The 48,001-nt window shown below is 61.8% G+C and carries 43 protein-coding genes, 1 tRNA gene and 2 pseudogenes; 24 read left to right on the forward strand and 22 right to left on the reverse strand.

The genetic code is table 11. From position 1 onward, the window contains the following. The 5 genes and pseudogenes from phnE to L6D81_RS26665 form a co-directional block, all read right to left on the reverse strand. Window positions 1-681: phosphonate ABC transporter, permease protein PhnE (gene phnE, locus L6D81_RS26645; RefSeq protein ID WP_236182585.1), on the reverse strand; the 681-nt coding region annotated here is incomplete at its 3' end. Beyond that, window positions 678-1,505, reverse strand: coding sequence for a PhnE/PtxC family ABC transporter permease (locus tag L6D81_RS26650; RefSeq protein WP_011333854.1), 828 nt, complete (start codon window positions 1,503-1,505; stop codon window positions 678-680). The genes L6D81_RS26650 and phnE, both read right to left, overlap by 4 nt. Then, window positions 1,499-2,296, reverse strand: a complete 798-nt coding sequence (locus L6D81_RS26655; RefSeq protein WP_236182586.1) for a phosphonate ABC transporter ATP-binding protein — start codon at window positions 2,294-2,296, stop codon at window positions 1,499-1,501. The genes L6D81_RS26650 and L6D81_RS26655 overlap by 7 nt, the downstream gene beginning before the upstream one ends. Then, window positions 2,293-3,144 carry a putative selenate ABC transporter substrate-binding protein gene (locus L6D81_RS26660; protein ID WP_007955223.1) on the reverse strand — a complete coding sequence of 284 codons (852 nt, stop codon included), beginning with the start codon at window positions 3,142-3,144 and terminating at the stop codon, window positions 2,293-2,295. The genes L6D81_RS26655 and L6D81_RS26660 overlap by 4 nt, the downstream gene beginning before the upstream one ends. A 346-nt stretch (window positions 3,145-3,490) precedes the next feature. After that, a pseudogene (locus L6D81_RS26665) lies at window positions 3,491-3,592 on the reverse strand (paraquat-inducible protein A); the annotation flags it as partial. A 71-nt stretch (window positions 3,593-3,663) separates the two neighbouring features. Here L6D81_RS26665 and L6D81_RS29565 point away from each other — a divergent pair. Next, window positions 3,664-3,786, forward strand: coding sequence for a hypothetical protein (locus L6D81_RS29565; RefSeq protein WP_276574250.1), 123 nt, complete (start codon window positions 3,664-3,666; stop codon window positions 3,784-3,786). 44 nt (window positions 3,787-3,830) lie between these two features. Here the strand turns inward: L6D81_RS29565 and gstA are convergent, their stop codons facing one another. Further along, window positions 3,831-4,445, reverse strand: a complete 615-nt coding sequence (gene gstA / locus L6D81_RS26670; RefSeq protein WP_236182587.1) for a glutathione transferase GstA — start codon at window positions 4,443-4,445, stop codon at window positions 3,831-3,833. 108 nt (window positions 4,446-4,553) lie between these two features. Here gstA and L6D81_RS26675 point away from each other — a divergent pair, with 108 nt between their 5' ends. Then, window positions 4,554-5,456: a transcriptional regulator GcvA gene (locus L6D81_RS26675; protein ID WP_236182588.1), complete on the forward strand. Its 903-nt coding sequence runs from the start codon at window positions 4,554-4,556 to the stop codon at window positions 5,454-5,456. A 123-nt stretch (window positions 5,457-5,579) separates the two neighbouring features. Then, window positions 5,580-6,005, forward strand: a complete 426-nt coding sequence (locus tag L6D81_RS26680) for a cupin domain-containing protein (RefSeq protein ID WP_236182589.1) — start codon at window positions 5,580-5,582, stop codon at window positions 6,003-6,005. Between the two features lie 63 nt (window positions 6,006-6,068). Here L6D81_RS26680 and L6D81_RS26685 read toward each other — a convergent pair whose 3' ends face one another. The 4 genes from L6D81_RS26685 to L6D81_RS26700 form a co-directional block, all read right to left on the reverse strand. Further along, window positions 6,069-7,184: an alkene reductase gene (locus L6D81_RS26685; protein WP_236182590.1), complete on the reverse strand. Its 1,116-nt coding sequence runs from the start codon at window positions 7,182-7,184 to the stop codon at window positions 6,069-6,071. Between the two features lie 148 nt (window positions 7,185-7,332). After that, entirely contained in the window at window positions 7,333-9,570 is a 2,238-nt protein-coding gene (locus L6D81_RS26690; protein ID WP_236182591.1) for a xanthine dehydrogenase family protein molybdopterin-binding subunit, read from the reverse strand. Beyond that, on the reverse strand, window positions 9,567-10,040 hold the full coding sequence (locus tag L6D81_RS26695; RefSeq protein WP_236182592.1) for a (2Fe-2S)-binding protein: 474 nt from the start codon (window positions 10,038-10,040) through the stop codon (window positions 9,567-9,569). Before L6D81_RS26695 ends, L6D81_RS26690 begins: the two co-directional genes overlap by 4 nt. Then, a complete protein-coding gene (locus tag L6D81_RS26700) occupies window positions 10,037-11,296 on the reverse strand; it encodes a c-type cytochrome (protein ID WP_236182593.1) in 1,260 nt (419 codons plus the stop codon). Before L6D81_RS26700 ends, L6D81_RS26695 begins: the two co-directional genes overlap by 4 nt. A 309-nt stretch (window positions 11,297-11,605) precedes the next feature. Here L6D81_RS26700 and L6D81_RS26705 point away from each other — a divergent pair, with 309 nt between their 5' ends. Both L6D81_RS26705 and L6D81_RS26710 read left to right on the forward strand, forming a co-directional pair. After that, window positions 11,606-12,805 (forward strand): MFS transporter, encoded by a 1,200-nt coding sequence (locus L6D81_RS26705; RefSeq protein ID WP_236182594.1) that lies wholly within the window; start codon window positions 11,606-11,608, stop codon window positions 12,803-12,805. A gap of 100 nt (window positions 12,806-12,905) precedes the next feature. Beyond that, window positions 12,906-13,823: a LysR family transcriptional regulator gene (locus L6D81_RS26710; protein ID WP_236182595.1), complete on the forward strand. Its 918-nt coding sequence runs from the start codon at window positions 12,906-12,908 to the stop codon at window positions 13,821-13,823. Here the strand turns inward: L6D81_RS26710 and L6D81_RS26715 are convergent. Both L6D81_RS26715 and L6D81_RS26720 read right to left on the reverse strand, forming a co-directional pair. Continuing rightward, complete coding sequence (locus L6D81_RS26715; protein ID WP_236182596.1) at window positions 13,820-16,006, reverse strand: TonB-dependent siderophore receptor; 2,187 nt, start codon at window positions 16,004-16,006, stop codon at window positions 13,820-13,822. The two genes, L6D81_RS26710 and L6D81_RS26715, sit on opposite strands and share 4 nt — an antisense overlap. Window positions 16,007-16,311: 305 nt before the next feature. Beyond that, a complete protein-coding gene (locus tag L6D81_RS26720) occupies window positions 16,312-16,731 on the reverse strand; it encodes an organic hydroperoxide resistance protein (protein WP_236182597.1) in 420 nt (139 codons plus the stop codon). A 445-nt stretch (window positions 16,732-17,176) separates the two neighbouring features. On the opposite strand from L6D81_RS26720, the gene L6D81_RS26725 reads away from it, so the two are divergent. Both L6D81_RS26725 and L6D81_RS26730 read left to right on the forward strand, forming a co-directional pair. Continuing rightward, on the forward strand, window positions 17,177-17,797 hold the full coding sequence (locus L6D81_RS26725) for a TetR/AcrR family transcriptional regulator (RefSeq protein WP_236182598.1): 621 nt from the start codon (window positions 17,177-17,179) through the stop codon (window positions 17,795-17,797). A 202-nt stretch (window positions 17,798-17,999) separates the two neighbouring features. Continuing rightward, complete coding sequence (locus tag L6D81_RS26730; RefSeq protein WP_236182599.1) at window positions 18,000-19,271, forward strand: OmpP1/FadL family transporter; 1,272 nt, start codon at window positions 18,000-18,002, stop codon at window positions 19,269-19,271. Window positions 19,272-19,360: 89 nt separating this feature from the next. Here L6D81_RS26730 and L6D81_RS26735 read toward each other — a convergent pair whose 3' ends face one another. Next, window positions 19,361-20,821 (reverse strand): efflux transporter outer membrane subunit, encoded by a 1,461-nt coding sequence (locus tag L6D81_RS26735; RefSeq protein ID WP_236182600.1) that lies wholly within the window; start codon window positions 20,819-20,821, stop codon window positions 19,361-19,363. Window positions 20,822-21,032: 211 nt separating this feature from the next. Here L6D81_RS26735 and L6D81_RS26740 point away from each other — a divergent pair, with 211 nt between their 5' ends. Next, window positions 21,033-22,142: an efflux RND transporter periplasmic adaptor subunit gene (locus L6D81_RS26740; protein WP_236182601.1), complete on the forward strand. Its 1,110-nt coding sequence runs from the start codon at window positions 21,033-21,035 to the stop codon at window positions 22,140-22,142. Next, window positions 22,139-25,228 (forward strand): efflux RND transporter permease subunit, encoded by a 3,090-nt coding sequence (locus L6D81_RS26745; protein WP_236182602.1) that lies wholly within the window; start codon window positions 22,139-22,141, stop codon window positions 25,226-25,228. The genes L6D81_RS26740 and L6D81_RS26745 overlap by 4 nt, the downstream gene beginning before the upstream one ends. Before the next feature lie 334 nt (window positions 25,229-25,562). Here L6D81_RS26745 and L6D81_RS26750 read toward each other — a convergent pair whose 3' ends face one another. Then, window positions 25,563-26,252: a lipopolysaccharide kinase InaA family protein gene (locus L6D81_RS26750; protein WP_236182603.1), complete on the reverse strand. Its 690-nt coding sequence runs from the start codon at window positions 26,250-26,252 to the stop codon at window positions 25,563-25,565. Window positions 26,253-26,672: 420 nt separating this feature from the next. Next, window positions 26,673-26,760, reverse strand: a tRNA-Ser gene (locus L6D81_RS26755). Between the two features lie 122 nt (window positions 26,761-26,882). Between L6D81_RS26755 and L6D81_RS26760 the strand changes: the two genes are divergently transcribed. Next, the gene (locus L6D81_RS26760) at window positions 26,883-27,554 is read left to right on the forward strand and encodes a Bax inhibitor-1/YccA family protein (RefSeq protein WP_095135472.1); all 672 of its coding nucleotides are present in this window, start codon (window positions 26,883-26,885) and stop codon (window positions 27,552-27,554) included. Window positions 27,555-27,626: 72 nt separating this feature from the next. Here the strand turns inward: L6D81_RS26760 and L6D81_RS26765 are convergent, their stop codons facing one another. Then, the gene (locus L6D81_RS26765) at window positions 27,627-27,953 is read right to left on the reverse strand and encodes a YceK/YidQ family lipoprotein (protein WP_236182604.1); all 327 of its coding nucleotides are present in this window, start codon (window positions 27,951-27,953) and stop codon (window positions 27,627-27,629) included. Window positions 27,954-27,993: 40 nt separating this feature from the next. Next, window positions 27,994-28,431 (reverse strand): Lrp/AsnC family transcriptional regulator, encoded by a 438-nt coding sequence (locus tag L6D81_RS26770; protein WP_236182605.1) that lies wholly within the window; start codon window positions 28,429-28,431, stop codon window positions 27,994-27,996. A 137-nt stretch (window positions 28,432-28,568) separates the two neighbouring features. Between L6D81_RS26770 and L6D81_RS26775 the strand changes: the two genes are divergently transcribed. Continuing rightward, on the forward strand, window positions 28,569-29,462 hold the full coding sequence (locus L6D81_RS26775; RefSeq protein WP_236182606.1) for a DMT family transporter: 894 nt from the start codon (window positions 28,569-28,571) through the stop codon (window positions 29,460-29,462). 3 nt (window positions 29,463-29,465) lie between these two features. On the opposite strand, the gene L6D81_RS26780 is transcribed toward L6D81_RS26775, so the two are convergent. Beyond that, window positions 29,466-30,506, reverse strand: coding sequence for an FUSC family protein (locus L6D81_RS26780; protein ID WP_236182619.1), 1,041 nt, complete (start codon window positions 30,504-30,506; stop codon window positions 29,466-29,468). 46 nt (window positions 30,507-30,552) lie between these two features. After that, window positions 30,553-32,178, reverse strand: coding sequence for an NADP-dependent glyceraldehyde-3-phosphate dehydrogenase (locus L6D81_RS26785; RefSeq protein ID WP_085646432.1), 1,626 nt, complete (start codon window positions 32,176-32,178; stop codon window positions 30,553-30,555). 293 nt (window positions 32,179-32,471) lie between these two features. Between L6D81_RS26785 and L6D81_RS26790 the strand changes: the two genes are divergently transcribed. The 3 genes from L6D81_RS26790 (at window position 32,472) to L6D81_RS26800 (ending at window position 35,522) form a co-directional block, all read left to right on the forward strand. Then, the gene (locus tag L6D81_RS26790) at window positions 32,472-32,834 is read left to right on the forward strand and encodes a c-type cytochrome (protein WP_236182607.1); all 363 of its coding nucleotides are present in this window, start codon (window positions 32,472-32,474) and stop codon (window positions 32,832-32,834) included. Window positions 32,835-32,910: 76 nt separating this feature from the next. Beyond that, window positions 32,911-34,239: a D-arabinono-1,4-lactone oxidase gene (locus L6D81_RS26795; protein ID WP_236182620.1), complete on the forward strand. Its 1,329-nt coding sequence runs from the start codon at window positions 32,911-32,913 to the stop codon at window positions 34,237-34,239. A gap of 74 nt (window positions 34,240-34,313) precedes the next feature. Further along, a complete protein-coding gene (locus L6D81_RS26800) occupies window positions 34,314-35,522 on the forward strand; it encodes a DSD1 family PLP-dependent enzyme (RefSeq protein WP_236182621.1) in 1,209 nt (402 codons plus the stop codon). A 3-nt stretch (window positions 35,523-35,525) separates the two neighbouring features. On the opposite strand, the gene L6D81_RS26805 is transcribed toward L6D81_RS26800, so the two are convergent. Both L6D81_RS26805 and L6D81_RS26810 read right to left on the reverse strand, forming a co-directional pair. After that, the gene (locus L6D81_RS26805; protein WP_236182608.1) at window positions 35,526-35,780 is read right to left on the reverse strand and encodes a bacteriocin immunity protein; all 255 of its coding nucleotides are present in this window, start codon (window positions 35,778-35,780) and stop codon (window positions 35,526-35,528) included. Window positions 35,781-35,788: 8 nt separating this feature from the next. Then, window positions 35,789-37,105 (reverse strand): S-type pyocin domain-containing protein, encoded by a 1,317-nt coding sequence (locus tag L6D81_RS26810; RefSeq protein ID WP_236182609.1) that lies wholly within the window; start codon window positions 37,103-37,105, stop codon window positions 35,789-35,791. Between the two features lie 269 nt (window positions 37,106-37,374). Here L6D81_RS26810 and L6D81_RS26815 point away from each other — a divergent pair, with 269 nt between their 5' ends. From L6D81_RS26815 to L6D81_RS26860, 10 genes are all read left to right on the forward strand, one after another. Then, a complete protein-coding gene (locus L6D81_RS26815) occupies window positions 37,375-37,986 on the forward strand; it encodes a transposase (RefSeq protein WP_236182610.1) in 612 nt (203 codons plus the stop codon). Window positions 37,987-38,057: 71 nt separating this feature from the next. Further along, window positions 38,058-39,653 (forward strand): ShlB/FhaC/HecB family hemolysin secretion/activation protein, encoded by a 1,596-nt coding sequence (locus L6D81_RS26820; RefSeq protein WP_236182611.1) that lies wholly within the window; start codon window positions 38,058-38,060, stop codon window positions 39,651-39,653. 14 nt (window positions 39,654-39,667) lie between these two features. Next, a complete protein-coding gene (locus tag L6D81_RS26825; protein ID WP_236182612.1) occupies window positions 39,668-41,467 on the forward strand; it encodes a DUF2341 domain-containing protein in 1,800 nt (599 codons plus the stop codon). Between the two features lie 11 nt (window positions 41,468-41,478). Then, a complete protein-coding gene (locus L6D81_RS26830; RefSeq protein WP_236182613.1) occupies window positions 41,479-41,904 on the forward strand; it encodes an ExbD/TolR family protein in 426 nt (141 codons plus the stop codon). A gap of 3 nt (window positions 41,905-41,907) precedes the next feature. Next, complete coding sequence (locus L6D81_RS26835) at window positions 41,908-42,618, forward strand: energy transducer TonB family protein (RefSeq protein ID WP_236182614.1); 711 nt, start codon at window positions 41,908-41,910, stop codon at window positions 42,616-42,618. A gap of 39 nt (window positions 42,619-42,657) precedes the next feature. After that, window positions 42,658-44,355 carry a putative porin gene (locus L6D81_RS26840; protein ID WP_236182615.1) on the forward strand — a complete coding sequence of 566 codons (1,698 nt, stop codon included), beginning with the start codon at window positions 42,658-42,660 and terminating at the stop codon, window positions 44,353-44,355. Between the two features lie 17 nt (window positions 44,356-44,372). Beyond that, window positions 44,373-45,002 (forward strand): DNA repair protein, encoded by a 630-nt coding sequence (locus tag L6D81_RS26845; protein WP_236182616.1) that lies wholly within the window; start codon window positions 44,373-44,375, stop codon window positions 45,000-45,002. 17 nt (window positions 45,003-45,019) lie between these two features. Further along, window positions 45,020-45,487: a YbjN domain-containing protein gene (locus tag L6D81_RS26850; RefSeq protein WP_085683839.1), complete on the forward strand. Its 468-nt coding sequence runs from the start codon at window positions 45,020-45,022 to the stop codon at window positions 45,485-45,487. 11 nt (window positions 45,488-45,498) lie between these two features. Then, window positions 45,499-46,431 (forward strand): peptidylprolyl isomerase, encoded by a 933-nt coding sequence (locus tag L6D81_RS26855; protein WP_373874349.1) that lies wholly within the window; start codon window positions 45,499-45,501, stop codon window positions 46,429-46,431. A 39-nt stretch (window positions 46,432-46,470) separates the two neighbouring features. Continuing rightward, complete coding sequence (locus L6D81_RS26860; protein WP_236182618.1) at window positions 46,471-47,448, forward strand: LysR family transcriptional regulator; 978 nt, start codon at window positions 46,471-46,473, stop codon at window positions 47,446-47,448. A 129-nt stretch (window positions 47,449-47,577) separates the two neighbouring features. Here L6D81_RS26860 and L6D81_RS26865 read toward each other — a convergent pair. Further along, a pseudogene (locus L6D81_RS26865) lies at window positions 47,578-47,871 on the reverse strand (DUF6124 family protein); the annotation flags it as partial. Between the last annotated feature and the right edge of the window lie 130 nt (window positions 47,872-48,001).

A 48,001-nucleotide genomic window follows, 5' to 3' on the forward strand; every position in this document is an offset into this window, starting at 1 on the left:
CGCCTGCGCCTCCTGAAACAAACTCAAGCTCACATACAACATCTGTCCCAACCCCCCAGCCCCGACAAACCCCAGCACGCTGGCCATCCGGATATTGTTCTCCCACCGATACAAACAGTACGCCAGCAACTGCGGCGCCAGGTTCGGCAGGGTGCCGTAGCAGAACGCCGTCACCGGATTCCCCCCTTGCAACCGAATCGCATCCGCCGGTTCCGGCGGTGTGTTCTCCAGCGCTTCAGCAAACAACCGCCCCAACACGCCCGTGGTGTGCAGGGCGAGCGCAAGTGTCCCTGCATTCGGCCCAAGCCCAGCCGCCAGCACCATCAACGCAGCCCACACTAATTCGGGTATGGCTCGCAGTGCGTTGAGCACCAGACGCGCAGCACTCTGAAAAAACCAGCCAAATCGGCCAGCGGCGGGAAGCGCCAATAACAGCCCCAACACGGCAGCCAGCAGGGTGCCCAGCGCAGACATGGCCAGCGTTTCCATCGACCCGCGCAGGATGGCGCTCAGGTAGTCAGCGCTAAGATCGGGGTTGAGAAAACGCGCCACATACAGGCCCATCTGTTTCAGGCTGGTAGCGCTGCCGAGTTCTTCAAGATCAAGGCCCAGGTAGGCAAACGAGGCAATGACGGCCGCAACGATGGCGAGGATCAGCAACGGGTTGATCAGGCGTTTCATGTCAGCCTCCAGCGCAGCAGGCGGCTGAGTTGGTCGGCGCCGAGGACGAGGAGGAGGAAGGTCAGGAGCATGCTGGCGACTTCGCCGCCGGCGAACATGCGGATCGACAGGTCGATTTGTTGGCCGAGGCCGCCGGCGCCGACGAAGCCCATGACTACCGAGGCGCGGATGGCGCATTCCCAGCGGTAGACGGTGTAGGAGAGCAGTTCGGCCGCGACGTTGGGCAGTACGCCGTAGGCGAAGCTGGCGAGGCGGCCGCTGCCGGCCTGGAGCAGGGCGTGGGCCGGGCGTTGGTCGGTGGATTCGTAGATTTCGGCGTAGACCTTGCCGAGCATGCCGCTGTAGGTGATGGCGATGGCCAGCACGCCCGCCGCCGGGCCGAGGCCGACGGCGCGCACGAACAGCAGCGCCCAGACGATTTCCGGCACGCTGCGCAGGAAGATCAGCAGCCCGCGCACCGGCCAGCGCAGCAGGCGGCCCAACAGGCTCGGGCGGCCGCTGCGGGAGGCGGCGGTCAGCGACAGGGCGCGGCTGGCGAGCAGGCTGGCCGGCACGGCCAACAATAGCGCCAGGGCCATGCCGGCGGTGGCGATGGCCAGGGTTTGCAGGGTGGCTTTGAGCAGTAATTGCAGAAACTCGCGGTCATGGGCCGGTGGCCAGAACATCGAGACGAAGCGGCCCATTTCACTTTGGCTGTCTGCATGAAACAGCACGCCCAGATCCAGTTCACTGAGCTGGATCCCCGGCCACAGCAGGGCAATCGCCAGCCCGGTCAGCAGCAACCGTGGCAGTGCGGCGGGGTCGCGGGTGTCGGCGCTCAGCATCGCGGAATCTGCACAATCAGCGGGGTGGCGGCGGGCGCCGGGGATTGCAGTTGTTCGTTGGCGTAGAGGGTGTCGAGCATGTCGCGGCTGACTTGCGCGGACGGGCAGTCGAACAGGATTTGCCCCTCGCGCAAACCGATGATCCGGGGGAAGTGCGCCAGCGCCAGTGCCACCGCGTGCAGGCTCGCCACCAGCGTGACGTTGTGCTCCCGGGCGTGGCGCGACAGGATCGACAGCGTGTGCCCGGCCAGCACCGGGTCCATGGCCGAGACCGGCTCATCCGCCAGCAACACCTCCGGCGCCTGATACAGCACGCGAGCGATGCCGACCCGCTGCAATTGCCCGCCGGACAGTTGCTGGCACTGGCTGAAGAGTTTGTCGGCCAGATCCAGTTTCGCCAGGGCAGCGCGGGCGCCGGGCACGTCGAGTGGGTGCAGCAGGTTGATCAGGCTTTTGCCCAGGCTCCATTGCCCGAGTTTGCCGGCCAGTACCGCCGTCACCACCCGTTGCCGGGGCGGCAGCGGCGGCGCCTGATGCACCAGGCCGATGCGCGCACGCAGGCGTTGCCGTTGGCGGGCGGACAGATGCCAGGCGCGCTCGCCGAGCACTTCGATGTCGCCGCTGCTGGGCCGAATGGCGGTCGCCAGCAGGTTCAGCAGGCTGGATTTGCCGGCGCCGGACGGGCCGATGATCGCCACCTGCTCGCCGGCCTCGATGTGCAAATCCACGCCGCGCAAGGCTTCCACGCCATTGGTGTGGTGCAGAAAAGCCTGTTTGAGGCGCAGCGTCATTTCAGCAAGTCGGCGGCGCGGGCGGCTTCCTCGATGCCTTTGTAATTGTCCGGGCTGGTTTCGATGAAGCGGCTGGCGGCTTGCAGGTCGAGGATTTTCTTGTGCTCGGGGTTGGCCGGGTCGAGGTCGAGGAAGGCTTTTTTGATCTTCGCCGCCAGCGCCGGGTCGAGGGTGCCGCGCACGGTCCAGTTGTAATCGAAGTAAGCCGGGGTGGTGGCGAAGACCTTGACCTTATTGGTGTCGACCTTGCCGGCGTCCACCAGTTTCTGCCAGACGCTGGCGTTGAGCACACCGGCGTCGACTTTGCCGGCCTGCACCCAGGCGACAGTGGCGTCGTGGGCGCCGGAATAGCCGACGCGGCTGAAATAGCTTTCCGGTTTGATGCCGTCCTTGAGCATGAAATAGCGCGGCATCAGGCTGCCGGAGGTGGACGACACGGAGCCGAAAGCGAAGGTCTTGCCCTTGAGGTCGGCGAGGCTTTTGACGTTCGGGTCGGCGGTGATGAATTTGCTGGTGAACTGCGCGTCTTGCTCACGCTGCACCAGCGGAATGGCGTTGCCGGTTTTCAGCCGCGCCTGGACGAAGGTGAAACCGCCGAGCCACGCCAGGTCGAGACGATCAGTGGCCAGCGCTTCGACCACCGCCGGGTAATCCGCCACGGGGACGAACTGCACGTCCATGCCCAATTGCTGTTGCAGGTACTTGCCCAGCGGCTCGAACTTGCGCAGCAGCTCGGTCGGGGCTTCATCGGGAATTGCGCTGACCTTCAACACCTCTGCGGCTTGCGCCAGCACGGCGGACAGGGACAGGGCCAGACCAGCGGTCAGTGCCAGGGTTCGCTTGAGCATGGAATTCTCCGTTTCGTGGGCATCAAGGTCGACGCACCCGTCGATGGGCAATCATCGTCGGGTGCAACGTCAGGTTAGACGAAACGGCGCGTCTTGCCGGTAGGAATGAAGGTGTCTGAACTGCCGCTATCGCAGGCAGGCCCGCGATGACGTGCGCATGATCAAACCCGTTCCTGAGCGGATCCGGGGCTTAATTGACCGGCGAAAACCGCTCCACCAGCCGGTCGATAACGGATTCATCGGCTCCGGCTCAGTGGCGCTTGATGCCCCGGCACTTGTTCAGGCGAGTGCCGGGGTTTTTCCGTTTCTTCGTCCGGCGCGTTATCCCAGATCAGGCGTGGGTCGAACCGCTCATGATGGTGCTGTCGGCGCCACTGCCGAGCAGGGTGGTGTTCATCACCGGCAGCAGATTGGCCGGCACGTAGAACGCCAGCGCGACTTTTTCGTACACGCAGTCGCAATGCTCGCAGATGATCAGTTGATCGTTGCTGGCCATGGGGCGCTCGACGGGAGGAGGGCATGAGCGATGTGGCGGCCAACGGCTCGGGAAGCCCCGACGCCAACCCGCAGAGCACCGGCAAGGATGATGAAGACAGAGAGGCGCGGGGTCTGCCGGCAAGTGATCCGGAGTCGGGCGCCTGACTGCGCGCCGGCGCATTTGAGGGCGTTCAGCGCAATCGGTCGCGTCAGAGCACCGGTTGCGTGGCGTCCTCTGCCGCGATGGCAGCCCGCACACTGGGCCGCTCGGCGATGCCTGTCAGGTAGTTCGCCAGGGCTGGCCAGTCTTCGATAGCGATACGGAATGTCGGCAACCACTTCAGCACCGTGAACAGATAGGCATCCGCTACGCCGAAGGCCTGCATCAGAAAGGGCTGGGTGGCGAGGAGGCGGTTCAGGTAATCCAAACGCTTGAACAGCTTGTGTTTGAAGATCGTTTGGGTGGTTTCCGGGATTTCGCTGCTGAACAACGGCGCGCTGCCCCCATGAATTTCCGAGCTGATGAAGTTCAGGTATTCCTGAAGGCGCGAGCGCTCCCAAGTGCCATTGGCCGGGGCCAGTGCATGGCCGGGTACGAGGTCGGCGAGGTATTGCAGAATGGCCGGGCCTTCGGTCAGCACTTGACCGTTGTCCAGCATCAGCGCGGCCACGTAACCCTTAGGGTTGATCTGGCGAAAGTCCCGGCCGTCGGCGGTTTCTTTGGTCTGGTTGTTGACCCGGATCAGCTCGAACGGCAGCTCCAGTTCGCGCAATACGATGTGCGGCGCCAGTGAACAGGTCATGGGGGCGAAGTACAGTTTCATGGGATCTCCTTACAGATGGAGCCTCAGAATCCGCTATGGCCGCGCCGCTTCGCAAAGGACAAATCCGGTGCTAGCGTATGACAAAATCTCATGGATTGAAGAGGTCATATGCTCCCCCGACTGCCATCGCTCAATGGATTGCGAGCCTTCGAATGTGCCGCCCGGCATATGAGCTTCACCCGCGCCGCCGAAGAACTGAATGTCACGCAAACTGCAATCAGCCATCAGATCCGTCGCCTCGAGGATGAACTCGGCGTGCGTCTGTTCATGCGTTTGAAGGACGGTTTGGCGTTGACCGAGGAGGGCCATGCGTACCTGCCTGGCATTCGTTCGGCGTTTCTTGAATTGCGTTACTCGACTGAAAAGCTGCTGGAATCCAGCAACAACAGCGTCCTGACGATCAGCACCCTGGTATCGGTGGCGTCGAAATGGTTGTTGCCGCGCCTGCCGTCGTTTCGCGAGGCGCATCCGCAGATTGATGTGCGGATCAGCGCCTCCACCGAGCGGGTGGACTTTCGCAAGGGTGGCATCGATGCGGCGATCCGCTACGGCGACGGGAACTGGCCGGGGTTGCGCGCCGACTGGTTGATGTCCGATGAGATCTTTCCGGTGTGCAGCCCGCGCTTGCTGACCGGCGACAAGCCGTTGAATACGCCGGTGGACCTGGCCCATCACCCCTTGCTGCAAGTCAGCGGCGTGACCGCCAATGACTGGAACGACTGGCTGCATGCGGCAGGCCAGCCACCGCTGACGGCCAAAGGCCCGCGATTGACCTTCGACCTGGCGATGATGGCTGTGCAGGCGGCGATTGACGGGCAGGGTGTGTGCATCGGTCGCTCGACCTATGTCGATGACGATCTGCGCGCGGGCAGGCTGGTGGCGCCGTTTGATCTGCGCTTGAAATCCGCTTCCGGCTTTTACCTGGTCACGCCGCACGATCAGGCCGAATCGAAAAAGATCGTGGCGTTCAGAGGCTGGCTATCGCAGGTGCTGGCCAAACCCTTTGTATAAGCGTGTATCCATCGCGCCGCCGTACACAAACGGGTAACAAACCCCGTCATCAGGACACATCCCGCATACAGGCCTCGCCCACAGTAGGTGCCAACACACCACGACCTCCAAGAGGGCAACACCATGCGCCGCACACTTCTGATGACCGCTGCCGCCGTACTCGTTTCGCTGACCGGCCTCGCCCACGCGGCTGACACCCCATCCGCCTCCCCGGCGAAGAACTGGCAACAAGGCCTGAGCCGTACCGATCTGGTCCGTCAGGACCTGGGCGCTGCGGATCGCGAGGTGATCCAGGCTCGCGTCGATTTCGAACCGGGCGTCACGTCGCCCAACCATGCGCATCCGGGTGTGGAGGTGGCTTACGTGATCAGCGGCACGTTCGAATACCGACTGGAAGGTCAGGCGCCGGTGACGCTCAAGGCGGGTGATTCGCTGTTCATTCCGGCGGGCGTGGCACATATCGCCAAGAACGTCGGCAACGAGAAGGGCTCGGAACTGGCGACTTACATCGTCAAGAAGGGCGAGCCGCTGCTGATTCTCAAACAGTAACGGTCGCTGAAACGAAAAGGCCTGCCGATCTGGCAGGCCTTTGTGCGTCCGGTGTTCAACGTATCAGTGGGCGTACACCGGGTAGTCGGTATAACCACGCTGATCGCCGCCAAAGAACGTGCTCGGGTCCGGTGCGTTGAGCGTCAGGCCTTCGCGGATTCGCCGAGGCAGATCGGGGTTGGCCAGAAACGGTCGGCCAAACGCGATGATGTCGGCGCGACCGTCGGCCAGGGCCTGTTCCGCCGACTCGGGGTCGTAGCCGCCGGCGATCATCAGCACGCCATCCCATGCATCCCGCAACTGAGCGATGATTGCGTCCCAGCGCGGGTCGAAATTCTCGTCCTTGACGGTGCCGACCACGGCCGGCTCGACGAGGTGCAGGTAGGCCAGTTTCCAGCGGTTCAACGAGCGGACGATGTAGCTGAATGTGGCTTCCGGCGACTCATCGCCCATGCCCATGAAACGGCCCATGGGCGTCAGGCGCACGCCGACACGGTCGGCACCGACTTCGTCGACCACGGCCGCCACCACTTCCAGTAACAGGCGTGCACGGTTTTCCAGGGTGCCGCCATAACCGTCAGTGCGCTGGTTGCTGTTGCTGTTGATGAACTGGTCCAGCAGATAGCCGTTGCCCGCGTGAATTTCCACGCCATCCATCCCGGCGTTCAGCGCATTGCGTGCGGCGCGGCGGTAGTCGTTGATGATGTCGGCGATTTCCGCAACCTGCAGGGCGCGCGGCACTGGCACGTCGCCCCATACACCATTGCCCTCGGCGTCGACGATGAAAGTCTTGCCCGGTACGGGCAATGCACTCGGCGCCACCGGCAGCGCGTTGTCCGGTTGAAAGCTTGGGTGCGATACGCGGCCCACATGCCACAGCTGCATGAAGATCAACCCGCCGGCCTCGTGTACCTGACGGCTGACTTCGCGCCAGGCTTGCACCTGTTCGTCGTTGTAGATGCCAGGCGTCCACGCATAACCCTGGCCTTGGCGGGAAATCTGCGTTGCCTCGGTGATGATCAGCGCGGCACTCGCTCGCTGGCGGTAGTACTCGGCGTTCATGGACGTCGGGATGTCGCCCGGTTGCCCGGCACGAGAGCGAGTCAACGGCGCCATCGCCACCCGGTGGGGAAGTGTGTAGGGGCCGAGGGCGATGGGGCGGAACAGATGTTGTGTCATGGGGGTTCTCCAGTCTTCGAAAAAGGTCGGTGGACGGTGTCGGGCATTGGGGCCGGCACCGGATGGCCCTACGTTAAGCGGCTATCCGGTGCTTGATAATCCACACGCGACGCCACGCTGCATTGCGTGAAATGCAACGTGGCGCGGTTCAGGAAGGCTGTTGCGAGCGAGTCAGGGGAAGGTTCAGCCAGCGCCGTCCGGTGGCGTTCGCCACGGCATTGCCGATGGCGGCCGCCATGGGGCCCTGGACGATTTCGGCGGCCCCCAGAAACGGTTGCCCCGGCTGGTCGAGCAGATGAGCGTCGACCTTTCTGGGGAGTTGCGAGAAGCGCAGGATCGGGTAGCCGCTCCAGTCGTAGCTGCGGATGCCGCCGGCGTCATAGGCGACCTTTTCATACAGCGTCCAACTGGTGGACTGCACAATCCCGCCCTCGACCTGATTGCGCAGGCCATCGGGACTGACGATCTGCCCCACATCCACTGCGGTGACGACGTGATCGATCTGCACTTCGCCGGTTTGTGGATGGACTCGAAGACGCACGGCGATGGCGCAGTAGCCCATGATGTTTTTGTAGCGCGCGAAGGCAAAGCCTATGCCTGCGCCGGGTTCGTTGCTTTTTTGTGGCCAGTCGACCGCATCGCGCACCCGTTCCACCACCGCCCGCGCCCGAGGATCGGTCAGGTGCGCCAGACGCAGGGCAACCGGATCGACTCCGGCCTTGGCGGCCAGCTCGTCGATACAGGCTTCGATGGCGAAGACGTTGATGTGCGCGCCGAGCGAGCGCATGGCTGAGGTGCGGAACGGCATCTCGGTGACGAAGTTCATGTCGATCCGCGAGGAGGCGACGGTGTACAGCGGCACCGCGTTGCGATCGCCATCGCCTTCGGGCTGGGCGATCGGCACCGAGGGTGCGGAGGTGAACGGCCGGGCCAGCAGGCGTGCGGGCAGCAAGCGCCCGGCGTTGACGATGCGTTCGTTGTGCGGCGTGGTCCACAGCTCATAGTTCCAGTCCTGCAGCCGACCCTGGGCGTCGAGGTTGGCTTGCACCTCGCTGACCATCGCTGAGCTGTAGGGCTCCCAGAGGTTTTCCTGCTCGCGCATCCATTGCACCCGCACCGGCGTGCCCGGTACGCGCATGGCAATCAACGCTGCGTCGGCCGCTGCATCGTCGGCGCCGTTGTGGCCATAGCACCCGGAACCTTCGGTGTGGATACAGCGCACGCGCTCGGGTGGCAGCCGCAGCATTTCGGCGATTCCGGCACGCAGCGGATACACGCCCTGAGTGTGGGTCCAGACGGTGAGGGCACCGTCCTTGAACCAGGCCACGGCGCAGGACGGTCCGATCGAGCCATGCATCAGATACTGCTTGGTCACGCGGGCGCGGTATTGGTTGGTGGTCGCGCCCTGGGGCGTGCCTTCATGGCTGATCGGATAACGACGCGAGGGCAGGCGTTTGAGCACGGTGTGGATGTCCCGCGATTCGGGAATCGCCTGTCCGCCGCTCCAGCGCGCTGAGGCGTATCCGTGACGCATGGCTTTGATCGCTTGCCATTCGTCCCGCGCTACCACGGCCAGATAATTGCCGTCGCGAATCACCTGCACCACCCCGGACAGCGCCTTGATCGATTCAATATCGATGGCCTCCAGTGTGCAGCCGGGGCGCGGCGGGCGGATGACCCGGGCGTGGAGCATGCCCGGCAGGCGAATGTCCTGCACGAATGCAGCGCCGCCGCTGACTTTGCCTGGAATATCCAGGCGTGGCAGCGAATGGCCGATGAGCTTGAATGACGCCGGCGGCATCGAGGGTGACTCGGACGTCGCATAGCGGTGCAGATCGACCTGCTGCACGGCATCGGCGTAGGACATGCGTTGCCCGGTCGGGCCGAGAATGATGCCGTCCCGGGTCGTCAGCAGTGCCGGCGCAACGTTCCAGCTGCGCCCGGCCGATTCCAGCAGCATCTTGCGCACTTGTGCCGCCGCGTTGAACAGCGCGGTGCCGCTGTCGAAAATCGTGTGGCTGCCGGCGGTGTAGCCCTCGTTCGGCGTCAGTGCGGTGTCGGCGGTGAGCAGGTTGATCGCGGTCGGGGCCACCTCCAGGCGTTCGGCGGCAATTTGCAGCAACGCGGTTTTGACCCCGGTGCCCAGTTCGACCTTGCCGGTGTAGACGGTGATGCCGTCAGCGCCGACGCGAATCCAGGCATCGAGCCAAGGGTTGGTGCGCAGGCTGCCGGGCAGGTCCGGCGCCAATACGACCGTGCCCAGGGTGTCGACTTCGGTGTCGGCCAGGGCGCGGCGCGTGATCGGCACCAGAGCGAACGCCACCAGCAGGGCGCCCCCGCGCAGGAACGCGCGGCGACTGTGATCGACCTCGTTGATTGTCGTCATTGCGCACTCCCGTTTTGCCGGGCGACAAGGCTGATCGCCTCGATGATGCGCAGGTGCGTACCGCAGCGGCACAGGTTGCCTGCCATGTGCTCGCGAATGGTCTGCTCGTCGGGGTGCGGATTGCTTTCCAGCAGTGACTGCGCACGCATCAACATGCCGGCGATGCAGTAACCGCATTGAGCGGCCTGCTTGTCGATGAACGCTTGCTGCAGGGAGCCGGGGTGGTCGGCCGTGCCCAGGCTTTCAACCGTCCGAACCTGTTTGCCCTCGAGGCCGGCGCAGGGTGTCAGGCAGGAAAACACCGGTTGGTCATCGACGATGACGGTGCAGGCGCCGCATTGGCCCAGGCCACAGCCGTACTTGGCGCCGTTCAGGCCCAGGTGATTGCGTAGCGCATAGAGCAGCGGCATGTCGGGTTCCAGCTCGAGAGCCCGGGAGGATCCGTTGACGTTGAGGGTGATCTGAGTCATTTCGTCTCCTGACGTAGCGCTTGGAGGGTGGCGGGAAGGTCGGTCCACGGTTGATCGGGGCTGACCTGATGGCGCAGGTATAGGGCCAGGGCGTTGAGTTGAGCGTTGTCGAGGCTGGCGGCGAACGAGGGCATCACCGGTCCCGGTTGGCCGGGTTCTGCCGGGATGCCGTCGAGTACGGTTTTCACAAAGTTGCGTGGGCTGGCGGCCTGCAGCGCCGAGGTCCGATCCAGTGTCGGGCGGCCGTCGATTTCACGCATCGGCGCGCCTGGGGCATGGCAGCCAGCGCAGGCGCTGGTGAAGAGCAGGGCGCCCGAGGATGAATCCGCAGGTTCAGCGCTGGCGCTCGGAATTTCGTTGATCGCGGTTTTCGCCGGCAGACTCAGCAGGTATTCGGCAATCGCCTGTGCATCTTCTGCGGGCAAGCGCGCCAGACCGAGACTGACCGGGCGCATCGGGCCCGCCGCCGTGCCGTGTCCGTCGACCACTTCGGCCCGCAGGTACTTCACCAGTTGCTCGCTGCTCCACGGGTTTGACCGGTGCGCCATGCCCAGCAGAGACGGTGCGTCCCAGCCATCCACGCTGCCGCCGGCCAGGTTTTCGCCGGACTTCTCTGCACCGATCAGGTTCAGCGGCGAGTGACAGCCCGCGCAGTGGCCGGGACCTTCGACGAGGTAGCGCCCGCGATTCCACGCCTGCGATTGCTCGGCCACCGGCGTCAGCGGCTTCCCGTGCAGGAACAGCAGGTTCCAGAACGACACCAGCGGCCGGATGTTCATCGGGAAGTTCATGCGGTTCTGTTGTGGCTGCGAGTCCACGGCCGGGCCGCTCATCAGGTACGCATAGGCGTCGGCGATGTCGTCTTGGCTCATGCGCCGGTAATGAACATAAGGGAACGCCGGGTAGAGAAAATGACCGTCGCGGGAGATCCCTTCACGCATCGCCCGCTCGAAGGCCGGCAACGACCATTGGCCGATGCCGGTCTGTGGGTCCGGGGTGATGTTGGTGCTGTAGAGGGTGCCGAATGGCGTCACCAGCGGCAGTCCGCCGGTCAGGTATTGGCCGCCGGGCCGCGTATGACAGACTGCACAGTCGCCCGCCTCGACGACGCGCGCGCCGCGTTGCAGTTGCGCGGAGTCGAAGGTTCGCGGGCGCTCCACCGGCGCAATTGCCGGACGCCACATCAGCGCCAGGGCCGCGATTGCACCGATCGAGGCGAGGGCTGCCGCGCTGGTCCACAGCGCTCTGGATCTCATGAAATGGCCGTTCATGAGCGGTTGCCTGAGCAGCACGCGGTGGGCTTGGGGGACGGATTCGGCATCTTCGACAACTCCTTGAACGACCGGGTAAGGGCGCCGATGCAAAGCCCTGCGCCAAGTGCCCAAGGGTAGAGAAGGCGCATGCGTCCGAGTATTGCCAGACCGCGCAATAGCACGTTGCGCCAAGTGCAACGCCCGGGGTCGTTGCATTTGGCGCATCACTCAATTGCCCGAGGGATGGATACTCGAACGCCCGCGCAGCCCTTAGCCTTGGCGTCACTTTTCCAAACTTATCGAGGTGTCATCATGCTTACGGGCAATCCGGCAGCGGCGGCCAGGGCCGAACCATCCGCTTCTCTTTCCGGCCTGATGGTCGCGTTCCTGGCATTCTGCTGCGGCGCGGTCGTGGCCAACCTTTATTACGCTCAGCCGATCGTCGAACTGATCGCGCCGCAGATCGGCCTGTCCAGTGCCAACGCCAGTCTGATCGTTTCACTCACGCAGTTCGGTTATGCATTGGGCCTGCTGTTGCTGGTGCCGCTGGCCGACCTGATGGAAAACCGCCGGCTGGTGGTCGGGTTTACCCTCGCGGCGAGCGTGACGCTGTTGTGCGCCGGGCTGACGCATTCGCCGTCGATGTTCCTGGTGCTGTCGTTGCTGATCGGCCTGACTTCGGTGGCGGTGCAGATCCTGGTGCCGTTGGCCGCGCATCTGGCGCCCGAGGCGACTCGTGGCCGGGTGGTGGGCAACATCATGAGTGGCCTGTTGCTGGGCATTCTGCTGTCGCGGCCACTGTCGAGTCTGCTGGTGGAAGTGTTCGGCTGGCGCGGGGTGTTTTTCAGCGCAGCGGCACTGATGGCTGTCATCGCCCTGATCATGGCGATTGCCTTGCCGCGCCGCGTCCCAAGCCATCAGGCGACGTACGCTGCGCTGATCGGTTCGGTGTTTGCGCTGGCCCGTCGGCACGCGGTTCTGCGTCAGCGTTCGTTGTATCAAGGCTTGCTGTTCGCCAGCTTCAGCCTGTTCTGGACCCTCGCACCGATCGAGCTGATGCGGCACCACGGTTTCAGTCAGGCACAGGTGGCGATATTTGCCCTGGTCGGCGCCGTCGGCGCGGTCGCAGCGCCGATTGCCGGGCGACTGGCCGATGCCGGGCACGGTCGGCGCGGGACGCTCGTTGCACTGTTGTTGGCGCCAGCCTCCTTGCTGATCGCCGCGCTGCCGGGTAGCAGTTATGTCTGGCTGGTGGTTTGCGCGGTGCTGCTGGACTTCGCCGTGCAACTGAACATGGTGCTGGGCCAGCGCGAGGTGTACGCCATCGATCCGCACAGCCGGGCCCGCCTGAATGCCGTGTACATGACCAGCATCTTCGTCGGCGGCGCGCTGGGGTCGCTGGTCGCCAGTCCGCTCTACGAGCATTTTGGCTGGAACCTGTCTGCCGTGACCGTGGCGTTGCTGCCGGCCCTGGCCCTGGCGATGTTCCTGAGCCGCAAGGCCGATGCCTGAACCTCAGGCACCGGTGAGTCCGATGAAGCACGGCCTTACAAGACGATTGGCGAACGGTGAGGCACAATCATCACCGTTTCCTTTTGATCGGGCTCCACTTATGGACAAGTTGCTGGCACTGAAGATGTTCGTTGAAACCGTCCGTTGCGGTGGTTACTCCTCGGCGGCGCGCAAACTCGGTATCTCCACATCTTCGGTGACACGCCAGGTGGCGGGGCTGGAACACGAGCTGGGCGCCAGCCTGCTCAACCGCACGACACGCAACACCAGCGTGACGGTCGCCGGCCAAACCTATTTCGAGAAAGCGGTGGCCATTCTCGATGCCATCGACGAGGCCGACGCGGTTGTCGCCGACCGTGGCAGCGAGGCGCAGGGCCGCCTGCGCATCAGCGTGCCGGTGGAATTCGGCCGCCAGATCATTGCACCGCAATTGGGGATATTGCTCGACCGCCATCCGGGGCTGGAAGTCAGTGTGTCGTTGAGCGATCAGGTCAGCGATCTGCTGAGCGAGCAGATCGATGTCTCGGTGCGACTGGGCTCGTCAGTGGTCAGTGACGATATCGTCAGCAAGCGCGTGGGCGGCTTCCAGCGCTGGGTGGTGGCGAGTCCGGATTACCTGAATCATCACGCTGCGCCTTTGCACCCGCGAGACTTGCTCGAGCATCAATGCCTGCGCTTCGATTACGGTGCTGCGCACCAGCACTGGACGTTCCAGGGCGACGACGAAACCATCCAGCTCAATGTGCATGGCCGCCTGCAAAGCAACAACGCCGACATCCTGCGTGAAGCCGCGGTGGCGGGGCGCGGGGTGGCTCTGCTGGCCGATTGGCTGGTGCGTGCCGACGTCGAGGCGGGGCGGTTGACGCGGTTGCTGGAGGGTTATGAAGTCAACCCCGGTAATGCGAGCTGCTGCATCAATGCGTTGTATCTGCCCAATCACCGGGGCTCCAGTCGTATCAATGTGTTCATCGATTTTCTGGAAGACATTCTGGCGCGTCCCTGCGCCCCGACAGCTTAGAAGGTGTATTTGGCCGTCAACATCATGTTGCGCGGGGTGCCGTAGCTATCGCCGCCGTAACTGACGGAATTGGCGATGGTGGAGTAGTACTTGCGGTCGAAGATGTTGTTGGCGTTGAGCTGCAAGTCGAGGTTCTCATTGACCCGGTAGCCGGCCATCAGGTCAGTCACCGCATACGCGCCTTGCTTGAGGCGGTAGTTGCCGCCATCGAGCAGTTCGATGTCGTTGTACAGGCGGCTCTGCCAGGAGATGTTGCCGCCCACGCGCAGCTTTTGCAGCGGGCCCTGGAAGTTGTAGCGGGTGGTGAGTTTGAACAGGTGTTCCGGCGTGTCAGTGTCGAACTGCTTGTTGACCTTCTGCGGGTTCGCCGCGTCCTTGATGGTGTGGGTGCGGGCGTAGGTGTAGCCGCCGCCGACCTGCCAGTTGTCGGTGAGGGCGCCTTGCAGTTCGAAGTCGATACCCTGGCTGCGAATCTCGCCGGAGGTTTCATAGCAGGAAGACTGCGGGCAGTTCGGCACGAACACCTGCACCGCGCGGTTTTCCTGATCGACCCGGAACACGGCGAGGCTGGCGTTCAGCGCGCCGCCCAGGTATTCGCTCTTGATGCCGACCTCGTAGTTCTTGCCCACGATCGGCTTGACCGGACTGCCGGAGGTGTCCTTGTTGCTCTGCGGGGTGAAGATGTCGCTGTAGCTGGCGTACACCGAATGATGGTCGTCCAGCTCGTAGATCAGGCCGGCGTAGCGGGTGACGTTGCGGGTGACTTTGTAATCGCCGTCGCCGTCGCCGTCGCCATCGCGGTTGTCGTAGTCGTACCAGTCCAGACGTCCGCCGAGGATCAGCTTCAGCGGATCGGCCAGGCTCAGGCGAGTGGTCAGGTACACGCCGTCCTGAGTGGTGACTTCGCGCGTGTTGTTGGTGTGGACGAAGTCCGGTTTGCCGGCGTTGATCGGCAAGTTGGTGTCGTATGGCGAGTAGTTGTGGGTGGTCAGGTCATAGATGCGTTTGCTGGCACCGACCACCAGTTCATGGCTGCGCCCGAAGGCTTCGAACGGGCCGCTGAAGAAGGCGTCCAGACCGGCCTGGTTTTCATCGGCCTTGGACTGGTAAACCGTGCGGGCCAGGGTGTCGTTGACCCAGCGCGACTGGTAGGAGCCGGAGAACAGCGCGTTCTGTTCGGAATAGTTGGCGTTGACCTGCAGCGTCCAGTCGTTGGCCAGTTGCTGACGGATTTCGGCGAAAACGGTGTTGATCTCCTGATCCTTGTCCTCCCAGGAGGTGCCGGGGTTGTACGAGCGCGGCAGGTCGAGGTGATGGCCGTCGAGGCCGATCATCGACGAACCCCAGAAGTAGTTGGTCCGGTCCTTCTGGTGCGAGAAACCGAGGGTCAGGGTGGTGTCTTCGCTCAGATCCGCTTCGGTGACGGCGTAGAACAGGTTGTGTTGCTCGTCCACGTCATCGATGAAGCTGTTGGCGTCGCGGTAGGACGTGACGACCCGACCGCGCAGGGTACCGCTGTCGTTGAGTGGGCTGGAAGCATCGATCTCGCCGCGATAGTTGTCCCAGGTTCCGGCGGCGCCGGTCAGGGTCACGCGCTGCTCGGCCAATGGCCGTTTGCGGACCAGGTTGATCGCCGCCGAAGGGTTGCCGGCACCGGTCACCAGACCGATCGCACCGCGTACGACTTCAACCCGATCAAACATCGCCAGATTCGGCTGGGATCCGACGTTCGCGCCGTTGTAGCCGCTCGGAATGCCGTCGTACATCAGGTTGTCGATGTCGAAACCCCGGGCTTTGTAGGACTGCCGGCCCGGCCCGTTGGAGAAGTCGAGGAACAGCCCCGGCGTGGCGTTGACCACATCATTGATGCTGGTCATCGCCTGATCGTCCATGCGCTGGCGGGTGATGACGGTGACGGCTTGCGGTGTTTCGCGCAGGGTCAACGGCAGCTTGGTGGCGGTGGCCATGGTGCCGGTGGTGTACGACTCGGAGCCTTCGGTGGTGCTGCCCAGTTGGGTGGAGGTGATCGCGGTCGCGCCGAGTTCGAGGGTGGCGGGCGGGGCGGTGTCCTGCGCCTCGCGGGTTTCATCGGCCAGCGCCGGGGCCATGACGGCCATGCAGATGGCCATGGACAGGAGGTTGCGTGACGGGTTGAAACGATGCGGCGAGGTGGGGCGCGACATGAAGGCTTCCTGATTGTTAAATAGCAAACAAAGAGCGGATGAGAATCATTGCTAATAATTGTGTCAGGGTTTTTTACAGCGACAAAGCGCTTCGTGAAAAAATGTGAAATCGCGCAGTCGGGTTCGCCATCGATCTATCTCGTGGATGTATGTCCACGAACACGAGAGGTCGTTCGCGTAACTCGTTCAATCACCGTTCGCTTCTCCAGTTATTTGAATCGGAGGAACGGCATGCAAAACAAACCGCCCGACACAGTGCATCGGGCGGTTTGAAGGTGAGATCTGCTGGAGCAGACAGGGTTGATTCAGTTCAGGCGCAGGGTGACGTCGATGTTGCCGCGAGTGGCCTTTGAGTAAGGGCAGGTCTGATGCGCAGCGTCTATCAGCGCCTGGGCAACCGAAGGCTCCAGCCCCGGCAGGCTGACACTCAGGCGCGCCTGGAGAAAGAAGGCATCGCCGGCCTTGCCCAGATCGATTTCGGTTTCGACCGCCACATCCGCCGGAAGCCTGATCTTCTGTGCCGCGGCTGCCTTGCCCATGGCGCCGATGAAGCAGGCCGACCAACCGGCTGCCAACAGCTGTTCCGGATTGGTGCCGCTGCCATTCGAACCTGGTGGCGAAAGCTTGATGTCCAGGTTGCCGTCCGAACTGCGCGATGCGCCATCGCGCCCGCCAGTGGTGCGGGTCTTGCCGGTGTACAGCACGGTGTCGAGTTGATGGATCATGGAAATACCTGCCTGAGTGATGGGTGATGTCGGACAGTGAAGGTTCCGATGGCTCACACTTTTGCATTGGCATGTACCCGGGATGTGTCGTGCAGCGGAGTTTTTGTATCGCTCTGTAGCCTGTATCGGCGTGGGAGGGGTCAAGGGCGCAACTCATCGAAACTTCGCCGTCCGCCGGGCTGTCCAGACCTTTACATCTCCCGAGGGCGCCGTTGATGTGTCATATGCAATGAAAAGATGAGGTCGCAGATGACGGTGACAGTGGGTGATTTTCTGGTCGAACGCCTGAGGCAATGGGATGTGGCGCGAATTTTTCCCTGTTCGACGGCTTGAACGTTAGCCCTTTTCCATCCGATCAGTCAGGGGGGGCGAATGTACGATTCGTGACCATAGGTTCTCTTGGTCACGATTTGTAAGTCCTCGACAGGGTGAGTAAGCTACGCCCATGAACCAGCCATCCCTATCTTCGCCCGGCCCACGTGGCCCAGTCGATCACGAGATTCGTGATCAGATTGTCGCGGCAGCCAATGAACACTTCAGCCAATACGGCTATGGCAAAACCACGGTTTCCGATCTGGCCAGGGCCATCGGTTTTTCCAAGGCGTACATCTATAAGTTCTTTGATTCCAAACAGGCGATCGGTGAAGCGATCTGCTCGAATTGTCTGGGCCAAATCGTTGCAGCGGTAGAACAGGCTGTTAACGCAGAGGCGATTTCGCCGACCGAGCGGTTCCGCCGACTGGTGAAAACCGTGATAGCAACGGGGGTGGACCTGTTCTTCAATGATCGCAAGCTCTACGACATCGCTGCATTTTCCGCCGGGGAGCGCTGGCCCAGTGCCCAGATGTATGAAGACCAGATCAAGCGCTTTATCTTCGACATCGTGCGTGAAGGGCGGGAGCTAGGAGAGTTCGAGCGCAAGACTCCGCTGGACGAGACCGTCGAGGCGATTCATCTGGCCCTGCGGCCCTTCGTCAACCCGTTGCTGTTGCAGCACAATCTGGATTTTATCGAGGTCGCGCCCACGCTGACTTCCAACCTCATTCTGCGTAGCCTTATGCCCTGACCCAACCCAGCTCACCTGTTCAGGTGAGCTGGGCCACAGCGCGACATCCTTCCCAATCAGATTTCCTGTTCCCGCACATGTATGCCGGAGCAGCGTTCAATTTTGCTTTATGTGACCATTGACTGAAATGGTCACTTGGATAGTATGGCTTCGCTGTCGTTCTCGATGTTGTTTTTCAGTGATCCCCATAGAGTCCCAGATAATGAAAAAAATAATGCTCAAGAATCCTGTCGGCCTGGCCGTTGCGCTGGTGTCTTCCAACGTGTTGGCCGGTGGCTTTGCCCTCAACGAACAAAGCATCAGCGGGATGGGTTCCGGTTTTGCCGGTCGATCTTCATCTGCCGAAGACGCCAGTACGATCTACGGCAACCCGGCGGGCATGGCGCGGCTTAAACAAGAGCAGGTGAGCGTGGGGGCGGCGACGCTGTTCGCCAAGTCGGACATCAGCCAGACACGCAGTACGTTTGGGGGGAAGGAAGACGGCGACATGGTGCCCACCACCACAGTACCCATGGGGTATTACGTGAAACCGATCGATGAGCATTGGGCATTCGGCGTCGGGTTTTATGTGCCTTTCGGGCTGATCACCGACTACGGCAGTGGTTTTGCCGGACGCTATTACGCCAACAAAAGTGAAGTCACCACGCTGACCTTCCAGCCGACCATCAGCTACGCCTTTAACGAAAAGGTGTCGATCGGATTCGGGCCGACCATCAATCGTATCGGCGGAGAGATATCGGGTATGGTGCCCAATCCACTCAGCCCCGGGCGCAATGATGGCAAACTCAAAAGCACCGGCGATGACACCGCACTGGGCTTCAATGCTGGCGTGCTGGTGCAGGCGACCGATCAGACCCGCCTCGGCCTGACGTATCACTCCAAAGTCAGTTACCACCTGGACGCCAAAACCAAGGTCACCGATGGCATCTTTAGCGTGCTGGGCGTCAGCGGCCGTAGCTATGACGCATCGCTGGATGTGGACACGCCGGAGTCGGTGGACTTTTCGCTGACGCATCAATTCAACGACGACTGGACGCTCTATGTGGGCAGCACCTGGACACGCTGGAGCCGCTTCAAGGAACTGACGATTGAGAACAGCGGCTTGCCGCCGTTGCTGAGCGGGCAATTGGGGACGATCAGCGAAGAGCAGAACTGGCATGACACCTGGGCACACGCGATCGGTGCGGCCTATCAATTGAATAACCAATGGGTGCTGCGTGGCGGGTTTTCGGTCGATCAGTCACCCGCCAACAACACCAATCGGGGGCCGCGCATTCCGACGGGTGACCGTAAGGTTGTCAGCATCGGCGCCGGCTGGACGCCCGTGGACAATGTCACGATCGATCTCGCGTATTCCTATCTCTGGGAGGAACGCGTGGAGGTCAACGACACCTCGGTATCGAGGGGTGCCTACAGCGCCAAGTACAAGAACAGTGCCAGCGGGTTCGGTACTTCTGTCAGTTATCGCTTCTAGTTGAGCGCTGCCAAGCCAAATGCGGGCCGGGAGTGCACGTGTCTCCCGACTCTCGATAATCTTGTCTGAAAGCGATCTGGGGTTGCTGCTCAGCGCGCCGCTACAGACCCCGGCTCAACGGGTTGCCATCCTCCACCGAGCGATTTGAATACCGCCACCGCCGCACGGGCCGATTCCGTCCGCGCCTGCGCTCTGGCGTCGGAAGCCTGCAACAATATTTCGTCGGCGTGCAGGACATCGATCAGGCTGGCGGTGCCTTTTTCATAGGCGGTGAACGAGGACTGGCGAGCTTGAGTCAGCGCCGCTTCGCCGCCGGTCAGGGTGGTGGTCTGGGTTCGCCGATTCACCAGTGAGGACAGCGCGTTCTCGACATCTTCGGTGGCGCGCAGTACCGACTGGCGATAGGCGGCCAATGCTTCAGATTCCTGACCTTTGGCTTGATCGATCCGGGCGTTGATGCGTCCGAAGTCAAATAGCCGCCAGCGCAGGCCCACGACGCCGCTCGACTGGCTCGCGCCGCCAGTGAAAAGATTGCCGCCGGAGACGGCAGTCGCGCTGCCGAGCAAGGCGCTGAGGGAAAATTTCGGGTAGTACTCGGCAATCGCTTCACCGATGCGCGCGTTGGAGGCCGCAAGACGGCGTTCGGCGACGATCAGATCCGGTCTGCGCCGCAGCAGATCTGCCGGTGTGCCCAGCGCAGTCAGCGACGGCACATCGGGAATTTCGCCCTCACGTGCCAGTTGCGTGCGGTGAGTGCCGGGAGGCGTGCCGAGCAGCACGTCCATCGCATTCATGGCCGCCTCCAGACCGCTTTGCAGTAGCGGAACGGTCGCCTCGACTTGCGACAACTCACCCTCGGCCTGGCGCACCTGATACTCCGCGGCCAGACCCTTGCCGTAAAGCAGTCGGACCTTTTCCAGCAACGTGCGCCGGGTATCGACTTGCCGGTTGGCAATGTCCAGCCGAGCCTGTAATCCGCGCAGGGTGATGTAGATATCGGCCGTTTGCGCAGCGATCGCCAACCTTGTCGCCGTGAAACTCGCCGCCGAGGCCTGGTACTCAGCCAGTGCCGCCTCGCGTCCGCGGCGCAGTCCGCCAAAGACATCGACTTCCCAGCCCGCCTCGAGGTTGGCCTCGTAGGCATTGCCGGAACGGTCATAGCCGGGTGTTGAATTCAACACCTGGCCCAGTGGTGTCTCGACGGACTGATAAGCGCGTGCCGCCTGTGCGCTGATGTTCGCCGAGGGCAGCAGTGCTGCATTGGCGGCGCCCAGGCCGGCCTTGGCCTGGGTGACGCGCGCTGATGCCTGTGCCAAATCCAGATTCTGCTGCAAGGCTTGGTTGATGAGGCCGGTCAGCAGCGGATCATTAAAGCTTTCCCACCAAGCGGCAAGGCTGTCCGGCGTCGAGCCGGATCGCGATTCGACAGCAGACTGCCCCAGATAATGATCTGAAAGCGGGGCGTCTGGACGATGGTAATCCGGACCCACCGCACAACCTGTCATGAGGCTGGCGGTCACTAAAAAAGCAATCGGGCGTAGGGGAGGCATCGGCGTTCCTTAACGAGATTTTAGTGACCATATTACGTAATGGTCACGCTGTGTCAATTAAGGATGATTGATCTTTTTGCGCAGATTAAAAGGTGTTCAAGGCATAAATGATAAGGCTGGAGCGTGGAATATATCGTGAAGTGTGACTATTGACGATAATAGTCACAAAGCCTGAGAATATGATCGTCATCCTATTTTAGTAAGAGAATCTATGCGCCGGCTCCGAATGTTCCCCATTGCCGTATGCCTGTTGCCACTCGCCCTGGCGGCGTGCGGTGATTCTTCCTCCGTTGCAGACCCGCGCACACAGGCGCCTTTGGTCAGGTTAACCGCCGTTCAGGCTGCGGCTGACGGTTCTCGCACCTTCACAGGGGTGGTGACGGCGCGCATTCAGGGCGATCTGGGTTTTCGCGTATCGGGCAAGGTGCTCGAGCGTCTGGTTGACACGGGGCAGACTGTTAAACGCGGTCAACCGCTGATGCGGCTTGATCCCATCGACTTGGGGTTGCAGGCGCGCGCGCAGCAGGAGTCGGTCATCGCCGCCCGGGCCCGCGCCAGGCAGACAGCCGATGACGAAGCCCGCTATCGCACCCTGGTCAGCGCCGGCGCCATTTCCGCATCGGCCTACGATCAGATCAAAGCCGCGGCAGACACAGCCAAGGCGCAACTCAGCGCCGCTGAAGCGCAAGCGGACGTTGCCCGCAACGCTTCCGGTTATGCGGTGCTGGTCGCCGATGCCGATGGCGTTGTGGTGGAAACACTCGCCGAACCCGGACAAGTCGTCAGTCCCGGACAACCGGTGGTTCGACTGGCGCGGGCAGGGCAGCGTGAGGCCATCGTGCACTTGCCCGAGACCTTGCGTCCCGCAGCAGGATCCACCGCGCAAGCCACGCTCTATGGTGACGCCTCGGGTGCTGTTACCGCGAAACTGAGGTTGCTTTCGGATTCGGCGGACCGCACGACGCGTACGTTCGAGGCACGCTATGTACTGGAAGGCGCATTGGCCAATGCGCCGATAGGTTCGACAGTCACCCTCAGAATCGCCGAGGGCTCGAAACCTGCAGCGTCGTTGCAAGTGCCCATCGCCGCGCTTTACGACGCGGGCAGCGGTCCTGGCGTGTGGGTCATCGCCGGCACACCGTCAACCGTGACCTGGCGACCGGTTCAGGTGCTAGGGTTGAGCGACGATTCGGCGCGAGTGGCCGGCGACCTTCGCGTCGGCGAGCAGATTGTGGCGCTGGGCGCTCATCTGTTACGCGAAGGTGAGCCAGTCAGAATCCCCGTGTCTGATGCGGCGACCGTTGCCGGGAGTCGTCCATGAGCGAAGGACGATTCAACCTTTCCGCCATTGCCGTTCGCGAGCGCGCGATCACGGTCTTTCTGATTTTCCTGATCGCCGTTGCCGGCATTCTGGCGTTCTTTCAGTTAGGGCGTGCCGAAGATCCTCCATTTACGGTCAAGCAGCTGACCGTCATTACGGCGTGGCCGGGGGCGACCGCACAGGAGATGCAGGATCAGGTCGCGGAGCCACTGGAAAAACGCCTGCAAGAACTCAAATGGTACGACCGCTCGGAAACCTATACCCGGCCAGGGCTCGCTTTCACGATGGTGTCGTTGCTCGATAGCACGCCACCTTCGCAAGTGCAGGAAGAGTTTTATCAGGCGCGTAAAAAACTCGACGATGAAGCGATCAAGTTGCCGGCCGGCGTCATCGGGCCGATGGTCAACGACGAGTATTCGGACGTGACCTTTGCGCTGTTTGCCCTGAAAGCCAAAGGCGAGCCGCAGCGCTTGCTGGTCCGCGATGCGGAGTCCATGCGCCAGCGCCTGTTGCATGTGCCGGGGGTAAAGAAGGTCAATATCATCGGCGAGCAAGCCGAACGGATATTTGTTTCGTTTTCGCATGACCGGTTGGCCACCTTGGGCTTGTCACCGCAGGACATCTTTGCCGCGCTGAACAGTCAGAACGCACTGACCCCGGCCGGATCAATCGACACCAGCGGGCCACAGGTTTTTCTGCGTCTCGATGGTGCGTTCGACAAACTGCAGAAAATCCGCGACACCCCTGTGGTCGTGCAGGGGCGGACACTCAAGCTGTCTGATGTGGCGACGGTCGAACGCGGCTATGAAGACCCGGCCACCTTTCTGGTGCGCAATAACGGCGAAGAGGCGCTGTTGCTCGGCGTAGTGATGCGCGAGGGCTGGAACGGTCTTGATCTGGGCAAGGCGCTGGATGCCGAGACCGTCAGGATCAATGAGGAAATGCCCCTGGGCATGAGCCTCTCCAAGGTCACCGACCAGGCAGTGAATATCGACTCCGCCGTTGGCGAGTTCATGGTCAAGTTCTTTGTCGCGCTGCTGGTGGTCATGCTCGTCTGCTTTCTGAGCATGGGCTGGCGTGTCGGCGTGGTGGTCGCCGCTGCCGTGCCGTTGACCCTGGCGATCGTGTTTGTGGTGATGGCAGCCACCGGCAAGAACTTTGACCGTATTACCCTGGGGTCGTTGATCCTGGCGCTCGGGCTGCTGGTCGATGACGCGATCATCGCCATTGAAATGATGGTGGTGAAAATGGAGGAGGGCTACGATCGCATCAAGGCGTCTGCCTATGCCTGGAGCCACACGGCGGCGCCGATGCTGTCCGGAACCCTGGTGACGGCGATCGGGTTTTTACCGAACGGTTTCGCTCAGTCCACGGCTGGCGAATACACCAGCAACATGTTCTGGATCGTGGGCATCGCGCTCATCGCTTCGTGGGTCGTCGCAGTGGCGTTCACCCCTTATCTGGGCGTGAAACTCTTGCCGGACATCAAGGCGGTGGAGGGTGGACACGCGGCGATCTACAACACGCCGCGATACAACCGCTTCCGTCGGGTTCTGACCCGGGTCATTGCGCGCAAATGGCTGGTTGCGGGCATGGTTATTGTCCTGTTCTTCGTGGCGGCGGCGGGCATGGGCCTGGTGAAGAAACAGTTCTTCCCGACCTCAGACCGTCCCGAAGTCATGATCGAGGTGCAAATGCCCTACGGCACCTCCATCGAGCAGACCAGCGCCACGGCCGCCAAGGTCGAAGCCTGGCTGCGCCAGCAGGATGAGGCAAAAATCGTCACGGCCTATATCGGTCAGGGTGCGCCGCGTTTCTTCCTGGCGATGGCGCCGGAACTGCCCGATCCGTCGTTCGCCAAGATCGTGGTGCTGACCGACAGTCAGGAAGCACGGGAAACCCTCAAGTTGCGTTTTCGTGACGCGGTGGCTCAAGGGCTCGCCCCGGAGGCGCGCCTCAGGGCATCGCAGATTGTGTTTGGTCCTTATTCGCCATTTCCGGTGGCTTACCGGGTGATGGGGCCTGATCCGGCGAAGTTGCGCGTGATCGCCGAGCAGGTGCGGGGCGTGATGCAGGACAGCCCGATGATGAGAACCGTGAACACTGATTGGGGACCGCTGACGCCGTCGTTGCATTTCAACCTGGATCAGGACCGTCTGCAGGCAGTGGGTCTGACATCGACTGCGGTTGCACAGCAATTGCAGTTCCTGCTCAGCGGAGTACCGATCACGGCGGTGCGTGAAGATATTCGTTCAGTGCAGGTCATGGGGCGGGCAGCGGGCGATATCCGGCTCGATCCGCAGCAAATCGAAGGTTTCACCTTGGTCGGTGCCTCGGGGCAGCGAATCCCGCTGTCGCAGATAGGCGAGGTCGATGTGCGCATGGAAGATCCGATCCTGCGTCGGCGTGATCGCACCCCGACCATCACCGTGCGCGGCGACATTGCCGAGGACTTGCAACCGCCGGATGTTTCCAGTGCGCTGCTGAAGCAATTGCAGCCGATCATCGAGAAGCTGCCTTCCGGTTACCGGATCGAGCAGGCGGGTGCGATCGAAGAATCCGGCAAGGCCGGCAAGGCGATCCTGCCGTTGTTGCCGATCATGATTGCCATGACCCTCGTCATCATCATTGTGCAGGTGCGTTCGATCTCGGCGATGATCATGGTGTTCCTTACCTCGCCGCTAGGGTTGATTGGTGTGGTGCCGACACTGCTCATCTTCAATCAACCGTTTGGCATCAATGCGCTGGTCGGGTTGATTGCACTGTCGGGGATCCTGATGCGCAATACGCTGATCCTGATCGGTCAGATTCATCACAACGCGCAAGAAGGGCTTGATCCGTTTCACGCGGTCGTCGAAGCCACGGTGCAACGTGCACGACCGGTACTGTTGACGGCCCTGGCGGCAATCCTGGCGTTTATTCCCCTGACGCACTCGGTGTTCTGGGGGACGCTGGCCTATACCCTGATTGGCGGCACGCTCGTCGGCACCATCATGACGCTGGTGTTCCTGCCCGCGATGTACTCGATCTGGTTCAAGATCCGTCCTGACACCAGGCCGCCGGCTGCAACAGTCAAACCGGTGTAGCGATAAGTGCTGGAAATCGAGGCCTGATCCCTGAAACGACAAAGCCCTGAATAATCAGGGCTTTGTCGTATAAAAGATGGCTTCCAGCCTCACCACCAGGCGCCGCGCGGGTCGTCAATGTTCGCCGAATCGTTCTCGGTCGTTCCGATCCCGGTCCGGCGTGGCCTGTGCTTTCGAAAAACTGGATGGTAGCTGGGTCAGTAGAGTAGAGCCTTCAATGAGTGGGACGGGGCCGGGTAGTTACGCCGGGCACACCCCCTGCATTCACCGGTTCACCTGGCAGATCGATGCAGACATTCATGTGATGTGAGCGCCTGCCGCCTTCGTTGGGCTCTCAAGAACGGCCCTGGGTGATTACCGGTCGACCCAGGTGCTTTTCATAATGACGAAGAAAGTGTTGCCACTCCGGTTCGCTCCAATAGGAATGGCGCCTGAGTTGCAAAATGTCGTGCCGAGCTGCCCGCAATGAGCTAATTCGCCCATGGGATTTCTCGAGATCGAGCAGCGCAAGCTCGAACTCGGGACCGCTCGACAAATTGCGAACTTTGATAAAAATGTGCTTTAAGCGCATGCAGCCATGTTGCCAGCGGCCGAGATGCATTCGTGCCATCAACGACGCGAGTATTTCAAGCACATTGTCGAGTTGCTTGGGCGTGAATTGGTTTTTTGCACCTTGGCTGTACCATGATTCCAAATCCTGGAAACCGTTCAAGTCCTTGGTGACCAAGATGCCGTGCCAGACCCCTTTGATTTTTTGCGCACCGTAGTAAACCGGTTGAGGGGCGTTGACGCCAAGATGGAGTAACTTTGCGAGCGCGCGGCCTTCGCGCAGGGTGGTGGGGCGCCCCAGAGGATATCTCAGGCTGCGAAACAAATGACCCGTCTGGCGCTTAACATAAACAGTGGCACCGTTATGCATCACTCGCTGCACTCCGCTCGTGCCACTCCTGCGTACGTTGGGTTCTTCTACCCAAGGGCCTGATGTATTCCACCAATAGGAAAAAAGTTGGTCGGTTTGGCTCATCGCGCACTCCATTCTTGTGTTGTTATCAGCTGCGCCATCGGCCTTTTTGTTGGCCGGCATCATGCCGTAATTCAAACAGACGTTTCAGTGCTGAGCTAGTTCCTTTTAATGACACGCTTATCCATTATTGAGCAGCAGCTACGGTCTAAAAGCAGCCGTCGGGGATGAAATGGTTTCGGTCAGGGGAGTCGTTCGCAGGAGCCAGCTTTCGGCTGATAGTTATCAGTCAGGTGTCATCAACACGGCCAGGCTCATCTTGATAAATGCCCGTGTTACATGAAGAGTGTTTTATGTTTGGCAGGACGCCGAAGAAGGGAGTGAAAAGCTGCTGGTTATGGAACACAACCTGGCGGTCGAAGATTTTTCCGAACGCCAGAAACGACAAAGCCCTGAATAATCAGGGCTTTGTCGTACTTAAGATGGCGGAGGCGATGGGATTCGAACTCATGGACCTGTTACAGTCGACGGTTTTCAAGACCGTTGCCTTAAACCACTCGGCCACACCTCCGTTGCGTTGCGGGCGCCATAATACCTGAATGAAACACACTGTCAAACTCTGTGCATGGCTTGTTACAGAGCGTCTGTTATGATCTTTGCGACTGAACGTTTCAAACCAACAGGAGTGTCGCCATGCGCGAACAGGATTACGCAGTTCACAACAGCGTGCAGGCTGAGCAGCTAGAGGTTAGCCGCGTCCTGCGCAACACTTACGGTCTACTGGCGCTCACCCTCGCATTCAGCGGTGTGATGGCGTTCGTGGCCCAGCAGATGCGGGTCGGCTACCCGAACATTTTCGTGGTGCTGATCGGTTTCTACGGGCTGTTCTTTCTCACCAACAAGCTCCGTGATTCCGCCTGGGGCCTGGTGTCGGCGTTTGCCCTGACCGGTTTCATGGGTTTCCTGCTCGGCCCGATCCTCAACCGTTACCTGGGCATGCAGGGCGGCGCTGAAGTGGTCAGCTCCGCGTTCGCGATGACCGCACTGGTGTTCGGTGGTCTGTCGGCCTACGTGCTGATCACCCGTAAGGACATGAGCTTCCTCGGTGGCTTCATCACCGCCGGTTTCTTCGTCCTGCTGGGTGCGACGCTGGCGAGCCTGTTCTTCCAGATCAGTGGCCTGCAACTGGCGATCAGCGCAGGTTTCGTGCTGTTCTCGTCGGTCTGCATCCTGTTCCAGACCAGCGCGATCATCCACGGCGGCGAGCGCAACTACATTATGGCGACCATCAGCCTGTATGTATCGATTTACAACCTGTTCGTCAGCCTGCTGCAGATCTTCGGCATCATGAGCCGCGACGACTGATCGCTACACCGCTACAAACAAGAAACCCGCGAAAGCGGGTTTTTTGTTGTCTGTGAAAATTCGTACAGGCGATCAGTTGATCACGAGGCTGCCATCAGCCTGTTGCTTGTAGATCGTGTAGGGCAACAGCAATGTATCGAGCACACCCGACACGGCCGCATCGACCAGCAGACCCGGTGTTGCGTTCTTGTAGTTGAACGCATCGACGTCGTCCGGCTTTTCGGCGTGCAACATGCAGAAGTCGTACGTCACGCCGCTGTAGATGCGCGGTACAGCGCCGCAGTAGGATTTTTTAGCCTTCAACTGGTCGGTGGAAGACTTATCGCTGAACGCCACGGTCTGCACCGTCCCGCACCCGGCCAGCATCAACACCGTCAGCATCATTGCCTGAATTTTCATACCGCCAATCCTTCGCCGGAAAACACTCAATCTACGCCGCTCACGCCATTGGCGGCAATCGACGTTTCACCGGGGTCTTCTTGACGATCGCGGTATTGGTTTCCGCCAGCGTATTCAGCCTATCAAGCAGGGTGTCGAGCTGTTCCATCGAACGCACATGCAGACGGGCGATGAAGCAATCTTCGCCGGTCACCTTATCGCACTCGGTGAACTCGGGAATCGCCAGGATCTGCCGTTCGACCTCCTGCAACTGCCCCGGCAGTGGCCGCACCCGGACAATCGCCTGCAACTGATAACCGAAGCATTTCGGGTCAACCTCCACGGTGTAACCCTTGAGCACACCGCGCTCCTCCAGTCGCCGCAGGCGCTCGGCCACGCTGGGCGATGACAACCCGCTGATTTGCGCCAGCGCCTTGAGTGAGCGCCGCGAATCCTCCATCAAGGCCCCGATCAGGATCTGGTCGATATCGTCGGTCATACAAAACTCCCGCATTAGGCGAATGCCGCAAACCACCCTTGATAAAAAAGGCAGAAACCGAGTTTAGCCTGCTTTTTGCACTGGAGAAGCCCCGGCCTCGCTTGGCATACTTTTGCCACACATTAAGGAGATAGATGATGGACAAAACAATCCGTCGCGGCTCATTCGAAATGACCGCCGCCATGCTGATATCCGGGACGATCGGCTGGTTTGTGCTGGTATCCGGGCAACCGGTACTGGACGTGGTGTTCTGGCGCTGCGTGTTCGGCGCCGGCACCTTGTTGCTGATCTGCGCCGCGTTCGGCTTTCTGCGCCCGGGCATACTGACCCGCACAACATTTCTGTTGGCGGTGCTCAGCGGGGTGGCAATTGTCGGCAACTGGGTGTTGCTGTTCGCCTCGTATTCCCGGGCCTCGATTGCCATCGGCACGGCGGTGTACAACGTGCAGCCGTTCATGTTGGTAGGGTTGGCGGCGTTGTTTCTGGGCGAGAAGATCACGCTGCAGAAGCTGTTCTGGCTGGCGATTTCTTTCATGGGGATGCTGGCCATCGTCAGTGCCCATGGCGGGCAGGGCGAGGGCGGCAATGATTACCTGATGGGGATCGCGCTGGCGCTGGGGGCGGCGTTTCTGTACGCCATCGCCGCGTTGATCATCAAGCGCCTGACCGGCACGCCGCCGCATCTGATTGCGTTGATCCAGGTCTGCACCGGTGTGTTGCTGCTCGCGCCGTTCGCCCATTTTTCGGCGATGCCCGCGGCACCGAGTGCCTGGGCCAGCCTGGTGACGCTGGGCATCGTCCACACCGGTTTGATGTACGTGCTGCTGTATGGCGCGATTCAGAAACTCCCGACCGCATTGACCGGTGCACTGTCATTCATCTATCCAATCGCGGCGATATTCGTCGACTGGTTTGCCTTCGGTCATCAACTGCAAACCCTGCAATGGATCGGCGTGGCGGCCATTCTATTGGCCGCTGCGGGCATGCAACAGGGTTGGGGCTTGAAGGCGCGGCGCCTGGCTGCGCAGTAAACGTCAGATGTTCCAGCGCGGCGCGGTCTTCGCCAGACGCTGGCGCATCTCGCCGATGTTGGCCGCCAATTGCCGGGTCAACAAACGGTAGCCGTCCAATGGGCTGTAGACCGGTGTATCGAGGCTGGCGTCCGGCAACTCCACCGGGCGTCCCAGCCGCTGGGATGCGCCGGATTTCAACGCCCGGGCCATGCCGATCAATTGCACGCGAATGTGCCGGTGTTCGGCCTTGAGCGCCGCTTGCAGGTGCGCCATGGCGTCGGGGTCGTTGGCGTCCGGGCGGATGTTGCCGAGAATTTCCAGGGTGCTGATGCACATGCGCAGGTTGCGCTGGATCGCGTCCAGTTCGGTCATCGATACTTTGACTTCCTTGGACACCGACGGCATCAACGAGCGCAATTGCACCATCACCGCATTCAGCCGGTTCATCAATTTCAAGTGTTCGTCGGCCGTCACCGGTTGGCCGCCGATGATCCGCCCGTACACCGTGGCGCAGTCGCGCAGCGCGTCGGCCAGGTTGTAACGCCACGAGTACACCGCGTACAGCGGCAGGGCGAAGGAAAAGGCCAGGGCCAGGGCGATACCGATCAGGATATCGACCCCGCGCCACAGCCCGTCGGTGATCGGGTTGTCGCCATGCCCGGCGACGATGAAAACGGTGATGGCCGAGAGCAGGGCGGTGTAGCCGCCCTTGCCGATCGCGTGATACGAGAAGAAACCGCACACCACGGCCATCGCAAAATAGGTCAGCCACGGCAGGCCCAGCCACGCCTGCTGTGCTACCAGCAGCAGACCGACGCCGGCACCGATCAACGTGCCGATGGCACGTTCGGCGGCTTTCTTGCCGATGTTGCCGTGGTGCTGCAAACCGCCGATCACCACCAGCATGGTCACTGACGCCCACTCGCCGTGAGGCAGATTGATGCCGGTGGTCAGCAGGATCGTCGCCAGCAACCCCAGCGCGACCCGCACCGCGTGAATCGTTCGTGCATGGCGATAACGTCGATACGGGTCGAGCAACGGCCGCAGAATCCGCCGCAACAGCGGCGGCCAGCGGTGGGGGCTGAAAGTGCTCAGCGGTGTTTCCTCCTCAGAAGATGTAGTCGGTGGCGATGAAGTTTGAATCGCGTCCGCGAATGATTTCGCTGATCAGGTCCTTGTTGGGTTCCTGGAACTTGGTCGCCACCAGCGTACGGATCGAAAACACCCGCAGCGCATCGTGTACCGACAGCGTGCCCTCGGCGGAGTTCTTGCGACCGTTGAACGGGTAGGTGTCCGGGCCGCGCTGGCACTGGGCGTTGAGGTTGATCCGCCCGACCTGGTTGGCGAAGGTGTCGACCAGGCGTCCGACAGCGACCGGGTTGGTGCCAAAGATGCTCAGTTGCTGGCCGAAATCCGATTCCAGCACGTAGTCGATCACGGTATCGAGGTGACGGTACGGCACGATCGGCACCACCGGGCCGAACTGCTCTTCCTGATACACGCGCATCTGCGGCGTCACCGGGTACAGCACCGCCGGGTAGAAGAACGAGGCCCGCGCTTCGCCGCCATTCGGGTTGACCACCCGGGCGCCTTTGCTTTGCGCGTCAGCCACCAGCCCGTGCAGGTAATCGACCTTGCCCGATTCCGGCAGCGGCGTCAGCGAAACCCCGCTGTCCCATGGCATGCCCGGTTTGAGGCTGGCCAGTTTGGCGTTGAATTTCTCGATGAAGCTGTCCACCACATCTTCATGCACGAACAGGATTTTCAACGCGGTGCAGCGCTGGCCGTTGAACGAAAGGGAACCGGTCACCGCTTCGCTGACTGCGTTGTCCAGATCGACCTCGGGCAGGACGATGCCGGGGTTCTTCGCATCCAGGCCCAGTGCGGCGCGCAAACGGTGCGGTTTCGGGTGCAGTTTCTTCAGGTCGCTGGCGGCCTTGTTGGTGCCGATGAAGGCGAAGATGTCGATCTTGCCGCTGGCCATCAGCGCGCTGACCGTCTCGCGGCCGCTGCCGTAGATGACGTTGATCACACCGGTGGGGAAGCTGTCGCGGAAGGCTTCGAGCAAAGGGCGGATCAGCAGCACGCCGAGCTTGGCCGGTTTGAACACCACGGTGTTGCCCATGATCAGCGCCGGGATCAGCGTGGTGAAGGTTTCGTTCAGCGGATAGTTGTAAGGACCCATGCACAGCGCCACACCGAGCGGGACGCGGCGGATCTGGCCGAGGGTGTCCTGCTCCAGCTCAAACCGGCTGGAGCGGCGGTCGAGTTCCTTCAGCGCATTGATGGTGTCGACGATGTAGTCGCAGGTGCGGTCGAACTCCTTTTCCGAGTCCTTGAGGTTCTTGCCGATTTCCCACATCAGCAGTTTCACCACGGCATCGCGCTGCTGGCGCATGCGCCCGAGGAAGGCTTCGACGTGCTGGATACGCTCGGCCACGCGCAGCGTCGGCCACAGGCCCTGGCCCCGGTCGTAGGCGCGGACGGCGGCGTCGAGGGCAGTGAGGGCGGTGTCGGCGTCCAGCAGTGGCGTGCTGCCGAGGATCACTTGTTCGTCGCCATTGTCGCCGTGCAGATAAACCGGGCTGCGCACCGTGGCGAGCGGGCCGTCCCAGCGGCGCAACTGGCCATCGACCAGGTACTCGCGTTGCTCGACCTGACCGTCGAGGCGGTACTTTTCCGGGATGTCGCTGACAGAAGGGAACAGGTTGCCAAGGATGTTTGCTGTGGTCATGTCGCTACCCCGTAGAAGATGTCGGCGGGCCGATTGAAAAGGCTTTACAGGTTATACGCCTGAATTCACTGAAATTTAAACCCGCAAATGTCACGGGAATGTCACGCAAAGGCGCAGAGCAGAGGGGTGGCAACATCAGCTCCCGGAGAGTCTGTTGTCTGGCCCCGGCTCCGAGCCGGGGCCCGACTGTCCCCGGATGCCCCCTTCACTGGCCCGCAATGCCCTCAACCCGCCGCCGTCGCTGCCTTAAGGTGTGATCACAACAATAAGCGGCACCTCACGCGAGGATCTTTATGCGGGCATCCCGATTTACCTGGCTGCTGTTGCTGGCCGTTGCACTGGCCGGTTGCGGCGAAGACGCCAAACCCCCGACCTCATCCGGCATCGCCCGTAGCGCCATGCCCTCCGATCCGGCGCTGGCGCAGATCTATGCCAACAGCTGCCAGCTCTGCCACGCCAACCCCGCCGCCAATGCGCCGCTGACCGGTGACCGCAAGGCCTGGGAACCGCGCATCCAGCAGGGCGCCGACACGCTGCTCGACCACGCCATCAACGGCTACAACGGCATGCCGCCGATGGGTCAGTGCGTCGAGTGCTCGGAAGAACAATTTTTTCGGTTGATCGGTTTCATGGCCGATCAGCCGCTCCCACGATAAGGACCCTGGCATGCCGATAGATCTGACACGCCGGCAGTTGTTGCAACGGGCAAGCATCGTCGGCGCGTTCAGCGCGCTGGCCGCCAATCCGGCGCTGGGCCAGTTGCTGCGTGCGCCCCGGCTGATTCCCTGGCGCAACTGGTCGGGCGGGCAGAGTTGCCTGCCGGCGGCGCGGGTGGCGCCGAAGAATCTCGATGAGTTGACGACGATCATTCAGCAGGCACCGGGCAGGATTCGCCCGGTCGGCTCGGCCCATTCCTTCAGCGCGCTGGTGCCCACCGACGGTACGCTGCTGTCGTTGAGCTACTTCAACGGTCTGCTCGATCACGACCCGAAAACCCTGCAAGCGGAATTCGCCGCTGGCACCCCTATGTCACGTATGGGCACGCCACTCAAGGACGTCGGCCAGGCCCTGCAAAACATGGCCGATATCGATTACCAGACCCTCGCCGGCGCCATCTCCACCTCGACCCACGGCACCGGCAAAACTTTTCAGTCCTATTCCGCCCATGTCTGCGGGATGCAACTGGTGACCGCCAGCGGCGAGGTGCTGGACTGCAACAGCCAGCGTCATCCTGAAGTATTCAACGCCGCTCGGGTGTCCCTCGGCGCGTTGGGCGTGGCCACCAAAATCCGCCTGCAAAACCGCCCGGCCTATCGCCTGCGGGAAACCCAATGGATCGCCAAAACCGAAGAGCTGCTCGAAGACCTGGACAAGAACACAAGCGAAAACCAGCACTGGGAAATGCTCGTCGTCACCCATTCCGACTACGCCTTGTCGATCGCCCTCAACGAAACCACCGACCCGCCCACGCCGCCGATTCCGCCCGAAGAGGAGGGCGGCAACGAGTTCGTGACCCTGATCGAGAAGATCGACAAGTACGGCAGCGATTTCCCGGGCCTGCGCAGTTCGCTGCTCAACAGTCTGCGACATCTGGCGAGTTTCGATGACCGGGTCGGCGACTCGTTCGACGTCTACGCCAACGTACGCACCGTGCGTTTCAACGAGATGGAATATTCAGTGCCCGCCGAACACGGCCCGGCGTGTCTGCGGGAGATTCTCAAGCTGATCCGCGACAAGGACCTGCGCACCTGGTTTCCCATCGAGTACCGCTACGTCAAGGCCGACGACATTCCGCTGAGCATGTTCGAAGGCCGCGACAGTTGCTCGATCTCGGTCCACCAGCATTATCAGATGGACCATCACAACTTCTTCGCCGCCGTCGAGCCGATCTTCTGGAAGTACAACGGTCGCCCGCACTGGGGCAAGTTGCACACGCTCAACGCACGTACGTTGCAAACGCTCTATCCGCGCTGGCAGGAATTCATTCAGGTACGCCAGGCGCTGGACCCGAGCGGCAAGTTTCTCAACGGGCATCTGTCGTCGATTCTGGGGGTGAGCTGATGGCGGTCAATCGACGTCATTTCGTGCTGGGTACGTTGGGTATCGGCGCTTTGCTGGTGGGCGTGGGGGCATGGTTGCGGCCGGGGGATCGCGGCGGGCCTTACAGCGACTATTTCCGGGCGCTGAACAATGAGCTCAAGAGCAAAGGCCCGATGCGCCCGGTGTTGTTGATCGATCTGGATCGGCTGGACCACAACATTGACGTGGTGATGCGCTCGGTCAAGCGCGCGGGCAAGCAGTTGCGGCTGGTGGAGAAATCGCTGCCGTCGCCGGGGTTGCTCAGCTACATCGGCCAACGGGCAGGGACGCAGCGACTGATGTCGTTTCATCAGCCGTTTCTCAATCACGATGCAGTGACGTTCCCGCAGTCGGACATTCTGCTCGGCAAGCCGCTGCCGGTGCGTTCCGCCGAGATCTTCTACCAGACCCACAAAGGCCCGTTCGACCCGGCGAAGCAGCTGCAATGGCTGATCGACAACCCCGAACGTCTTCAGCAATACCTCGCGCTGGCCCAGGGACTGGGCACGCGGATGCGGATCAACATCGAGCTGGACGTCGGCCTGCATCGGGGCGGTGTCAGTGATCTGAACGTGCTGGGGCAGATGCTCGCGCTGATCGCCGCCAATCCGCAGCACCTGGAGTTCGCCGGGTTCATGGGCTACGACCCGTTCGTGGGCATGGGCGTGCCGGGGATTCTCGGCTCGCCCGAGGAACTGTTCGCCAAGGTGATGGTGATTTATCAGCGCTGCGTCGATTTCACCCGGCAGCAATACCCGGCGCTGTGGCATGACGGCTTGTGCCTGAACACCGCCGGCAGTCCGAGTTATCGCATGCATGAAAACGAACATCTGAGCAGTGAAGTGTCGGTGGGGACGGCGATGCTCAAGCCGACTCATTACGACCTGCCGTCGCTGGTCGAACACGAGCCTGCCGCGTACATCGCCACGCCGGTATTGAAAAGCACCGGAGCAGTGAACATCCCGGCGCTGGACGACAAGTCGAAACTGTTTTCGTGGTGGGACACCAACCAGCGCCAGACCTTCTTCATTTACGGCGGCAACTGGATGGCCGAGTTCGAATCACCGCCCGGATTGCAGAGCAATGGCGTTTACGGCCGTAGCTCGAATCAGGAGATGGTCAATGGTTCGAATACCGTGGGGCTGACGGTGGAGGATCAGGTGTTCCTGCGACCGACTCAGACTGAGGCGGTGTTGCTGCAGTTTGGTGATTTACTGGCGGTGCGCGGCGGCAAGATTGTCGATACCTGGCCGGTGTATACCTGAAGGTTATTCGGGTTTGAACCCTGGCAAGCCTCGGTCACTACGCCATTGTTTCACTGTGCGTGCAATTCCTTCCGGGGAATTGTCCCGACCCGGTTCCGGATAAAAGATCAGATCAGTACCTTCAGGGTGGGCCGCAACCTTTCTGAATTTTGCCAACATTTCGCCGAGCTCCTCATCCGAATTAGCTTTGTTAGCAGCGAGTATCTGCTGAATCAAATCTATGAACTCTGTTTCGGTGAAGTCTGAGATGTCTGTCATGGTCCGCTCTACTTTGCTCTGTGCTGTTCAATATGGTTTTTTGGTGTATTTATCCGCAGATTGTCTACATCGTAAACAGGGCCCCCATCGGCAATGCGTCGGACATGATGAATTTCAAAAGTGCTTCTGTTTCCGATGGCATCCTTGTCGCGCACCACTGGAGCGTTGCCTGAGCGTAAGCGCTCTTGAGCGATGTTGTTGAACTGGCTGAAGAGCTCTGAATCGTTTCTTACTGTGATCCAGAACGCCTTCCTGAACGCATCGAAATCTCTGAATCGCTGCCCTCTCAACTGATCGGCAATCCGCGTCGGTATCGGAGCACCCAACCCATTGCCTGCCCCCGCGAGCCAAATCCCCTCAACATCCTCACCCACTCCCGTCACAACCCCCGGCTCATACCGCGTGCTGAGCACCACATAAATCGGTGCCAGCCCCGCATTCGCCGGAAACCAGACGATTGCGTCGTGATAACCCGGCGGATGCTGCGGATTAACGAGGATGCGGTCAGTCTTCTCGCCCGGCGGATACACCCAGATCGTCGGCAGCGGCGGGGCGCCTTCGAGGGCCGGGATGGAGGGGGCGTCATCGGGGTTGGCGGCGGGTGTCCAGGTCAGCCCGATGCCGTGGCCGAGGTCGGCGACGAAGTGTTCGCCTTCTTGCCGGGCTTTGATGACCGGGACGAACTCCCAGTCCTTCTTGCCACCCGTGTAGAAGCCGTAGGCACTGATGGAGCCGTCGGGCAGTGTCTTGGCATTGAAGCGCACGCGGGTACGGCCGCTGGTGAGCTGCGCGTATTGTTCGTTGGTGTAGAAAGCGCTGTCGGACGAGATATCGGTGTTGGGGATCAACAATGCCAGGGTGCCGGCGGCACTGGCGCCGCTCAGCAGGCTGAGCCCGAGCGAACCACCGAGCCGTTGCCCTAGCGCCCGACCGGTGCCGGAGCCCGCCACCCACTTCAACGGAACGCCTTCAGCGCTGATCGGCACCTGGCTGCCGAGGACGGCCCACTGACCATACTCGGCCAAGCGTTCGGTCGGGATGAAACCGGCCGGATTTTTGTGATCTATCACGCCGTCCGAAAGGTTGCAGCTTTTGGCGAACACACAACCCCGGCCTGGCGCTTGCGGACGCTGCTCGATCTGGCGCAAGTGCCGATCTTCATACGCCTGCTGGCGGGCGATCATTGCATCGTAGGTCGCTTGCCGTGCTTTGAATTCGGCCAACTCGGTCTGCGTCATGTCGCGGGGAATGAGCCTGCCGTTTCCGCCACCGGCCATTCCGCCGCGATACTCCCAGACCTGGGGAATGTCCTTGTCCCGCGCCATGGTTGTTTTTCTGCATGTAACCGAAGAAGCGCGAAACCTAACCGGGATGTTCCTGACCTGGCGTTAGGACGTTTCCTAAATGCAGCGCTGAAATTTCCTGTTTCGCGGTGTTGCTGCGGTTTCCCCAAACCTCACTCGATTTCTGTAATGAAGCTTTTATGACAAAAGTTCGGTAGCACATCGCCAGTCCGGTCATGCCTATGTAACGCGCTTGAGGGGGCCTGAGGGCCGCTTTTCACAAGCCGAGGCGGGACGCCGGGAGTGAGGCAATGGGGACTATGGAACGCTACTCGAAAGTGGGCATGCAGGAACTCGATCAACGCCTGTCGAAGATCGTCGAAGCCGCGCGCAAGAAGCCGGTTTCGGTGTATCGCTACGGCGCGCCGTGGGTCTGGATCGTGTCGCAGGATGACTGGCAGGGTGCCTTGAAAGAGGTCTCCAGCTACATTCCGCCGGGACATTCGCTGGTGCTGCTGCGCCCGCAGATCGACGATTTGCTCGATGCCCACCGCGACCTTCTGCACGACCTCAATACCCGGCCCGGCATGCTGATCGCCCCGCAGACGGTCATGCACATCCTGCTGCTGCAACTGCTGTATTCGGTGCCCAGCGAGCAGCAGCTCTACGAACAGCTCAATTACAACCTGCTGTTCCGCTGGTTCGTCGGCCTGGGCCTGAACCAGAAAGTCTGGAGCTTCAATGTCCTCAGTCGCGACATCGCCACGCTGCTCAACGAGCCGCGTGCGGTGCAGCTCATCCAGAAAATCATCGGTGAGGTGTTCTGCGGCGCGCTGCTGCAGATGCCCGAGTTCTCGCTGAACTTCGCGCTGCTGCACACCTGGCTGGGCAAGCACACCGGGGCGCCGCACGTCAGCAATTAACAACGCCAGTAACTGACGCACACGCAAGGCGCACGAGCGCCAACAGGTCATCGCGAATTTCAGGGGGTAGTGTGGAACAGATTTTCACGTCACGGCTGGCGCTGTGGGGCTGGCTGCTGGTGACGGCCGGCGTGCAGCCGGCGTTCGCCGAGGAGGCCGAAAACGCAGCGGCGCAGCGTCTGGTGGACGTCAACGAATACTTCGTGCGCGGCAACACCGTGCTCGATGCGCGGGCGATCGAGGAAGCGGTGTACCCGTTCCTCGGCCCGCAAAAAGCCTTGAGCGACATCGAAGGCGCGCGCGATGCCCTGCAGAAGGCCTATCAGGAGCGCGGCTACCAATCGGTGTTCGTCGAACTGCCGGAGCAGGCGGTGGCCGACGGCATCGTCTACCTGCAAGTCAGCGAAACCAAGGTCGGCCGGGTGCGGGTGGTCGGCGCCAAACACTATTCGCCGCTGGATATTCGCGACAACGTCCCGGCGCTGAAGGAAGGCGAGGTGCCGGACTTTGCCAAGGTCCAGGGCGAACTGGCGCAGCTCAACAAGACCCCGGGTCGCCAGGTGATGCCACTGGTGCGCGAAGGCCAGCGCCCCGGCACCATGGACGTGGACTTGCAGGTCGAAGACCAGAACCCGTGGACCGCCAGCGTCGGTTTGAACAACGACTACAGCGCCGACACCGAAAAACTGCGCACCGTCACCAGCCTTGGTTACAACAACCTTTGGCAGTTGGGGCACAGCGTCAACCTGACGTTCTTCACCGCGCCTCAGGAAACCGACAACGCCAAGGTCTGGTCCGGCTCCTACACCGCACCGCTGACCGAGCGCTGGAGCGTGCAGTTCTCCGGTTACCAGTCCGACAGCAACGTCGCCACCCTCGGCGGCAGCAACGTGCTCGGCAAGGGCCATTCCTACGGCGTAGCGGCGATCTACACGATCCCGTCCAGTGGCAACTGGTCGAACTCGCTGTCGGCCGGCATCGACTTCAAGGACTTCGACGAGCGCCTGACGCTGTCCGGCGAAAGCGACAAGGTGCCGCTCAAATATGCACCGTTCACCTTCGCCTACAACGGCTATCGCTACAGCGAAAAGAGCCAGCTCGGTCTCGGCCTGAGCCTGGTCGCCGCCACCCGCAGCCTCTTCGGTTACGGCAGTTCCGACGAAGACTTCGACTACAAACGCTACCGCGCCAACCCGAGTTTCGCCGTGCTCAAGGGTGATACCAACTTCACCTGGACCTTCGACAGCGACTGGCAGAGCGCGAGCAAAGCGGCGTTCCAGCTGGCGTCCGGTCCGCTGGTTTCCAACGAACAATTCTCCGCCGGCGGCGCGACTTCGGTACGCGGTTATCTGGCCGCCGAACGCACCGCCGATGACGGCTTCCTGCTCAGCGAAGAGCTGCGCACACCGTCGCTGGCCAAGTACGTCGGCGGCTGGATGCAGGATTGGCGCTTCTACGCCTTCGCCGAAGGCGCGCAACTGTACCTGCGCGACGAACTGCCGGATCAGGACGCCAATTACGCCCTGGCCAGCGTCGGCCTCGGCACCCGCGCCAGCCTGAGCAAATGGCTGTCCGGCAGCCTCGACTGGGGCTACCCGCTACTCGAAGGGCCGAACACCTCGAAACAGGAATCGCGCCTGCACTTCAACCTTCAGGCCACTTTCTAACAGGAGCACTTTTCATGCAGCGCCTTTTCCTTTCGTTGTTGATCTGCCTGGGCTTCGTGCTCCCGGCCACGGCTCAGGCCTGGTGGCAGGACGACTGGCATTACCGCAAACAGATCGCCGTCGACACCACGCCGCAAGGCGCCGCGATCAATCAGGCCCTCGGTCGCACCGCGCTGCTGGTGCGCCTGCACACCGGCAACTTCACCTTCGACGGCGTGAAAGAGGACGGCTCGGACCTGCGCTTCGTCGCCGCCGATGACAAGACCGTGCTCAACCACCAGATCGAAAGTTTCGACGCACTGATGGGCATGGCGCTGATCTGGGTCGATGTGCCGAATGTCGAGGGTGGTCAGCGTCAGGACATCTGGATGTACTACGGCAACCAGAAGGCGCCGGCCACCGGCAATGGCCAACTGACATTCGATCCGAATTACACCGCGCTCTATCACTTCGACGGCGCCACCGGCACCCCGGCGAAAGACACCACCGCTTACGGCAACACGGCGCAAAGCGCGACCGGCGCCGCGATTGACGGCGTAGTCGGGCGGGCCTTGCAGTTCAGCGGCCAGCCGTTGTTGCTGCCAGCCAGTCCATCGTTGCAGCACAACGCTGGCAGCGCATTTACCTTCAGTGCCTGGTTGCGTCTGGATCAGGCCGATGGCGAGCAACTGATCCTGGCCCGCCGCGAAGGCGCCAACAGCCTGCTGGTCGGTGTGAATCAGGGCGTACCGTTCGTGGAGATCGACGGCCAGCGCGCCGTTGCCACTCAACCGCTGAATCCGGGCCAATGGCAGCACGTCGCACTGACCGCTGAAGGCGCGAAAGTGACGCTGTACATCAACGGTCGCGAAGGTGCGGCACTGGCCCAGGCGATGCCGGCGTTCAACTCGGTCATGGCCATTGGTGCTGATCTTTCCCCGAGCGCGTTCCAGCCATTCGTGGGCGCCATTGATGAACTGCGCCTGTCGAAAGTCGCCCGCCCGGCGCCGTTGTTGCTGGCCGACGCCACGTCCCAGGGCGCCGAGTCAAAACTGGTGGCTTACGGCGTCGATGAAGAACAGTCCGGCTTCGGATTCGGCAGCCTCGGCTTCCTGCTCAACGCGGTGCCGGTGGACGCCTGGGTGATCATCGCGGTGCTGGTGCTGATGATGTTCCAGTCGTGGATCATCATGCTGCGCAAGAACCGCACGTTGAGCCGTGTCACCGCCGCCAACGAAGACTTTCGCGTGCAGTTCGCCAAGGTCGGCACCCGCCTGGAAATGTTTGCCGATGACGCCCAACTCGCCCAGCGTCTGCAGCACTCGCCGCTGTGGCGCCTGTACCTGGTGGCCGTGAAAGAGATCCGCACCCGCCGCGAGCAGGGCGCCGATACCTCGTCGGTTTCGGCGGCGACCATCGAAGCCATCCGTTGCTCGATGGACGGCGTGCGCACCCGGGAAAACCAGCAACTGGGCTCGAAGCTCTCGACCCTGTCCAACGCTATCGCCGGCGGCCCGTACATCGGTCTGCTCGGCACCGTACTGGGGATCATGGTGGTGTTCCTCGGCACGGCGATGGCCGGCGACGTCAACATCAACGCCATTGCGCCGGGTATGGCGGCCGCGTTGCTGGCCACCGCCATGGGCCTGTTCGTCGCGATCCCGGCGCTGTTTGGCTACAACCGCCTGATCACCCGCAACAAGGAAGTCAGCGCCGACATGCGCGTGTTCGTCGACGAGTTCATCACCCGTCTGGCGGAGATGCACGGCGAAGGTCAGTCCAGTGAAGCGGCGCATCAGCGCGGGCATCACGCCAACCACTCCGTACCGGCCTGAGGAGCACAAACATGGCGTCCGTAAATGCCTCCCACGACGATGACGAAGATGCCGCAGTGGACAGCATCAACATCACGCCACTGGTGGACGTGCTGATGGTGGTGCTGGTGATGTTCATCCTCACCGCCACCGCGCAGGTCTCCGGGATCCAGATCAACCTGCCCAAGGCCAGCGCCGTCGTGTCGCTGTCCGAGGCCAAGACCAAGGCGATTTCGGTCAACGACGGCGGGCAGGTATTCCTCGACGCTTACCCGGTGACCCTGCCGGAGCTGGAAGATCGCCTGCGCATCGAGAAGGCGCAGAACCCGGACTTCCCGGTGATCGTGCGCGGCGACGCCACGGTGCAGTACCAGAAGGTCATCGAAGTGCTGGATCTGCTGCGCCGGCTCGAACTGTCCCAGGTCGGTCTCGTCACCGGCAAACCGACGCAGGGCTGAGTGATGACTGCACAACTGCCAATCGAGCCCTTGCCGGTGAAGAAGTCGCCACTGCGTTACGTGAAGTGGGGCGCCGGGCTGCTGCTGGGCGCCGTCGCGGCGTTTCTGTTGTGGCAGTGGGCCAACGACATGAGCGGCATCCGCCGGGAGGCGCCCAAGGTGCCGACGATCATTCCCTTGCCGCCACCGCCACCGCCACCGCCGCCGCCGGAAAAACCGCCGGAGCCGGAAACGCCAGTGGAAGAAAAAGTCGTCGAGCCCGAGCCAACGCCAGAGCCAGAGGAGGTCAAGCCCGAGGAAGAAGCACCGCCATCGCCGGCGGACGACCTGGCCAACCCGATGCAAATGGACGGCGACGCCCAGAGCGGCAGCGACGCATTCAACATCGGCGCGGGCAAGGGCGGCGGCATGGCCGGTTCCGGCGGTGGGCGACTGGGCAACGGCACCTACAGCCAGTTCCTCGCGTTCACCTTCCAGAAGCTGCTGCGCGAGAACCCCGACCTGCGCAACCTCGCGTTTTCGCTGCAGGCCGATGTGTGGCTCAGCAGCGTCGGCGAGATCACCCGGGTCGAGCTGACCAAGTCCAGCGGCAACCCCGAGATCGACAGTCAGGTGCTGGCCGCATTGCGTAACGCGCCCCATCTGAGCGAACGGCCCCCGGCCTCCATCACCTTGCCTGTGCGCATGTCCCTGCAAGGACGGCGTCCGGGTTAACCGAATTCATAAAGCTGTATGAAAAGGAGTTGTGTGCAGATGATTTCCAACGTGAATCGATTGTCCCTGGCGGTCGGCATGGTCATCGCGACCCTGGTCGGTCAGGCCGCGGCAGCGCCTGCGCCCTCGGAGAACGCCACGATCAATCTGATCCGCTTGCTGGTCGAGCAAGGCATTCTGAAACAGGACAAGGCCGACGCGTTGATCGCCCAGGCCCAGAACGAAGCGGCCCAGGCCAAGCAGGCTGCGGCGTCCACCGCCGTGGCGGCGGGGCCGGTCGCTGCGCCGGGGGATGTGCGGGTGCAATACGTGCCCGCCGCGGTGCGCGACCAGATCCGCGATCAGGTCAAGGCCGAGGTCATGGCCACCGCCAAGCAGGAAAACTGGGCCGCGCCCAACACCTTCCCGGACTGGGCGTCACGCATCAGCTTTGACGGCGACATTCGTCTGCGTGACGAATCGCGCTATTACTCGGGCAACAACAGCAACGAAATCGTCGACTTCGCCAAGCTCAACAACAATGGCCCGTACGACGTGAACCCCAACAGCAGCACCGCGTTGCCGCCGTTGCTCAACACCCGCGAAGACCGCGAAAACCTGTTCCGCCTGCGCGCCCGGCTGGGCATGAAAGCGGAGATTTCGCCGCAATGGACCGCCGGCATCCGCATCGGCACCGGCTCGGACAACAACCCGGTGTCGACCACCCAGAACCTCGGCGGCGGCTTCTCGAAAAAAGACATCTGGCTCGATCAGGGGTATCTGACCTGGAAACCCTCGGATGAGTTGACCCTGACCGGTGGCCGCTTCGCCAACCCGTTCATGTCCACCGACATGCTGTATTCCAACGACCTGAACTTCGACGGCGTGGCGGCGATTTTCGACCACAAGCTCAGCCGCGACTGGGGCGTGTTCGGCACCGTCGGCGCGTTCCCGGTGGACTACACCAACGACACCACCACCAGCAACGGCTTCGACAAGGAAGAAAGCGACAACAAATGGCTGTACGGCGCGCAGATCGGCGCCAAATGGGCGATCAACAGCAACAACCGCTTGAAAGGCGCGCTGGCCTACTACCGCTTCGACGACATCGAAGGCCAGCGTTCCAGCCCTTGCGAACCGTGGGCCGGCGCGCCGGGCTGCGACAGCGACGGCACCCGCGCGGCGTTCATGCAGAAGGGCAACAGCGTGTTCCTGCTGCGTGACATCACGCCGAACCCGCTCAACCCCAGCACCACGCCACAACCGCAGTTCGTCGGCCTTGCGTCCGAATTCAACCTGCTGGATCTGAACGTGGTGTGGGACGCCGACCTTCCCGAAGACTTCAAACTGCGCAGCCAGGGCAACTACATCCACAACCTGGGCTACGACGAAGGCGACATGCGCAAGCGTTCGGCCGGGCAACTGGTCAACAACCTCGACAGCAACGGCAACATCGAAAGCGGCGCCAATGCGTGGATGGTCCAGTTCACCCTCGGCAACGCACTGGAGCTGAAGAAGCAGGGCGACTGGAACCTGTTCGCCGGCTACAAGTACATCCAGCCGGATGCCTTGCCGGACGGCTTCAACGACTCGTCGTTCCACCTCGGCGGCACCAACGCCAAGGGCTACTTCCTGGGCGGCAATTACGGTCTGGCGAAGAACGTCTACGCCACCGGCCGCTGGCTGAGTTCGGAGGCGGTGTATGGCGCGCCGTTCGACATCGACGTCATGCAGCTTGAGATCAATACGCGCTTCTAAGGCGCCGGGAGAGGGTTATGAAAATCCGCTTTTTATGGCTTGGACTCGGGATGTTGATCGCTACCGGGGCGAGCGCCGAAGGCATGGAAGAACGCCTGCGCACGCAATTGCGCAGCACCACCCAGCAGCTGCAAACCCTGCAAAGCCAGCAGGCCCAGGCCAGCGCCGCGCAACTGGCGGCGCAGAACGAGGCCAAGGCAGCCCAGGCGCAAATCAAGCAATTGAGCGCCGAACTGGCCAAGGCCAAAGGCCTCGCCGAGCAACTGGCCGGGCAGCAGCAAAGCCTGCACAGCCAGGCCCAGGCGCAAGTCGCGGCGAGTAACGAGCAGATCGGCAAGTTCAAGAAAGCCTACGACGAGCTGTTGGTCATGGCCCGTGCCAAAGAGGCCGAACGGTCTAAGCTTCAAGCGCAATTGACTGAACGTGACACACAAGTGCAGCAATGTTCGGTCAAGAATCAGCAAATGTACGGCGTGGCCAAGCAGATTCTCACCGCCTACGAAAACATCGATGTGGCCGAGGTGATGAAGATCCGCCAGCCCTTCGCCGGCAGTGCCCGGGTCAAGTTCGATGAGCTGGCTCAGGGCTTTGGCGACGAACTGTACAAGACTCAATTCGATGCGCCGCAAGCCGCGATTGCACACTGATAGACAAGGAAGAAGTCATGACTCAATTGATCTCCCACGTATCCCCGCAATCCCTGACCGACGTGCTGCAAGCCGCCGGTTACCGCGTCAACCAGACCGAACAGAACGGCATCGTCCAGTTGCTCAGCGCCAGCCAGGGCATCGGTTATGCCGTGCGTTTCGGCAACCCGGCGGTGGCGGAGCAGGGCAGTTACGTCGACTTCACCTTCAGCTGCGCGCTGCGGGTACAGGGTGAATTGCCGGCGGGTGTGGCCGAGCAGTGGAACGCGACTCGCCGGTTTGCCCGGTTGTCGTTGCAGGGCGAGTTTCTGGTGATGGAAATGGACGTGGTGGTGGCTGCGGGCGTCAGCAACGATCACCTGCGCGGCAACCTGGAATTGTGGGATCGCCTGCTGCAGGAATTCATTGTGTACCTGCGTGATTTCACCCAGTCCGCCGCCGTCGCCCAGGCTCCCAAGGTTGAGCAAGAGGAAGTCGCACTGTGACCAAACCTGCCATGGTAATCAGCGCCGCTGCGGTGGCGCTGTTGGTGGTGGCCGTGGCGCTGGTGGTGCGGCCGGGCAATGACCCGGTCGCCGCCCAGCAACCGGCGCCGGTGATTGCGGCGAATGCCGGGCCTGCGGTGGCGCGGTTGGGTAATCAGCAGGTTTCACCGGAGGAATTGCAGGCGTTGCTGGCGGCCGTACCGCCACAGACTCGCGAGCAACTGCGTGGCAATCGTGAGGCGCTGGAGCGCTGGATCCGTTCACGCCTGGCCGAAAAAGCCGTGCTGGAACAGGCCGATGCTCAGGGCTGGGCGCAGCGCCCGGACGTGGTTCGCCAGACCCGCGCCGCCACCGAACAGATCGTGTTCCGCGACTATTTGCAGTCGGTGAGTAAAGTGCCGGCGGATTACCCGAGCGCTGCCGAGTTGCAGCAGGCGTATGACGCGGGCAAGGCCAACTGGCAGACGCCGGCGCTGTATCGGGTCAGTCAGATCTTCCTCGGGGTGAATGAGCCGCAGAGTCTTGAAACCGTGCGCAAGCAGGCCACGGAGCTGAGCAAGAAAGCCCAGACAACCTCGGCGGACTTTGCAGCGTTGGCCAAAGAGTTTTCCCAGGATCGTCTCACCGCTGAACGCGGCGGCGACACCGGCCTGCAACCGTTGCAGCAACTGGTGCCGGAAGTGCGTGGTGCGGTGGCGCGGCTCAAGGTTGGCGCGGTTTCCGATCCCGTTCAAAGCAGCGCCGGTTTCCACGTGATCAAACTCACCGAACAACAACCGGCCAGCACCGCAACCCTCGACGAACTGCGTGACCAACTGACCCAGGCCCTGCGTGCCCAGCGTCAGGAGCAGATCGCCCAGGCCTATCTGGACGGCATGCTCAACACCGCGACGCTGAGCATCGACGGGGCTGAGCTCAACAAGGTGCTGGAGACCAAACCCTAAACGCTGCACACCCAAACAAAGATCGACAGGGAGTCATCGATGTCATTCACCGAACCTGCAGCACGACAGAGCAGCGCCGATTTCCGCTGGCCCCGGGACAAGGACGAACCCTGGCTGGCGCAAGCCGCGACCCTCGACAGCGACGTCGCGCAATACTTTCTGGTCAGCGCCCGTTGCGGCTGCTTCATGCAGGCCGCCCGCAGCCTCAACGTGCGCTCGACCCTGTTGCGCAAGCAACTGGCGCAGCTCGAACAGCAACTGCAATGCGCGCTGTTCAGCTTTCAGGGCAGCGCCCTGAGCCTGACCCGCGAAGGCCAGCAGTTGCAGGCGCAACTGATCGCCCTGGCCCACGAACGCAAACTGCCGGTGATCGAGCAGCCGTTGATAAGGCTGGCCGTCGCCGAATCGATCCTGCATGACATCCTCGGTCGCGACCTCATCGCACTGCTGCGCCGCAACGCCAGCGTGCGTCTTGAAATCATCGCCCTCGACAGCGAACTGGCCCTGCGCGCCGTCAGCGCCGACCTTGTGCTGTGGCTCGCCCACGGCGACACCCCGCACCCCGGCCCGACTTTCGCCACCAGCGAGCCGCAATGCCTCGCGCAACTGGAATACCAGCCGCACATCGCCAAACGCTACTCCCGCGTGACTGCACGCCCGGAAAGCCCGGATGACCTTGCCGACTTCATGCTGGTGCAATGGCAGCATGACCGGCAGATCGACAGCTTTCGACCGTGGAATGAACTGGTCGAACAGCGGTTGGCCGGGGTGGTGCAGATGCAGTCTTACGAGCTGATGCTGGAGATGATCCGCTGCAGCGCGTGCATTGGTTTGCTGCCGATGTACATGAGCCGGTTTGATCGCGGATTGGTGGCGCTGCCGGGGGTGTTTGACGAGGCGATGCGGTTGCAGGCGTGGTTGGCAGTGAACAGTGAATCGCAGGAGGTTGGCGAGGTGCGGACGTTGGTTGAGTTGATTCAACGCACTTTCAATGAGCGGCAGGAGTGGTTCGAGTAATTTTTCTTAGATCGTTCCCACGACGAGCGCGGGAACGATCAGGCGATCAGGCTATAGCGGCGCCTCGGCCTTCAACTCCAGATTATCCAGCGCCTGATTTACCGCCAGTTCACCCAGCATGATCAGTTACGCAATGCCCAACAGCACATGCCGATGCGAGCCATCCACCAGTCCGGCGAAGTCGGTGGCCATGGTTTTGGCCGAAGTCAGGGTTTCGCAGGCGTCGGCCAGCAGTTCTTCGCTGTCGATGCCGGGAGCGATGAGGTAGCGGGTGTTGGGTTTGAGCAGCGGTTTTCTGGGGAGTAGGGGATTGAAGTAGTGATCGAGGGCGCGTTCGGCGGCTTCGTGGAAGGTTTTTGAGTCGAGGGATTCGTAGGGCGAGGTGGTGTCGGTTTCGGGTGGGTTGGGTGTTGGTTTGATCATGATGGGACTGTCAGATATTTTGTGTGCGGGCCGGTAACGGCCTGCCGTCAGGCAGGCCGTGCTTTTACCAGGTTGGCCTGATAAATCGATCTCCGTACAGAATCGCAAATTGATTCATCGCACTTTTCCA

The organism is Pseudomonas sputi, from assembly GCF_021603585.1.
In the GTDB taxonomy this organism is placed as follows: Bacteria; Pseudomonadota; Gammaproteobacteria; order Pseudomonadales; family Pseudomonadaceae; genus Aquipseudomonas; species Aquipseudomonas sputi.

Coding starts and splice junctions, on each gene's coding strand:
- L6D81_RS26650 (WP_011333854.1), bottom strand. CDS start 1,505: ATGCTGAGCGCCGACACCCGCGACCCCGCCGCACTGCCACGGTTGCTG.
- L6D81_RS26655 (WP_236182586.1), bottom strand. CDS start 2,296: ATGACGCTGCGCCTCAAACAGGCTTTTCTGCACCACACCAATGGCGTG.
- L6D81_RS26660 (WP_007955223.1), bottom strand. CDS start 3,144: ATGCTCAAGCGAACCCTGGCACTGACCGCTGGTCTGGCCCTGTCCCTG.
- L6D81_RS29565 (WP_276574250.1), top strand. CDS start 3,664: ATGAGCGATGTGGCGGCCAACGGCTCGGGAAGCCCCGACGCCAACCCG.
- gstA (WP_236182587.1), bottom strand. CDS start 4,445: ATGAAACTGTACTTCGCCCCCATGACCTGTTCACTGGCGCCGCACATC.
- L6D81_RS26675 (WP_236182588.1), top strand. CDS start 4,554: ATGCTCCCCCGACTGCCATCGCTCAATGGATTGCGAGCCTTCGAATGT.
- L6D81_RS26680 (WP_236182589.1), top strand. CDS start 5,580: ATGCGCCGCACACTTCTGATGACCGCTGCCGCCGTACTCGTTTCGCTG.
- L6D81_RS26685 (WP_236182590.1), bottom strand. CDS start 7,184: ATGACACAACATCTGTTCCGCCCCATCGCCCTCGGCCCCTACACACTT.
- L6D81_RS26690 (WP_236182591.1), bottom strand. CDS start 9,570: ATGACGACAATCAACGAGGTCGATCACAGTCGCCGCGCGTTCCTGCGC.
- L6D81_RS26695 (WP_236182592.1), bottom strand. CDS start 10,040: ATGACTCAGATCACCCTCAACGTCAACGGATCCTCCCGGGCTCTCGAG.
- L6D81_RS26700 (WP_236182593.1), bottom strand. CDS start 11,296: ATGAGATCCAGAGCGCTGTGGACCAGCGCGGCAGCCCTCGCCTCGATC.
- L6D81_RS26705 (WP_236182594.1), top strand. CDS start 11,606: ATGCTTACGGGCAATCCGGCAGCGGCGGCCAGGGCCGAACCATCCGCT.
- L6D81_RS26710 (WP_236182595.1), top strand. CDS start 12,906: ATGGACAAGTTGCTGGCACTGAAGATGTTCGTTGAAACCGTCCGTTGC.
- L6D81_RS26715 (WP_236182596.1), bottom strand. CDS start 16,006: ATGTCGCGCCCCACCTCGCCGCATCGTTTCAACCCGTCACGCAACCTC.
- L6D81_RS26720 (WP_236182597.1), bottom strand. CDS start 16,731: ATGATCCATCAACTCGACACCGTGCTGTACACCGGCAAGACCCGCACC.
- L6D81_RS26725 (WP_236182598.1), top strand. CDS start 17,177: ATGAACCAGCCATCCCTATCTTCGCCCGGCCCACGTGGCCCAGTCGAT.
- L6D81_RS26730 (WP_236182599.1), top strand. CDS start 18,000: ATGAAAAAAATAATGCTCAAGAATCCTGTCGGCCTGGCCGTTGCGCTG.
- L6D81_RS26735 (WP_236182600.1), bottom strand. CDS start 20,821: ATGCCTCCCCTACGCCCGATTGCTTTTTTAGTGACCGCCAGCCTCATG.
- L6D81_RS26740 (WP_236182601.1), top strand. CDS start 21,033: ATGCGCCGGCTCCGAATGTTCCCCATTGCCGTATGCCTGTTGCCACTC.
- L6D81_RS26745 (WP_236182602.1), top strand. CDS start 22,139: ATGAGCGAAGGACGATTCAACCTTTCCGCCATTGCCGTTCGCGAGCGC.
- L6D81_RS26750 (WP_236182603.1), bottom strand. CDS start 26,252: ATGAGCCAAACCGACCAACTTTTTTCCTATTGGTGGAATACATCAGGC.
- L6D81_RS26760 (WP_095135472.1), top strand. CDS start 26,883: ATGCGCGAACAGGATTACGCAGTTCACAACAGCGTGCAGGCTGAGCAG.
- L6D81_RS26765 (WP_236182604.1), bottom strand. CDS start 27,953: ATGAAAATTCAGGCAATGATGCTGACGGTGTTGATGCTGGCCGGGTGC.
- L6D81_RS26770 (WP_236182605.1), bottom strand. CDS start 28,431: ATGACCGACGATATCGACCAGATCCTGATCGGGGCCTTGATGGAGGAT.
- L6D81_RS26775 (WP_236182606.1), top strand. CDS start 28,569: ATGGACAAAACAATCCGTCGCGGCTCATTCGAAATGACCGCCGCCATG.
- L6D81_RS26785 (WP_085646432.1), bottom strand. CDS start 32,178: ATGACCACAGCAAACATCCTTGGCAACCTGTTCCCTTCTGTCAGCGAC.
- L6D81_RS26790 (WP_236182607.1), top strand. CDS start 32,472: ATGCGGGCATCCCGATTTACCTGGCTGCTGTTGCTGGCCGTTGCACTG.
- L6D81_RS26805 (WP_236182608.1), bottom strand. CDS start 35,780: ATGACAGACATCTCAGACTTCACCGAAACAGAGTTCATAGATTTGATT.
- L6D81_RS26810 (WP_236182609.1), bottom strand. CDS start 37,105: ATGGCGCGGGACAAGGACATTCCCCAGGTCTGGGAGTATCGCGGCGGA.
- L6D81_RS26815 (WP_236182610.1), top strand. CDS start 37,375: ATGGGGACTATGGAACGCTACTCGAAAGTGGGCATGCAGGAACTCGAT.
- L6D81_RS26825 (WP_236182612.1), top strand. CDS start 39,668: ATGCAGCGCCTTTTCCTTTCGTTGTTGATCTGCCTGGGCTTCGTGCTC.
- L6D81_RS26830 (WP_236182613.1), top strand. CDS start 41,479: ATGGCGTCCGTAAATGCCTCCCACGACGATGACGAAGATGCCGCAGTG.
- L6D81_RS26835 (WP_236182614.1), top strand. CDS start 41,908: ATGACTGCACAACTGCCAATCGAGCCCTTGCCGGTGAAGAAGTCGCCA.
- L6D81_RS26840 (WP_236182615.1), top strand. CDS start 42,658: ATGATTTCCAACGTGAATCGATTGTCCCTGGCGGTCGGCATGGTCATC.
- L6D81_RS26845 (WP_236182616.1), top strand. CDS start 44,373: ATGAAAATCCGCTTTTTATGGCTTGGACTCGGGATGTTGATCGCTACC.
- L6D81_RS26850 (WP_085683839.1), top strand. CDS start 45,020: ATGACTCAATTGATCTCCCACGTATCCCCGCAATCCCTGACCGACGTG.
- L6D81_RS26855 (WP_373874349.1), top strand. CDS start 45,499: ATGGTAATCAGCGCCGCTGCGGTGGCGCTGTTGGTGGTGGCCGTGGCG.
- L6D81_RS26860 (WP_236182618.1), top strand. CDS start 46,471: ATGTCATTCACCGAACCTGCAGCACGACAGAGCAGCGCCGATTTCCGC.